Raw genomic sequence first — 57393 nt, 5'->3', positions numbered from 1 at the left:
GGCGATCATGTGGTTCGGCATGAATGAAGTGTCTGTTATTTTCGTTGTAATCCTTGGCGGCACATTTGTCATGACTCTGAATATGAGGGTGGGAATCAAGAATGTATCACCGCTGTTCATAAGAGCTGCACAAACCATGGGTTCCAATGGGATTGACTTGTTCACAAGGGTCATCTTCCCAGCCTCAATCCCTTATGTAGTGACAGGGGCAAGGCTTGCATGGGCATTTGCATGGCGTGCACTGATGGCAGGGGAACTGCTCAGCACGGGTCCGGGACTCGGGTATACGCTGCGATATGCTTCTGATTTCGGAGACATGAGCCTCGTAATTGCCGTCATGATCATCATCGGTGTCATTGGTTCCATTGTGGACCAGCTGATTTTCCAGCGTATTGAAAAATCGGTCCTTGAAAGATGGGGACTTGAAAATAATAAATAGGGGGAAATAAAATGAAAAAGAAAGCCTTTATCTTCATGGCATCATTATTGACCGCTGCAGGAATCCTCTCAGGCTGCGGATCCTCAGAAAACGGCTCAGGCTCAAAAGAAAAAATCGTTATCGGCTACTTCCCGAATATCAACCATGTGCCGGCGATGGTTGCAAAGGACCAGGGCTTCTTCCAGAAGCGCCTTGGCGACGGCACAACGATTGAATATAAGACTTTTGCCGATGGCGGCCAGTTCATGACTGCGCTCAAAACAGGTGATTTGGATGCAGGTCTGGTCGGTCCCGGCCCTGCGATGAATAATTATTCTACCGGCGCAGACGTTAAGCTGATTGCCGGAGCTTCTACAGGCGGAACGGTCGTTCTGGCAAGTAAAGACAGCGGCATCAAGACAGCAGCTGATTTTGCGGGGAAAACATATATTACGCCTGCAGTCGGATGTACACATGATGTTCAGTACGAAACATACCTGGAAGAATCCGGCATCACATCCGAAAGGATTGGAGGAACAATGAAACACCTGACTGGAAATCCGGCACAATATGCCAATATGCTGAAAGCAGGCAAAATTGATGTAGCGGTTGCCCCTGAACCATGGGCAGCAGTAATCGAAGAAGAAACCGATGCAAATGTTGTCATCGGCTGGGATGAAGTCGCTTTTGGCGAAACCCTGCCAGCGTCTGTCATGGTGACATCAGGCAAAGCTGTTAAAGACAATCCTGAAGTTATCCAAAAAATTGTCGAAGCCCACAAGGATGCTGTGAAATATATCACTGAGAATCCTGAGCAGGCTAAGGAAATCACAATTAAGGATATTAAAGAAGTAACAGGCCAGGAGCTGGAAAAGTCAGTTGTAGACAGAGCCTGGGAACGAATCGGCTTTACTTATGAAGTGGATGAGGAAACTGTCCAGGCATTTGCTGATTCTTCCTATGCATTGAAATTCCTGAAAGAAAAACCTGATTTCTCCGACTTCATTGATAAGGAATTTATCAACTAAGAAAAGCTGAGGGCTATTATCGAGCTCCAAAGACGCGATTTGAATATGGACGAAGTAAACTGGAAATACAGAAAAATATCTACCTATCAAAGGAGCATCAGGCTTTAGGGCCTGATGTTTTTTTTATCGGAATTTTCTTGCTATTCCCGCAGATTTTACTAAAAGGCCTTTTATGTTAAGATTATTTGTGGATTTTAACAAAATAAGAGAAGAGCAGTTTTATAGAAGCTATAAATTTGCCTTATCATCAGGGAGTAGTGAGAAAAAGATGGAACGGCTACAGCAAGCGGCCGCCAGGCTTCCTAAATGGCTGCCAGGGGTTATTTTGGCAATTGTGATTGCAGCAGCAGCAAAATTTCTGGGCGGCATTTTCCCTTTGGTCGGCGGAATATTATTTGCCATCCTGATAGGGGCTGCCATTCGCAACACAGCGGGCATAAACCCGGTTTTTGAACAGGGGCTTACACTGACGGTCAAAAGGCTTCTTAAAGCCGCAGTCGTATTGCTCGGGGCCGGGCTGAATATTTTTGATATTTTTGAAATTGGGAGACAATCCCTGCTCATTATTTTTGTATCTGTTTGCTCAGGCATACTTCTTACACTTTGGTTCGGGCATTTTCTGAAGCTTGGTAAGACCTTATCACTATTGATCGGGGTGGGGGCAAGCATTTGCGGAGCAACGGCGATATCAGCTGTGAAAGGTCTTCTGGGGGCAAAGGACGATGAAACAGCCTACGCCATCTCGACAATCGTTTTTTTCAACCTGATTGCCTTTTTTCTATATCCGATTATCGGCCATTTTTTCCATATGAACGCTCAGGCTTTCGGAATATGGGCAGGTACGGCAGTCCACGATACCTCCTCAGCAATCGCAGTCGGCTATGTTTATGGAAATGAAGCAGGAGATGTTGCGACTACGGTCAAGCTTGGAAGGACCTTATTCCTTCTGCCGCTGATCCTCATCCTTCCTTTTCTGATGGGTTCTGCAGATAAAAGCAATCGGGCGGGTTCTTTCAAAAAAGCCTTTCCCTGGTTCATCGTCTGGTTTCTAGTTGTCAGCATCCTGAATTCATTCGGAGCATTTCCAGCGGCAGTCCAGGATTTTCTGAGCCCTGTCTCAAAGTTTGTCATTATAATGGTCATGGGAGCTGTCGGCCTGCAGACTGACCTTAAACAGTTTGCCAAACTCGGTGTATTGCCGCTGCTTACAGGACTATTTGCATCGGCTGCGGTATCGCTCATCAGCTTTGGGCTGGTCTATTGGCTGATTCTGTGATTCTAAATATAAGAAATGAAAAAATGGAGCCCTTCACTGAAGGAGCTCCATTTTTTCAGTATGCTAATTCTAGCCATCGAAGTCCTATAAAGCGCAGCCATGGCTATTGATTTCTGCCGTTTTTATTGCCTGCCCTTTTTGGCGGTCACACATACAGCCAGTACCGGCTGCACATCCTTAAAGGATGCCTGTATTTCTTCATAGCCTGCAGAGGCCAGATCTGCTTCAATGATTTTTGCCAGATTTTTTGTAATAAGGGTGTCAGCATCTTTCTCGCGCGGCTGTACAGTTATGGCAATTTCTCCGCCGGCTTCGGTAATTTCGTAAAGCATGCCCAGGGTTTCCCTTGGTTTTGTCCAAAGGGGATAATTGTTTATTGAAACAATTTTATGATAGGTGCCGAGGTCTGATGCAAGGCTGTGTATATCTCCTGTAAACAGCCTGACCCTTCCTTCTTCTATCCATTCTTTATTTCTTTTTTCCGCAGATGCTGCCATGTCCGGTGAGAGATCAACTCCATCGATATAGACACAGCGGCATCGGTTCATAATATATTTTATGCAATAACCGGGACCGTATCCGACTTCAAGGATGCGGTCCTTGTTCTTTATATTAAGCTTTTTGGCCGTCCAGCTGTTGATGGTCCGGTTTTCGCTGTACATAATTTTGCCTGCCAGCTTGCCGAGCATCCCCTTAGGGTTTTCAAATTGTCTTGCGAGTATATTGAACATGGGGTTCACCTCTAGAAAGAATATTTTTATATAAACCACATCCGGCTGCCTGTTAAACCTTTCTATCGAAAAAAAACAAAAAAACGGGGATAGTAAGAATAATTCTTCAGTAGGAGGCACGAAATGGAACAGCAAAAAACATATGTCGAAAAACACAGGGTTGCAGAAAATGTATACGTTTATAGAACGGCAATTGCGAATATCAGTTTTATAACCGGGCTGGGCCCTAAAGGGAAAGATTGGATTCTTGTCGATGCAGGCGTGCCTTTATCCGGCGGTTTCATCATCAGGTTTGCAGAGAAGATGTTCGGGAGGGAATCCAGGCCTCTTGCCGTCCTGATGACACACGCTCATTTTGATCATATAGGCGGGTTGAGGGCGATACTTTCTAAATGGGATGTTCCCGTCTATGCACACAGAGCTGAGCTTCCGTATCTGACAGGAAAAGGAACCTTTCCGCCGGCAGACCCTGCTGTCGGGAGAGGATTAATGGCCCTGATATCTCCTTTATATCCCAGGAGGGCGATCGATATCGGGGAGAGCGCTAAAGAACTCCCTGAGGATGCTTCCCTGCCCGGTCTCCCGGGATGGAGGTGGATACATACCCCGGGCCATACTCCCGGGCATGTATCTTTTTTCCGGGATGACGACGGTGTTCTGCTTGCCGGCGATGCCTTTATTACTGTTAAGCAGGAGTCACTGATGGCTGTTATGAGCCAGGCTAAGGAGATACATGGGCCGCCGGCATATTTTACACCTGATTGGGACACCGCAGGACAATCGATCCGCAAGCTGGCTGCTCTTAATCCAAAAGCGGCAATAACAGGACACGGTCAGCCATTTTATGGACAAGAGCTGACAGAAGGCCTGGAAAAGCTTACAAAAGGTCATGAAACTTTTGTGGTGCCTAAGCAGGGGAAATATGTCCATTAACAAAGAACTGTTAAAAGGGAGGATAGCGTGAAATACAGCGAAAAGCATTATAGAAGTGACCTTGCCCGCTATTTCCGCGATATAGAAGGACAGCTGGGCACGGTCGAGACTACGATGGAAGAGCTGGACTGCTGTATACTGACGGAGTTCGAAAAGCTGCAAAAGCTCGTTGCAGACGCCCAGAACCTGGCTTCAACCTATTATCTCCAGACCTTTCTCTCTCCGTTCAGCAAAGAGTATGCCAGCATTTCGCTTGCTGCCCAAAGGCTGTCAGAGAAGAGGCACGGGGCCCTTATTGTCGTGCAGCGGGAAGAATCGCTGGCAGCATTCCTCCATAATGGCGTCCCGGTTACGGCTCATGTAAGCCCGATCTTGATTGAAACGATTTTCTATCCGGGCAACCCGCTTCATGACGGCGCGATGCTGATCGGAAAGGATAAGATCATTTCAGCAGGCAATATCCTTCCTGTGGCGGACACGGAGCTTCAAGGCAAGAAGGTCGGAACGAGGCACCGTGCTGCCATGGGGCTGTCTGCACAGACAGACGCACTGGTCATTGTTGTTTCTGAGGAAACCGGCCGGATTTCCTTCTCGGTGAAAGGAAAATTATACAGTATTAAAAACTGATTCCAATAGGGGTCAGTTTTTTTCAGCCCATTTTGATGGGTAATTAACATTGTACGTGCAATATTGGCTGATTATTCCATAAATATATAAGGGCTGATATCACGGAATTTACAATTCCAGATATATAGAGGGAATTTGAGGAGGGTATGTATGTTTTATCATATTAAAGAGCTTCAGTATCAGGCAAAGCCGGATCGGCCAGACCCTATATTCGCGAAAAAGCTTCAGGAAATCCTGGGCGGGCAGTTCGGCGAAATTTCAGTTGCGCTTCAATACCTATTCCAGGGATGGAATACAAGAGGTAATGGGAAGTATAAGGATCTGCTGATGGACACAGGTACGGAAGAGCTTGCTCATATCGAAATGCTTGCGACAATGATTGCCCGCCTGCTTGATAATGCTCCTGTCGGCGACCTGGAAGATGCCGCTAAAGATCCTATAATCGGAGCGATCCTCGGAGGGATGAATCCTCAGCATGCCATTGTATCAGGATTGGGGGCAATGCCGGCTGACAGTGTAGGAAATCGCTGGACAGCGAAATATATTGCTGCCAGCGGAAATCTCCTCGCCGATTTCAGGGCCAACCTGAATGCGGAGTCGCAGGGACGTCTTCAGGCTGTAAGGCTGTATGAGACAACAAATGACAGAGGCGTAAAGGATATGCTGTCATTCCTGATTGCCAGGGATACGATGCACCAGAACCAATGGATAGCAGCTATTAAGGAATTAGAAGCTGCTGAAGGCGGAATCGTCGTTCCTGTTTCTTTCCCGAAAGAATTGGAAAAGCGGCAGGTCAGCTATACGCTGTTTAATTTCTCCCAAGGAAATCAGAGCGCTGAAGGCCGCTGGGCGCAGGGTGTCAGCATGGATTGCCAGGGAACCTTTAATTATGTGGAAAACCCGCAGCCGTTTGGCAAGGCGCCGAAGCTGAAGCCGGCACCTCCATATATACACGACACACCGCCGGCTGCGCTTAAAGCGAATCCAGCGAATATTCCCCCAAGCATGTGCTGAGGGACACAGGAGAATCTTCGGAGTTTGATGCGATTAGAATAAGGCCCAATGCCTCAATATAAATAATGGTCCTTCTCAGTAAAGCAAGATGCTTTACTGAGAAGGACTTACATAACACAGGTATGATAGAGAGACTCTTTGCAACCCCGATCGATACTGCCAAATGTCCAAGAGGCCAGGAAAGGGCTATTTTTAAATATTTGGCAGTCTTATAAACAAAATATTAGGACTAACTGTCTTAAATCTGTTTAAATAGAGATTAGCTGCACATTAAAAATGTGCATATAAACCAGACAACCTGTCTATACGGACAAAGCATACGAGCATATGATACAGTAACCACTAACCACTAGTACCCATTAACACCTTCCTTTTCAGCGGGGGATCTTCCTCCGCTGCTTTTGCTTGCCCTTGAACAGGTTTCCTGGGCAGAAGGAAATCCAGACAGAAAGCGGGATGATCTTTTTGTGCGGCAGGTTTACTTTAACAGAAGGAATACATGAGCTTCAGTCACAATTCAATTTTTCCTTCGAAGGGGAAATAACACCAAGATACAATATTGCTCCAAGCCAGAATATCCTGGCAGTAGCTGCTGGAAAAGGCGGAAGGAAAGCTGCTGAATTGCGATGGGGGCTTATACCATTCTGGGCAAAGGATCCGAAAATCGGCTATAAAATGATCAATGCCCGTTCAGAAGGGATTGAAAGCAAACCAAGCTTCAGGGATGCATTTAAACAAAGGCGCTGCCTGATTCTGGCTGATGGATTTTACGAATGGAAAAAAACGGCGGACGGGAAGCAGCCTTACCGTTTCATTTTGAAGGAGGGCAAGCCTTTTGCCTTTGCCGGGCTGTGGGAAAGATGGGAGGGGCCGGATGCACCTGTTTTCTCCTGCACGATTATTACAACCGAACCTAACAGCGTAACAGAAGAAGTTCATGACCGGATGCCTGTCATCCTGAAAAGCAGTGATTATGATACATGGCTGAATCACAGAGAAACAGACCTTGGGAAACTCAAAGAACTTCTTGTACCGTATCCTGCGGGGGAAATGGAATCTTATCCGGTATCAACGCTTGTGAATTCACCCAAGAATGAGCTGGCTGAGCTGATCTCGCCGCTCAACAGCCAATAAGAGTGCAACTATAAATAAATAGAGGATTGGTGAAGAGTAACAATGACGAAAGAATACATAAGAATGCTTGAAGAAAAGGTAAAGGAATATGAAGAAGTAATCTCGCTGATGTCTGCACCGATCATTCCATCCATCATTCCCAGTACAATTCTTGTTCCGATAACAGGTCTGCTGGTTGCTGAAAGGTTCGAGAAAATCAGGGGGAAAATCATGCGGTATATCCAGAAAAATGAAGTGGAAACGGCTATTATCGATTTCACGGATATTACAATCGACCGGATCGAGCAGATGGGCCTGTCAGAGCTGGGCATTGAAATCGATCAGCTGACAAAGTCGGTGCGCCTCATGGGGGTAGAACCTTACTTTGTCGGACTTTCTCCGGTTCTTATCCGAGAGGTTGTCCTGACCGGCATCAATCTTCAGGCAGAAACTTTTTCTGATTTCCAGGCAGCTCTGAAATATCTGATGAAGAAAAAGGGACTTTCCTTCTCAGCATCTGATAACTGATAAAAAATGGGGGAGTAAGGATGGCTTTAGTGGAGCAATTAGCAGAAAGGCAGCTTGGTGCCTATAATCGCCAGAATCTAGAAGAATTCCTTGAAGTGTATAGTGAAGATGTTGAAATCCGCAGCTTTCCTTCACAGGAACTGCTTTATGCAGGAAAAGAAGAAATGCGCAAAGTGTATAAGAGATTGTTTGACAGCAATCCCCAGCAGAAGGCGGTTCTTTTATCCAGAACGATAAAAGGGAGCATCTGCATCGATCATGAGAGCGTAAAGGGAAGGGCAAGCGGAGAAGAAACAGAAGCAGTTGCCATATACGAGGCGGAAGCTGGCAGGATCAAAAAGGTATGGTTTGTTTTATGATCACCATGTAAAGCGGCGTGGAACCACGCTGCTTTTCCTGTGAAAAGGCACAATAAAAGCTCAAGGCAGCAAAATCCTTCTTGCTGGCAGAATATTCTTTTTATATAATAGATTCAATGTATTTCGATTATAGAAATAAAAAATGGGGGAATCAGCTTGGGACAGCATATGGAAAAGATTGAAGAAATATACAGGGAAGTGCATGATGCACAGACACAGTACGGGCGTCTCCTTTGGACACAATATACAGGCGGATACGATTTCGGCCTAAAAGACCAGTACCAAAAAATAACCAGCCTGCTGAAGAATGAGAAAAGCTATGAATTGGTGAGGGAAGCACTGGAAACAGAGAAGGACCCTCTGAACAAAAGAAAACTGCAGCTGGTTGACAATCTATTTAAACCTTACCATTTGTCACAGTCACTGAATGAACTGGATGAGGAAATCCAGGGGAAGGTCAGTGACCTGTCCAAGCTGTTGAACCAGTTTCGATACACCTTTCAGGGCAAGGAGGTTTCCTCTGTTGAACTTGGCCAGGTAATGAGCCGGGATGAGAATAAGAACAGGAGAAGGGAGGCTTTCTTTGCCAAAAATCAGATCAATCAGCCTATGATTGATGCAGGATTCCTCGATCTTATCAGCCTGAGGAAATCGTATGCCAAAGAATATGGATCAGCCAATTACATAGCACATCAGCTTGAGATGAATGAATTGGATGAAAATCTCTTCAGCAATTGGCTCCCTGAGCTCCATCAGTCCCTGCCTGCCATGGACAAGGCGAGGGGCGGTTTTGCAGAGCAGTTCCTCCATGAAGACAGAATCATGCCCTGGGATGAGCAGTATATCGATGCAAAGATTGCCCCTCTGCTGAATCAGGAAGTGGATATGTCCAATTATTTCGGGAATATCAATAAGCTGTTTTCTCTATTCGGCTTTGATATTAGCGGCTATAATATTACGTATGATATTTTTCCGAGAAAAAACAAATCGGAATGGGGCTATAACTTCCCTATTGAAACAGCAAAAGATTCAAGGATACTGGCCAATGTGAAAAATAAATTCCATGAGTATGGTGTGCTTCTCCATGAAACAGGCCATGCTGTCCATTCCTTCCTGCTGGATCCGGAGGAATTGATCATGAATACAGGCGTGAGCGGGATCATCAGTGAAGGGATTGCGAACCTGTTTCAGGGATTTCTTTACAGCCCGCAGTTTTCCGGGAGCTTTTTCAGCGGCTCAGAAGGTGCGGCAGAGCAATTTTCGAAGCTGAAGGAATACCGGAAGACAAACTCGCTGCGCGCCATCAGCCGTATCTTTTTTGACCACAGCTTTTACCTTAATGAAGCTTCTTCACTGGATGATGTTTACCAGCTTTATTGGAGGAATCACAAAGAAGTGCTGCAGGAGGAACCGTACGGGGAGGAGCCTCCCTGGGCTTTCACGATCCATTACACTACCCATCCAATTTATCTTCATAATTACTTTATGGGTGATGTAACTTGCGAAATGCTCAAGCAGGTTTTCGAAAAGAAGCATGGAACAGGCCTGCTTGAAGAGCCAGAAGCTTTCGGAAGTTTCCTTCTGAATGAGGTTATCAGGCCGTCCGGCAGCCTGAAATTCGGGGATTTGTTCAGGAAGATAAGCGGGGAAGAGTTTTCTCTGACATTCATGCAATCATAACACGTTCCGCAATGCTGCGTGGCCGGCAGACCCTGCTCCGCAGCTGTATTTGAAGATGCACCACGAAAAGGAGAAAGAGAAAGATGCTAAAGCGCTTTTTTTCATATTATATACCTCATAAAAAACTATTTACGCTCGATTTCAGTTCGGCGGTCATAGTCGCCCTTCTGGAGCTCGCCTTCCCCCTTGCTGTACAATGGTTTATCGATAAGCTCCTGCCAAGCGGCAACTGGTCGATGATTGTATCAGTCAGCGCAGGGCTGCTGGCATTATATATAATGAGCACTTTTCTGCAGTATATCGTCAACTACTGGGGCCATAAGCTGGGCATCAACATTGAAACAGATATGCGGCATCAGCTGTTCACACATGTCCAAAGGCAGTCTTTCCGATTTTTTGACAACACCAAAACAGGGCATATCATGAGCCGGATAACCAATGATCTGTTCGATATCGGCGAGCTTGCCCATCATGGGCCGGAGGATCTGTTCATTGCCATCATGACCTTTGTCGGGGCTTTCTGGATCATGCTGACCATCAATGTGAAGCTTGCTCTGGTAACGATCCTGATCGTTCCTTTCCTCGTATGGCTGATCACTTTCTGCAATATCAGGATGAACAGAGCGTGGAAGCAGATGTACAGCGACATAGCTGATGTCAATGCCAGGGTAGAGGACAGTGTTTCCGGAGTCCGCGTTGTCCAGTCATTCACCAATGAAGACTTTGAAATCTCCCGCTTCTCCGTCAACAACCGCAAATTCCGGAAAGCAAAGCTTGCGGCATATAAGATCATGTCCTACAGCTCATCAGGCATTTATATGATGACAAGGATGATGGTGCTTATCGTCCTTGTTCTCGGAGCATGGCTCAGCTACACCGGCAAGCTCTCATACGGTGAGCTCGTTGGATTCGTTCTGTATGTGAATGTCCTTTTCAAACCGATTGATAAAATCAGTGCACTGATGGAGCTTTATCCAAAAGGGATGGCAGGATTCAAGCGCTTCATGGAACTCCTGGATACAGAACCGGAAATAAAGGATGCTCCTGACGCTATTGAAGTAGCCTCCCTTAAGGGGAATATCGCACTGGACAATGTGTCATTCAGCTATGATGACAGCAAACAGGTGCTGAAAGGCATCGACCTTACCATTAGAGCAGGGGAGACGGTGGCTTTTGTCGGGCCTTCAGGAGCGGGAAAAACAACCATTTGCTCGCTGATTCCGAGATTTTATGATGTGAATGGAGGAAGCATCACTATCGACGGCATGGATATCCGCGATATGACCCAATCATCATTGCGGAAGCAGATCGGAATCGTCCAGCAGGATGTATTCCTCTTCACGGGAACCCTAAAAGAGAATATTGCTTATGGAATGCTCGATGCAACCGAGGAACAGATCCGTGCAGCCGCCAAGCGTGCCCACCTGGAAGGATTTATCCATTCCCTGCCTGACGGTTATGAAACCCAGATCGGAGAAAGGGGACTTAAATTATCCGGCGGGCAAAAGCAAAGGATTGCGATTGCAAGGATGTTCCTGAAGAATCCGCCGATCCTTATTCTTGATGAAGCCACGTCGGCCCTTGATACCGAAACGGAAATGATCATTCAAAAAGCCCTTTCGGAGCTTGCACAAAATCGGACGACGCTCGTGATTGCACACCGTCTGGCAACCATCCGCAATGCAGACCGGATCGTTGTTGTGACAGAAGACGGGATCGCAGAGCAGGGAGGGCATGATGAACTGCTTGCGAAAGGCGGCATTTTCGCCGGCCTTTATCAGGTTCAGTACCAGCAGTAATCAGTTCATAGAAAAGAAGCAGCCAAGCGCATAGCCGGCTGCTTCTTTTTCGTTTTCTATATTATCCGTGCTTTCTTTCTGCAGCAGGCCAAATGCCCTTAACCGGTGCTGAAGAAGGATAGTTACAGGGAAGTAACCAACTTACTTCAAAGTGAGTACTTGTTAAAAAGCAAAAAATATTCCATAATCAAAAAGATAGTGCATGATAGGCTGGCCCATCAATTTTTAGGGGGTTTTTTTTATGAAATTAAGAGTTTCTGCAGTTCAATATCACCTGCATACTATTCGTTCATTCCAGGACTTTGCTGACCAGTGTGAACATTATATAAAAACAGCACAGGAATATGGATCAGAGTTCGTCCTGTTTCCAGAGTTCTTCACAACGCAGCTTCTGTCAATCGGGAGTGAGCAGGGAACAAGGCTGACCATCAATGAACTCCCAGGGTTTACGGATCAATACAGGGAGCTGTTTTCCCGTTTCGCAATTGAAACAGGGATGCATATCATCGGAGGCACCCATGTTGTCAGCCGAAATGGAAAATTATACAATGTGGCCCACCTGTTCTATCCGGACGGCAGGATAGGGGAGCAGGCAAAGCTCCATATTACACCGACAGAGGTACATGAATGGAATATGTCCCAGGGAGACGGCCTCAGTGTCTTTGATACAGATAAAGGGCGCATTGCAGTCCTTACCTGCTATGATATTGAGTTTCCTGAAATCGTCAGGATGGCGAAAGCGAAAGGTGCGGATGTGATTTTCTGTCCTTCCTGCACAGATGACCGCCATGGCTTCCACCGTGTCCGCTATACCAGCCATGCAAGGGCGATTGAAAACCAGGTATATGTAGTTGTGACTGGCACTGTCGGATCTCTTCCTACAGTTGACTTCATGCGCGCCAACTTCGGGCAGGCCGCAGTGCTGACGCCTAATGATATTCCGTTTCCGCCTAAGGGTATCATGGCTGAAGGCGAGCTTAATAATGACATGATCGTAACTGCTGACCTTGATTTGAGCCTGCTTTATGAAGTGAGGGAAAGAGGTTCAGTGACAACCTGGCGCGACAGGCGCAGTGACCTGTATACAGACTGGGAAAATACCGGGATAGAAGGCTGAGAGTATGGAATACGAAAGCCGTTTCTATGTTCGAGATGGTGAAAAGATGCTGCAGGCGGCAGTCAGGAACTATCAAAGAAAAGATTTTCCTGAGCTGATCAGTGTCCAGGCGGAATGCTTTCCGCCTCCTTTTCCAGAAGAACTGTGGTGGAACAGGGAACAGCTGGAAAACCATGTTTCTCTCTTTCCGGAAGGTGCGCTCTGCATAGAGGTTGATGGCGAGCTTGCCGGCTCAATGACAGGGCTTCTCGTGCAGTTCGACCCTTCTTCACCTTCCCACACATGGGAAGAAGTGACAGACGGAGGGTATATCCGCAATCATGACCCGAATGGAAATACTTTATATATCGTGGATATCAGCATCCGGCCAAAATACCGTAAGCTCGGCCTGGGCAAGATTCTGATGCAGGCTATGTATCATACGGTCATTGGCCTTGGGCTGGAGCGGCTGCTTGGGGGAGGGCGCATGCCGGGCTATATTAAGCATGCAGCGCTCATGAGCCCTGAAGAATATGTCCGGAAGGTTACAGCAGGAGAACTGAAGGACCCGGTCCTTTCATTTCTCCTGGGATGCGGGCGGGTCCCGATTGCTCTGGTGTCCGGTTACCTGGAGGACGGGGAGTCCTTGAATTATGCCTGCCTGATGGAATGGAGAAATCCTTTTAAACAGGAGAATTAATAAACTATTTTTGGAGTGTGTGTCAGATGGAGTATATCCGCATTACAAGCATTGAGGATCCATTATTTGTCAAGATGCATAATTTAATGAAGGACGTTTTCCCTCCGGAAGAGGTGCTGGAATATGAATTGTGGAAAGAACCGCTCGAGGATCCCGGCATCAGGGTGTTTATTGCCCTTGAAGACGGCGAAGCCGTAGGCGCAACAGAATACCGCTATTATCCTGACTGGAATATCGCCATGACTGATTTTACCATCATCGGCAAGCCGGGCCTGAGCATCGGGCGCTTTCTTGCAGTTAACAGGCAGAAAGACCTTGAAGGGCTTGCAAGGGAAAATGGCAAAGAGCTTTTTGGGATGTTTGCAGAAATTTATGACCCTTATCAGGCCGGCAGCCATGAGTTTGGCGGAGTGAAGGCGATGAATCCGTTTGTCCGCCGGGAAGTGCTCTCACATCTGGGCTACAGACGTCTGAGTTTTGAATATGTACACCCATCATGGAAGAATGACGGTGAAGCGGTGAAAGGTCTTGACCTATGCTTCATGCCGGCAAATGAAGAAACGCAGGAAATACCTGCAGCCCTTGCTGCAGATTTTCTTGAAACTTATTACAGCGTCCTTTCCAACAAGCCTGCCGAATGGCTCGCAATGGTTGAAGGATTGAAGAATAAAGAAACAATCGAACTGCAGCCATTGTAAAAGCAGCACTAAAAAATAGAGAAAGCCCGCGGCAGCGGGCTTTTTTCAATTGCTGGTGACAGGCACCTATACCACTCCTATACCACTTCCAAAAAGATTTCTGCACTTACCTCAACATCCATTTTCAATCAGATACTAGGTTTCCTCAGCTGTTCTGAGCCATTCGGAGCAATTCATGGGCACGTTCACCTGCAAGTTCGGCGAGCACTTCCCAGATCTCATCACGGAGCAGATCCAGTTCTATGATTTTCTTCGCAAGTTCGGCTGCTTCTCTTTCCATCAATTTCCCCTCCGGTTCAACTTTTGTCCAGACCCTTTTCTCTTTGCAGTTTCTTATATTCTCCCTCAAGTTCTGTCAGCGTCAATGATTTTACATAAGAATCGAGCAAACCGCCTTTAACGAGCAACTGAATGAAATACTTCTTCTTTTTCTCAACAGCCTCGCGAAGAAATGGCACCGGCCCTCATCCTTTCTTTCGTTTTTTATAGTGTAGAAAAAAACAGGAGAAATTTCATTTGCTTTGTAAGAAAATCTTCCTGTTTTTTCATAAATGGGTTAATTAATGTCAGATTTTCTTACATAACTCTGTGAAAATCTGTTTCTGCATATATATAATGGAACAAAGATAAAGGCATCGGGGTGAGTGTGTGAAAGAAGAACCTTCGTACAAGAACAGAAAAGTCATTTCCATTGGGGTGGTAAGTGAGCTGACAGGATTGAGTGAAAGGCAGATTAGATATTATGAAGAAAGAAGCCTCATTTTTCCCGAAAGAACTGAAAAGGGGAGCAGGAAATATTCCTTCTCAGATGTTGAACAGCTCATTGATATTGCGAACAAAAGAGAAGAAGGGGTCAGAACAGACGAAATCAGGAGCGATTATCTGAAAAAAAATAATACCAAAGATGAGAAACTCCGCGAGCAGATGCTAAAAGGGCAGATCAATGCCCGCTTTGGGATCCGCCGGAAATAATAGTTGTTCACGGCCTAAGAAATTACAACACGAATTCATCCCAAACGGCGTCCTATCCACACATCCTGCCTATGCTTCAAGCATGACCGTGATAAAGACGATTAGGCTGGTGAAAAATAATAAATAGAGTTCTCCTTTATGGGGGAGTTTTTGGGTCCTGTATAAAGCAAATGGCCAGACATGCGTGCAAAAAGGACCCCCGCTCAATACTGGAGCGGGGGTCCCGGGCATTTAGTAGTCTGATAAAATGATATGCTAGTCTCCAACAACCTCGAATTGAGTTACCTTTGGAATGACAGAGGCGAGTTCCTGGTCTGGGTATTTCTTTTCAAGATCATGGATTTCCTTGAATTGGGCGCTTTTTACCCAATTTAAATAGCTTTCCTTCGTATCCCATTCCATATGGACAGTAATGTCACCTGGTCGTTTGCTGTTCTGGAGCAGAAGGAATTTTTTGAAGCCTTCGGACTGATCGACTTTCCGTGAACGGTTATGGTAGATTTCTATTACCTCTGCAGCCTTTTCGGCCGGCACGGTAAAGGTAGAATGGACAATATACAAATTAAGCACTCCAACACTTTTTTGTCTATCATAACATAGGGGAGCCCTGCTTACAATGAAGCAGCAAAGCAACTTTCACCTTCTGCACTGCTCAAAAATGATTGAACAGGGAAAAGGCGTTATAATATAAATAATAAATATATCGCAAGTGAGGTATTCCATGTCTTTTATCAATGGCGGGCTTGTCATGCTTTCCGAAATGCTGGGAAAGCTGCCTCCTTCAGAGAAAAAAATAGCATCCTTCATCCTGGAAAATCCAAAGGAAGCGATCGCATTGACAGCCAGTGAACTGGGCAAGCGGAGCTCCACAAGCAGTGCGGCCGTAATCAGGCTCTGCAAATCGCTTGGGCTGAAAGGCTATCAGGAATTGAAGCTTAGGATTGCCGGTGATCTTCAAAAGACCCACCACCCAGGGTTCCGTGATATTGAGCCGAATGAATCACAGCATTCCATCATTGAGAAAATGTCGAGCAACAGCATCCAGACAATCAGGGAAACTGCCGATCTGCTGAGCACAGAAGAGCTTTCCAAAGCTGTCGAAGCCATCCAGAAGGCGGAGACGGTGCATTTCTTTGGGGTAGGCGCCTCCAGCATCATTGCCCAGGACGCCCAGCAGAAATTCCTCCGCATCAATAAGCATGCTACAGCCTTTGCTGACATCCATATGACTGCCACACTGGTCGCGAATGTTAAGCCCGATGATGTGGTGTTCGGGATATCTTTCTCAGGCAAGACGTTTGAGGTCGCAAAAATATTAGAGCTTGCCAATAAGCGGGGCGCTGTAACAATTTCTCTTACAAAGTACGGAAGCTCCCTCGTTTCAGATCAAGCGGATATCAGGCTGTTCACATCTTCCACGAAAGAGCCAACATTCAGGAGCGGTGCAACTTCCTCGAGGATCGCACAGCTTCATGTTATTGATATTCTTTTCATGTGCGCCGCTTCCAGACAGTATGATGAAAGCGTTGCCTATCTGGATGAAACGAGGAGTGCCATCGATTTTCTGCGGGAGAATGTTAAGTCGAAGCATTTGAAGTAGTTTGGACCGGGTGATCTGCCCGGTCCTTTTTACATTAGAGAAAAGTGCAATCTTTTGCCGCTTCCCAGCCTCCCTAGTAAAATATAAGAATCAAAGCCATATATGGCGGTTAAGGAAGGTAAACGGATGAAAGGATCCAGGTACGAAAATTATGATGGTGTGAAAAACGAGCATGGGTTCAGGGATATGCTGCGCTGGTCGAGGGAGAGGCGGAGGAATAAGAAGGATTTAAAAGTGCAGATTCCTCAGGCTGAAGAGAAGGAAGCAGAGAAGCTTAAGGAAAACAGGGAGTCCATGTCAGTGACTTGGATAGGGCATTCGACCTTTCTTGTACAGATGGGCGGATTGAATATGATCACTGACCCTGTGTGGGCTTTAAGGATGGGGGTGCAAAGGAGGCTGACTGAGCCTGGCCTTCCCATCACTTCTCTGCCTCCCATTGATGTGGTCCTGATATCTCATGGCCACTATGATCATCTTGATTTCCCTGCTATTAAAAAACTTCCGGGTAATCCGGCTTTTTATGTGCCGGCAGGCTTAAAGGGGGCTTTTACCAAGCGCGGCTATAAGAATATCCAAGAGGCCAGCTGGTGGGACAGTTTTGAAGCGGGCACCCTTAAGCTTACCTTTGTCCCTGCGCAGCATTGGACAAGGCGGGGCCTGAATGACACCAATACTTCCCACTGGGGAGGCTGGATCATAGAGAATGCTGAAGATGAACAATCAGTTTATTTTGCTGGGGATACGGGCTATTTCAGGGGATTCAAGGATATAGCGGAAAAGCACAAGCTTGATATTGTCCTGATGCCGATAGGGGCGTATGAACCCGAATGGTTTATGTCTGTTTCCCATATCAATCCCGAGGATGCAGTAAAAGCCTTTCTTGAGCTTAAAGGAGAGCGGTTCATTCCCATGCATTATGGTGCATACCGCCTTGCTGATGATACAGGGCCTGAAGCATTGGAGAGGCTTGAAAAAGAATGGGACAGGCTTGCCTTGCCTAAGGAACAGCTAAAGACCCTGAAGCTCGGCGGGACATTCTGGCCTGGAGAGCAATTGTAAAGTTTATGCTAAAATTGGCTGTCAGAGCTTCTTCCCGGTGCAGAATATATAGGATAAAAAAGAGCGGGGGAAGTCTATCATTGGATAGACATGCCATTTTTTTATTATAATAAAATAGACATAATTCGAGAGAGGACTGAGCTGCGTTGCAAAACAGAGAAGAAAGTCCAGAAATTAAACTGATTGCATTGGACATGGACGGAACATTATTGAATGAAAAAGGCGAAGTATCGGATGGGAACCGCAAAGCTGTAAAGGAAGCCATTGAAGCAGGCATCAAAGTGGTGTTAAGCACTGGCAGGACAAGGCTTACCTGCAGGGATCACGCCGATTCCCTGGAGCTTGACTCCTATCTTGTGACAATCAACGGAGGGGAGATATGGGGACCGGACGGCAGCCTCGTGGAAAGGAATCCGGTATCTGCAGAGCTGATCAGCTGGATGTGGGATTTGTCGAAGAAGCATAAAGCCGGCTTCTGGGCAGTCAACAGCGAGAAGGTGTTCCGAGATGAGATGCCGGAAGATCTGCTGTCAAACGAATGGCTGAAGTTCGGTTTTAACATTGAGGATGATGCCGCAAGGGAAACGGTTCTGCAGACATTGGCAGAACGGGGAGAGCTGGAAATAACGAACAGCGCCCTGACCAATATCGAAGTCAATGCACTGGGAGTCAATAAGGCTAATGGCATTAAGAGGGTCTGCGAACTTCTTGGCTTAACGATGGATCAGGTGATGGCTGTCGGGGACAGCCTGAATGATATTTCAATGATCAGGGAATGCGGCTGGGGTGTGGCGATGGGAAATGCCCAGGATACAGTAAAGGAAGTAGCCGACGCAGTGACCGATGCCAACACTGAAGATGGAGTAGCAGCAGCTATCAGAAAGTTTGCCCTCAAAAAGCAGCTAAGCTAGTTGAATTGAAAAATAAGGCACTCTTTTTGTTAAAAATGCCCGGGATATCTGAGGCGGACACATCATGTGGTACCGTTCAGTTTCCCGGGCATTTTTGTGTTATTCAGCTTTTTTTATATCCGTATATAGTGAAATTTCCACATTTCCTTTTACAGCCCTTGAAATCATACAGGATCCCTCCGCTTTTTGGGCAAGCCGTTCTGCAAGCTGGAGGTCCCGGTCTGACGCGTCCGATTTCAAAATAATCTGGGGGCGGTGAATAATTTCTTTATAAGTTATGACACCGTTAGTAACATCGACTATCCCCGTCGATTCTATCGTTAAGTCCTCTTTTTCGAGCCTGCTTCTCTCCATCATGGCAGCCAGTGTAATGATATAGCATGTCGCGGCTGCACCGAGGAGCATTTCATCCGGATTAGTGCCGACGCCAGGCCCGTCCATTTCCGGCGGGATGGATATTTTTGCAGAGAGCCCCTTTGTTTCAAGTGTTCCAGAATCATTGCGCAATCCTGGCCAGTGGGCTTTTAGTTCAAATCGGTGTTCCGCCATCATGCATCCTCCTGACTAAAAGAGACCAGATCAGCCTCCAATATGGGACATTTCAACTTTTTTCCGAGTAGTGCCGCTGCTTTTCAGCGCATCCCTCGTCTCTGAATACCGGTCATCCCTGGCATTCCAGATACCAGTGATGATGCTTTCAAGTTCATCATCGGTTTTTCCGGCGCGGAGCGGCTCTTTGAGATTATGCCCGGCCGAAGAAAACAGGCATGTATACAGTTTGCCTTCAGCAGAAAGCCGGGCTCTGTTGCATGATGAGCAAAAAGCATCTGTGACGGAAGAGATGATCCCAAATTCAGATTCTGAGCCTTCATATACATATCTTTTTGCAACTTCCCCTGGATAATTCGGCGGGGCAGGATAGAAGGGCAGGACTTCCGCTATATCGCGGAGGATATCTTTCTTTGTATAAACGGTATTCATATTCCACTGGTTTGTGTTGCCGACATCCATGAATTCAATGAATCTAAGAGCATGGCCCTTTTCTTTGAAAAATTTGGCCATTGGGATAACATGATGATCATTGACGCCTTTTTGGACAACCATGTTAATTTTTACTTTCAAGCCGGCTTCAGCTGCTGCGTCAATTCCTTTCAGCACTTGCTCAACTTTGATTCCGCGGCCGTTTATTTTTCCGAACAGCTCATCATCCAGTGAATCGAGGCTTATGGAAACCCTGCGCAATCCTGCAGATTTCAGTTCTTTTGCATAGCGGGGCAGCAGTATTCCATTCGTCGTCATGGCTATATCATCAACCCCGGGGATGCTTGACAATTTCTCAACAAGCTGGGGGAGATCTTTGCGCATTAAAGGCTCACCCCCGGTGAGCCTGAATTTTTGGATTCCAAATGCCTTCGCAAATACGGACGCAAGCTTCTCTATTTCCTCAAACGAAAGGAGCTGGTCCTTCGGCATGAAGGCATATCCGGGGCCAAAAATTTCCGCCGGCATGCAGTAGGTGCAGCGCAGATTGCATTTATCGGTAACGGAGATGCGCAGATCCCGCAGACTTCTGTCTAGTTTATCTATGAGCATGGGATGGCCTCCTTTAAATTTCTGTTATCCGTTCCGGGCAGGAGTATACGTTAAAAGAATTTCCCCTGATAAATCCTGCTGCAGTAATGTTCAAATCTTCCGCAAGGTCAATCGCAAGGCCGGTCGGGGCAGACTTGGACAATAAGATGCCGACCCCGATTTTGGCGGCCTTCAGAAGCACTTCTGAAGAAATCCTTCCGCTGAACGCAATCGCTTTATCCCGTACAGGTATCTTATTTATTATACAGTATCCCAGAATTTTATCTAAAGCATTATGCCTGCCAATATCTGTACGGCTGATGATCATCCTGTCGCCCTGGAATAAAGCAGCATTGTGGACACCGCCGGTCTGCCGGAAATCAACACTGGCTTCCTGCAGCTGCTTCATTGCTGATAAGCATTCTTCGGCAGTTAATGAAGCTGTTGAAGTGGAGGTCTTTGCTGTCTTCACATCACTGAGGAGATAAAACTGCCGGCTTTTGCCGCAGCAGGAGCCGATGAATCTTTTTGAATGGGACGGCTTTAAGGCCGGAGTATAACTGCTTACCTCGGCATAAGCAAAGCCCTTGCTGCTGTCTACCTGGAGGCTTGTCAGCTCTCTGCTGCTGCGTATGACTCCTTCAGAAGCAAGGAATCCGACCGCAAGCTCTTCCAGCCCGTCCGGGGAACAAACCATTGTGGCGAATTCCTCGCCATTTATAAAGATGGTGAGAGGGAATTCCTCTGCTATCAGGTCTGCACCCTCTTTACGCTTTCCATCCTGATATTGGACTATTTTTCTTTCTTTGCTTATATTCATCCTTTTCACCCGTTCTCTTGAATTACCACAAATATTAGCACATATATGAGAGAAAGCAAGAAATTAAGCCGTGGTATATCAATGCTGTTTATCCAGCGCAGAATACAGGGCATTGCCTTGCCCAGTCTCTAAAACGCATCTAAATATTACGACTATTCTGTTTGGAGGGAAGTAATAAAGGGAATATAGCAATGCTTGTTATGAAAGGGTTTTCTAATTGGAGGAGGGAGATGGAGTGATGGGAAAAACCAAAAACAGGTGGCTGATCGCGGCCTCGGCAGTGGGAATCCATATATCGATCGGGTCTGTATATGCCTGGAGTGTCTTCACAAAGCCGATTGTCAGTAAGTTTGGCTGGGATTTGACAGAGGTCAGCTTTACTTTCAGCCTGGCAATTTTATTCCTGGGCCTTTCAGCTGCATTCCTGGGCCACTTTGTAGAGAAATATGGCCCGCGCAAAGCGGGAATATTGGCTGCCGTTTTTTTCGGAGCAGGAATAACCGGATCAGGACTTGCCATTCAAATGGAATCTTTAATGCTATTATACATCTTTTATGGAGTACTTGGAGGCATTGGGCTGGGTGTGGGCTATATTGCTCCTGTTTCAACTCTCGTAAAGTGGTTTCCTGACCGCCGCGGACTTGCGACCGGGCTTGCCATCATGGGATTTGGATTTGCTGCCCTTATCAGCAGCCCGATCATGCAGAGCCTCATCAATTCCGTGGGGCTTGCCAGCACCTTTTATATCCTTGGGATCTCCTACTTTATCATTATGATCGCTGCCTCTCTCTATTTGGCTCCTCCCAAAGAAGGCTGGGTGCCGAAAGGGTTTGAAGGAAAAGGGGATGGCAAGGGTGAGGGCAGGGAAGATTTATCGCAGCTCACAGCCAATGAGGCAGTGAAAACGAAAAGATTCTACTTTCTCTGGATTATGCTTTTCATCAATGTCACCTGCGGCATAGCCATTATTTCTGCTGCTTCTCCTCTCGCACAGGAAAGCATCGGCCTTACAGCAGCAGCGGCAGCAGCCCTTGTCGGTGTGCTGGGCGCTTTTAATGGATTAGGAAGGATCGGGTGGGCTTCGATCTCTGATTATATCGGCAGGCCCAATACCTATACGCTCTTTTTCCTGATCCAGATCATTGCTTTTCCGCTTGTCACCATGGTTGATAATCCGCTTCTGTTTCAGATCATCCTTGCCATCATCTACACCTGCTATGGCGGAGGCTTTGCCTCCATCCCGGCATATATCGGGGATTTGTTTGGGACAAAACAGCTGGGCGCCATCCACGGATATATTTTAACAGCGTGGGCTGCTGCCGGCCTGGCCGGACCGATGTTCGCTTCTTGGGTAAGGGAAACGACAGGGAGCTATTCTCAAAGCCTCTATGTTTTCACAGGACTCTTTGCCGTTGCACTTACCGTTTCATTATTGATCCGCCTTGATATTAAAAGGCTAAGGGAAAAGAAAGAAAACAAAAAGTCAGTAGCCGTCTAGCAGCGGCGGTTTAATGACGCCAGTTTGGCCGCCATAACAGTTAATCGCTGTTTATGGCGGCTATTTTACGTTTGCCGGCGATGAAAATTCAGATTCTTCCAGAAAGTGGTGTGAAATTGTATTTGCCCGCAGATTCATTTGGAGCTGGAATATTTCAAGCTGAATAAAGCCGATGAATTTTACTCATCGGCTTTAACAATGCAGATATGGGGGAGCTGGCTTTTGAATACGCCGCTTCAATTCCCCAGAGAGATTCCTGAACCGGGAGATGATTTTTCTGGCCTTTCAGCCGGCTGGTCATTATACAGCAGACCTGCCGGCAAAAAAGACTAAACGCCTGGTTCAGACTCTTTCCCCATTGATATAAGTTTCCTCCACGGAGGAACGCAAGTCAAAAGGATCCCCGCTCCAGATGACAAAGTCGGCGTCCTTGCCAGGTTCGAGCGATCCGACACGATCTTCGACTCCTAGATGCCTTGCCGCATTAATCGTAATAGCTTCAAGTGCCTGCTCTTCACTCAGGCCGTTTTTGACAGCCAGAATCGCGCTTGTCATAAGATGCTCGATACCTACGACAGGGTGGTCAGTGGTAAGGGAAAATGCTATTCCCTCTTTTGCAAGGGCAGGAAGGGTATGCCAGCCTTTATCGGCAAGCTCCACTTTGGAGCGGGAAGACATCGTCGGGCCGACGGAAACCCGGACTTCATGCTTGGCAATGAATGGGGCAATCAGATGGCCTTCTGTGCAATGCTCAATGGTCAGATCAAAGCCGAACTCCCTTTTCAGCCTTAAGATGGTTATAATGTCATCGGCCCGGTGCGCATGGACGCGAAGCGGGATTTCTTTATTAAGCACCTTAGCAATGTTCTCAAGTTCCAGTTTCCTGTCTGCTTTTCCGGCTTTACGGTTTTCGATGTAGCTTTGTGCCTCAATGAATTTTTCGCGCAGAATCGCGGCAACCCCCATCCTGGTAGTCGGCATGATGCCTTTTCCGCCATGGAATCTTTTCGGGTTTTCTCCGGTTGCCGCTTTCAGGCCGGAAGGGTTTCTGATAACCATTTCATCAATGATTTGCCCGGCTGTTTTCAGGACGATCATCTCTCCGCCAATGACATTGGCGCTGCCCGGCATTACCTGAACCGTAGTGATCCCAAAGCGCCTTGCATCCTCAAAGCCTTTCTCCATCGGGTTGATCCCATCGATGGCCCTTACCTGGGCAGTGGCAGCCGCACTTGTTTCATTGAAATCCTGACCCTCTTTACCCACACCTTCTTCATGCACACCGAGATGAGTATGTACGTCAATCAAACCAGGCGTGACAATTTTGCCTGCTGCATCAATGACTGTATATTCTTCCCCGATTTCAAGTTCTTCTCCTAATCTTTGAATTTTCCCGTCCTGAATAAGAAGATTGGCATTTTCGTATTTTTTCCCTGTTCCATCGAAAATTTTTGCATTTGTAATCGCTAACATGATTTTTTCGCTCCTTTTTTAATAAAAAATGTTGATTTCTGAAAATTCTTTTTCTATAATTACCCTTAATTCCTTTTTTCGATAATAAAATATTTTTTAAATATTGTAAATGGTACATATATTGAATTTGCATTTCCGTTTTTGTTACTTATATTAAAATCTCTTACCGAAAGGAGGTAATTTATGAAATACGAAATTGATGAGCTGGACAGGGGTATTATCAAGCTGCTCTCCAAAGACGGAAGAATGTCATTTACAGAGATTGCCGGCAAAATGAATGTGACCGAAAAAACAGTCAGGCTGCGATACAAAAATCTGATAGACAATCACATCCTTGAAGTGGTCGGGGTAGTGAACCCAATCGCCCTTGGATTAAAGGCAGGCGCGATCATTCAGCTGAAAGTAAGGCCGCAGAGCATACATAAAGTGATTGACGAACTGAAAACCTTCCGGGAAATCAGGTATGTCACCTTGACATCCGGACAATATTCGCTTCTGGTCCAGATTGCTGTGCCGAGCCAGGATGAAATAACAGATCTGCTGCTCAGGCTGAATGGCCTGGAGGATATCACAGAAGTGAACAGCATTGTCCAGCTTGAAGTGTTTAAAAATACCTTTGAATTCATTTAAAAGCCAAATAGATTAGGAGAGATATTATGCTGGAGATCTTAAAAAAATTGACGTCCCTATCCGGTCCATGCGGGTACGAGCATTCTGTGTCCTATTTTTTAAAAGAATACCTTGAAGATAAAACGGATTCCGTCACCATTGATCCGATCGGCAATGTGATTGCCCGGAAAAAAGGGGACAAACCGGGTCCGACGATTGTTTTGACAGCACATATCGATGAAGTGGGATTCATCATCAAAAAAATTGAACAAAACGGCCTTCTCCGCTTCGAGAAGCTTGGCGGCAATGATGACCGCATCATGCTTGCCCAGCCTGTCCGGGTGATGGGAAGCAAAGGGGAAGTGAGCGGTGTGATCGGCACGATTTCTGCTCACTATGCTAAATTTGACGACCCTGGGAAGGTAAGGAAGCATACGCAGATGTACATTGACATTGGCGCTTCTTCCCCTGAGGAAGCAGCTGAAATGGGAGTCGGGATCGGCACGCCGGTAACCTGGGGAACCGAATTTCAGGTATTTGGGCCGGAAAAAAAACAGCGGGTGCGCTCCAAGGCGCTGGATGACAGGGCAGGCTGCGCTGTATTGCTGGAATCTCTGGAAGAGGTCAAGGACGGTTCCTTTGCCGGTGAGCTTATTTTCCTTTTTGCTGTCCAGGAGGAAGTCGGGCTCAGGGGGGCAAAAACAGCTTCTGAGCATCTGCAGGCTGACGCGGCTATAGCAGTTGATACTACCGCAGTCAGCGATACGCCGGAAGAAACAATGGACGGAAGCCTCGGACTTGGAAGAGGCACTGGCATCAAGGTCATGGATTTCAGCCTGATTGTACATAAGACGGTGAAAGACCTGTTAGTAAGACTGGCTGAAGAAAACAGGATTCCGTACCAGCTTGAAGTATTTCCGGGCATAGGAACAGATGGAGGAGCAGTCAATTATGCCAATAAGGGAATCCCTACTGGCGTCCTTTCCATTCCATCCCGCTATGCGCATTCACCTGTTGAGGTTGCCGATATTGGCGACCTGATTGCAACCAAAGATCTTGTAACAGCATTTATCAGGAATTTGACTGAAGATCAGACCTTCCCTTTTTAAGAGGGAAGGCTGACTTGCCCAAAATCCAGTTTGAAAAGACTGAAAAATTAAAATAATGAATGATTATTCATTTAGGGGGATATTTAATGAAAATCTTTATTTCGGCAGACATGGAAGGCATCTCAGGAGTAGCGACAAACCAGCAGCTAAAAACAAACTCAGAATACCAGCGGTTCAGGAAGCTGATGACAGCCGATGTGAATGCAGCAATCGAAGGAGCTTTCAATGGAGGGGCAGAGGAAGTGGTCGTGGCAGATGGCCATGGCAATATGTCTAATATCATTATTGAAGAAATGGATCCGCGTGCCCGTCTTGTTTCCGGGAACAACAGGGTCATGTGCCAGCTGGAAGGCCTGGATGATACGTTCAGCGGAATCATGTTCGTCGGCCACCATGGCAGGGAAGGCGGTTCTGATCTGACTGTCATTTCCCATACACTTGCTGGCATTTGTGTGAACGAAATGAAAATTAACGGAAAAATCGTCGGTGAAACAGAAATGAACACAATGGTGGCAGGAGCATTCGGCGTCCCGGCAATCTTTGTTTCCGGTGATGACGCTTATGTAAAAGAAGTGCAGGAAACACTTCCGCATGTAGAGGGAGCCGTAACGAAAAGGGCGGTTGACAGATTCGCTGCCGAATTGATCCACCCTGAAAAAGCAAGGGAAGAAATCAGGGCCAAGGCTGAGGCTGCCGTCAAAAAGGCAAAAGACCAGCAGGCGGTTAAAACGGAAGGGCCGGTAACATTCGAAATCGAAATGAAGGGCCCGCAGCAGGCGAAAATGACAACGACCCTTCCAACAGTTGAACTGATCGGGCCAAAGAGAATCAAATTCACATGCGATGATATGGTAACAGCCTATAAGCATATGTGGGGCTGCGTCATCATTGCCATGACTGCGACAAACGGAGTCCTTGGCCAGGTGAACGCTTAAAAAGAAAGAGGAGCAGTTCTATTGCTCCTTCAAAGCTGCGGAGGTGAGCAAATGTACATAGTCAAACGATTCCTCATCATGCTCTTAACCATTTGGGTAATCGCTACACTGACATTCGTCATAATGAAATTCATACCCGGGGATCCATTTGCTTCAGACGGCGATGTGCTGCCTGAGGAAGTTCTCCAGAATATCAGGGCCAAATACAATCTGGATGAACCGCTGCCTGTACAATATGCGCTGTTCATGAAAAATCTTGCGTCAGGCGACCTTGGGCCGTCCATCCAGTCGGAAACGAGGAGCGTCAATTCAATCATCGCAGAAGGAGCGCCGGCTTCAGCACTCCTGGGTATCCAGTCCATCACAATCGCTTTGATATTCGGGCTTTCGCTGGGGATCATAGCGGCACTGAATCATAACAGGTTCATCGATTATGCGAGCATGATGGTTGCCATCATCGGCATCTCTGTCCCAAGCTTCATCCTGGCGCCTCTCCTGATTAAATATTTTGCGGTGGATTGGAGGCTGCTGCCTGTTGCTTCATGGGGAACATGGCAGCATACAATCCTGCCTTCACTCGCACTGGCTGCGACCCCGCTTGCAGTCATCGCAAGGTTCATGCGTTCGAGCATGCTTGAGGTCATGAACCAGAACTATATAAAGACCGCCAATGCAAAGGGCCTTTCCACGTTCCAGCTTGTACTCAAGCATGGGATCCGGAATGCCATCATGCCGGTCGTATCCTTTATCGGCCCATTATTTGTTGCGCTGATCACCGGTACCTTTGTTATTGAAAAAATCTTTGCCATACCTGGAATCGGCCGCTATTTCGTTGACAGCATCTTCAACAGGGATTATCCCGTTATCTTGGGCACAACGATTTTCTTCAGCGCCATTCTTGTCATCACCCTGTTTTTAATTGATATATCCTACAGGCTGATCGACCCACGAATAAAACTATCGAGCGGAGGGGAATAAACATGCAGCCGAAACAATCAGAAGAACTCCTGTTCAGGCCTGTATCGCCCGATAAAAAGAGCCTTGATGAAATCCAGAGGCCGTCCCTGAGCGTCTGGAAGGAAACGGCACTGAATATTGTAAGAAACAAATTGGCACTTCTTGGCTTCAGCCTCCTTTTGGTGATCATCCTCCTTGCGGCTTTCGGGCCGTCATTTGTAACGTACAGCCCTTCTGACCAGGATCTGACTAAAGGCAATCTTGCCCCATCTTCAGAGCATTGGTTCGGAACCGATGACCTTGGGAGGGATATGTGGACGCGAACCTGGTACGGAGCAAGGGTGTCCTTGACAATCGGTTTTGCCGCAGCCATCATCGATCTGATCCTCGGTGTAGCGGTAGGCGGGATCAGCGGCTATATGGCCGGGAGAGGGAAGTTCGGAGACCGGGTGGACAGCCTGCTTATGAGGCTGGTCGAGATTCTTTACGGCATCCCTTATCTGCTCGTCGTCATCCTGCTTATGGTCATCATGGAACCGGGCGTCACCACCATCATCATTGCCCTGTCTGTCACAGGCTGGGTCGGGATGGCCCGGATCATCAGGGGTCAGATCCTTCAGCTGAAGTCACAGGAATATGTCATGGCAGCAGAAAAATTGGGGACCTCCCACGGGAAAATCATCATGCGCCATCTGCTGCCGAATACGATGGGCATCATAATCGTTAACCTGACATTTACCATCCCGCAGGCCATCTTTGCCGAATCTTTTCTCAGCTTCCTGGGATTGGGTGTTCAAGCCCCATTTGCAAGCTGGGGGACAATGGCCAATGATGCATTGGGCGTCATACTGAGCGGGCAGTGGTGGAGGCTGTTTTTCCCAGGGCTGTTGATATCATTGACAATGTTTGCATTCAATGCATTCGGTGACGGACTTCAGGACGCGCTGGATCCAAGAGTACGGAAATAGGAGGCATGACAGATGAGCCATTTACTGGAGGTAAAAAACCTCGAAGTGAACTTCAAGACATACGGAGGGGAGGTAAAGGCAGTCCGGGACGTTTCCTTTCATATCGATAAAGGCGAGGTACTGGCAATCGTAGGAGAAAGCGGAAGCGGAAAGAGCGTAACTGTCCAGACGATCATGGGGCTGATCCCCACTCCTCCCGGAAAAGTAAAAAATGGGCGAGTACTTTTTCAGGATAAGGATTTGCTGAAAATCTCTAAAAGGGAAATGCAGAAAATCAAAGGCTCGAAGATCAGCATGGTCTTCCAGGACCCAATGACTTCCTTAAATCCGACAATGAAAATAGGCAAGCAGATAGAAGAAGGTCTTCTCATCCATCAAAAGCTGGGAAAAACAGAAGCAAAAGAAAAGGCAGTCGAGATGATCAAACTCGTCGGCATCCCCAATCCTGAAGAGCGGTACAGCCAGTATCCGCATGAATTCAGCGGGGGGATGAGGCAGCGTGCCATGATAGCCATTGCACTTGCCTGCAATCCGGAGCTTTTGATCGCAGATGAGCCGACCACAGCTCTTGATGTAACGATTCAGGCGCAGGTGCTGGATCTGATGAAGGACCTGCAGAAAAAAACAAATACTTCTATTATATTAATCACGCATGATTTGGGAGTGGTTGCTGAAACCGCCCAGCGCGTAATCGTCATGTATGCCGGGATGATGATCGAGAGCGGGACTGTCGCCGAAATTTTCGAGAACCCGAAGCATCCATACACCTGGGGACTTCTTGAATCGATTCCGGACACAGACTCTCCTGAAAAGAAAAGGCTCGTGCCGATTGAAGGCTCCCCGCCGGATTTATTTTCACCTCCGAAGGGATGTCCTTTTGCACCGAGATGCAAATATGCAATGGAAATCTGCCTGCAGGAAATGCCTCCAGCATTTGGAGAAGAAAATGGGCACCAGGCCAAATGCTGGCTGAATGATCCAAGGGCCCCTAAGGCCGAAGACTTCGTTGCAGCAGGGAGGGAATTGAATGGCTGAAACACTTTTAGAAATAGAAGCTATGAAAAAATACTTCAAAATAAAAAAAGACCAGACAGTCAAGTCAGTCGATGACATCACGATCTCTATAAAAAAAGGCGAAACCTTCGGCCTTGTCGGTGAAAGCGGAAGCGGGAAATCAACACTTGGCAAAACCATTGTCGGACTCCAGAAGCCGACAGAGGGGAAGATCATTTATAACGGCAGGGACGTAGAATCTCTTGATAAAAAGGAGATGAAGGCGGTCAACAGGGAAATGCAGATTATTTTCCAGGATCCCCATGCTTCCCTTAATCCGCGGATGAGAGTCGGCGATATTATCGCTGAAGGCATGGATGCCCACGGACTGGCCAGGGGAAAAGAGCGGCAGGAAAAGATTTATGACCTTCTTGAGAGGGTTGGGCTGCGGCCGGAGCATGTCAAACGCTATCCTCATGAATTCAGCGGCGGCCAGCGCCAGCGCATCGGCATCGCCCGGGCGCTCGCTGTCGATCCAAAATTCATTGTTGCCGATGAACCGATCTCGGCGCTTGATGTCAGCATCCAGGCACAGGTCATCAATCTCCTGGAGGACCTGAAAAAGGAGCAGGGACTGACATATCTATTCATTGCCCATGACCTGGGGATGGTCAAGCATATCAGCGACCGGATCGGTGTTATGTATCTTGGCAAAATGATGGAGCTGGCCGAGAGCCGCGAGCTTTTTGCCGAACCGCTCCATCCATACACACAGGCTCTTCTTTCGGCAATCCCGGTGGCAAACCCTGCCGCTGCAAAGAGGGAGCGCATCACACTTCAGGGTGATCCTCCAAGTCCGGTTAATCCGCCGAGCGGGTGCCGGTTCAGGACACGCTGTCCCCATGCAATGGACATTTGTGCCAAAAAAGTGCCGGAATGGAAGGAAGTAAAGCCTGGCCACTGGACAGCCTGCCACTTGTACAACATTTGATCTTCACCTCTTAGCGGGATTGAGAGAGGATAAGATAAATAAATTAGATGAGAGGGGAATGGAATATGAAGAAATGGCTATCAGGCGTTGCCGCAGCCCTTTTTGTCTCTTCAGCTTTAGCGGGCTGCAGCGGCGATGAAGGAGCTTCCGGCAGCGGAAGCGGGGAAGATGTTAAACAGGAAATCGTATTGAATGCAATGAGCGAGCCGCCAGATTTGGATCCGGCTCTTGCAACAGATACAACATCAGGCTGGATCCTGGATCATATTTTTGAAGGCCTTTATACAAAAGACAAGGATGGCAAGCCGGTACTTGGCACAGCGAAGGACGCCCAAGTGTCTGATGATGGAAAAACATACACTTTCACCCTGCGTGATGATGCGAAATGGTCTGACGGGACACCAGTAACAGCCGGTGATTTCGAATACGCATGGAAACGCGTCCTCAATCCTGACACAGGCAGTTCCTTTGCCTTTTATCTTTATTATCTTAAAGGTGCAGAGGACTATAATAAAGGAAATGGAAGCGCAGAAGAAGTCGGCGTCACAGCTAAGGATGACAAAACACTTGTCGTAGAGCTGAATGCACCGCTGGGATATTTCAATGAGCTGCTGACAATGTGGACTTTCTATCCGGTCAAGCAAGAGCTTGCTGAAGGAAACAAAAATTGGGCTGCCGATGCTGATGGATATGTGAGCAACGGACCGTTCAAATTTACTTCATGGAAGCATGACAGCGAAGCCGTCGCAGAAAAGAACGAGAACTATTGGGATAACAAGACGGTAAGTCTTGAGAAGGTTACCTGGAAAATGGTCAATGATGCAACCACATACTATCAGATGTATAAAACTGGTGAACTTGATTTGATCCAGACACTTCCGACAGATGCACTTGCCCAGGAAAAAGAAAACGAGGAATACCAGGAAGTCCCTTATTTCGGAACATATATGTATATGTTCAATGTAGAAAAAGAGCCATTCACCAATGCTAAAGTCCGCCGTGCTTTTGCCATGGCCATAAACCGTGAAGCTATCTCGGAGAATATCACAAAAGCAGGCGAGACTCCGGCCTATGCTTTCGTGCCGCCTGGTGTTGATACACCTGACGGAGATTTCCGTGAAGCCGGCGGAGAATATTTCGACGAAAATGCAGATGAAGCGAAAAAGCTTCTTGAAGAAGGAATGAAAGAAGAAGGCTGGACAACCCTTCCTGAAGTAACTCTTCTTTACAACACAGCTGAAAACCATAAGAAAATTGGTGAAGCTGTACAGGAAATGGTCAAAAAGAATCTCGGCGTTAACATCAAGCTGGCCAACCAGGAATGGAAGACATACCTTGATACGACGAAGCAGCATAATTTCCAAATGGCCCGCATGGGCTGGATCGGCGTCCTTCTTGATCCTGTTGTCATCCTCGACTATTACCTGGGAGACAGTCCTAACAACCGTACACAATGGGTCAACGAAGAATACGATTCTCTGATTGCCCAGGCAAAAGTGGAGCAGGATGAAGCCAGGCGCTACCAGCTTCTGCATGATGCTGAAAAAATCCTGATGGAAGAAATGCCATTTATGCCGGTATATCATTACACAAATACGTACCTGACATCACCTAAATTTGAAGGAGTCGTATATCCGTTCAACCGTTATCCGGCTCTCAAGTGGACAAAGAAAGTTTCAGAATAAAGGGGGAAGGCGGGTGCTGCCAGCTTCTGCCGTTCCTGCTATAATGATAGAAAAACTGTCTGGGGGACATCTTATGAAATGGAAGATAACAGGTTTTCTGCTGATAGCCTGCATTTGGATCAGTATACGGGTGACGGGAATCCTGCCCCTGCTGGACTGGATCAATCTGTCATTCATCGCAGGAATAGCGGGGCTTTCTGCAGCTGTCATCATCATCATCTTTAAAACTGGTTTTCTATCACTGTTCTTCAGTGGGTTCCGGGCAATTGGAACTGGCCTGTTCCCTCGGTCAAATGCAATGGAAAGGACTGACAGCATGGTCAGCAGCGACTATAATTGGCAGGAATTCAAGGCTGGTGCAACATCTGTAATGCTTAATGCCTTTCTGGTTGCCGGACTGAGCTCGATGGCTGTTTCCCTTGTGGGATTGTGCTTTTATTAGAAAAGAGTAGAAGGAGGCTCCTGCGGGGGCCTTCTTTTCTTATTTTTTCAGAGAGATATATGTATAATAAAGGATGGAAAAAGGAAGGAAGAGTATTATGGCCATAACTTTAACTATGCTCCTGATGGGCATGCTGCTGGGATTTATCGGGGCCGGCGGGGCCGGCTTTATCATTGCCATCCTGACGCTGGTGTTCGATGTGCCGATCCATATCGCCTTAGGGACCTCTTTGACAGCCATGATTTTTACAAGCCTGTCCGGGGCATACAGCCATTACAGGGAAGGAAATATGGCTGTTAAGGCGGGGCTCGTGACCGGGATAGCAGGTGCATTTGGTGCATACGGGGGATCGCAGCTTGCTGCCGGAATCCCGACAGAATCGCTCCACTGGCTGACCGCAGGCATGCTGTTCCTGTCCTCCATCTTGCTGATGGTCAGATTGTACATATCAAGGAATCTCACTGACCAGGAAGCCCGGAGAGACAAGCTGTCTGTGCAGCTGGCGGGAAAAGCTATCATCCTTGGTCTTATAACCGGCGTATTATCGGGAACATTCGGGATTGGATCCACACCGTTCATCCAGCTTGGTTTACTGATCATGCTCGGCCTTACCATCAGGCAGTCGATAGGCACAACTATGCTTGTTATACTGCCTATCGCGGCAGGAGGGGGCCTCGGGTATCAGTCCGAAGGCTATCTGGATTATCTGCTGCTTCTGCAAGTGCTTCTCGGCACCATGACGGGCGCTTATATTGGTGCAAAATTTACAGGCTATGCCCCTAAAAATGTATTAAAAGCATCCATGATATTGACACCTGCCGCCGCCGGGCTGCTGCTGCTCTTTCCGCAGTAGCGGCCTGTTGTATTTTTTATGGCTTTTTTTGGGGATGGTGCTGTAATAAAATGGAATGGAAAGGAGGAGTGTTATTTGAGAAAAGAACGTGCTGAGTCAACGGAATTGAGGATTTTGAAATCTCTTGGCGCCAGGGTCCAGCTAGCTACCCCGGACGCAAAACAGCTTGATATATTGCTGAAGGGCTGGAAGGGAGAAGAGGAGTTTGACCGGTGGGTCAATACCATTGTGGAGGATTGGCATATTTTAAATGATCTCTTGCTTTCCCATCAAGGTACGATTTTTCAAGTCGACTCTTTAATTTTTTCCGGTACAGCGCTTTACCTGTTCGAAATTAAAAACTACCAGGGTGACTTTTATATTCAGGGTGATGCCTGGTACACTTTTTCCGGCAATGAAATTAAGAATCCGATTCTTCAGCTGAAGCGCACAGAAAACCTTATGAGGCAGCTTTTGAAGGAACATGGATTTGACGTAAGAATTGAAGCAAATTTAATTTTTGTAAATCCGGAATTCTGCCTCCTCCAGGCCCCAAAGAATCTCCCCATCATCCTGCCCGGCCAAATGAACCGCTTCCGTGAAAAACTCCTGAACCAAACCTCACCTATAAAACATTCATACTCTAATTTAGCCAAGAAGCTTGTATCCCTTCATATGAAGGAAGACCCTTTTCCGAGAAACTACCATTATTCCTATGAAAAACTTCAAAAAGGCTTAATCTGCCCGCATTGCCGGGGATTCTATCAGCAAATTCATCATTCATTTTTGCTTTGCGGTATCTGCGGGGAGAGGCAGACTCTTGAGGATGCAGTGTTAGGGGCTGTGGAGGAGATTAGGCTGCTTTTTCCTGGGAGGACGATCACCACTCCTTTGCTTATTGATTGGTGTAGGATTATTAAGGATAGAAGAACGATTCAGCGGGTGCTCAAGAAACATTATGATTTCAAAGGGAGAGGGAAGTCTGCGAGATATACGAATCGCGGCAATACTCAGAGTCCCGGCGGGCAGCCAACAGTTTTTAAATTGTAATTCCTTTGAATGTCTAGCAGATCAGGCTGGAATTTGGCCTGGTTTGTATCTGTTGGAGAGCGGGATACATGAGTGAGGATAAATAGGCGGAGTCATGTATCCCAGGGGGAGTGCGGGATACATGAGTGGGATGGAAAAGGAGCAGTCATGTATCCCGGGGGGAGTGCGGGATACATGAGTGGGTCGAAAAAGGAGCAGTCATGTATCCCGGGAGGAGTGCGGGATACATGAGTGAGGATAAATAGGAGCAGTCATGTATCCCGGGGGGAGTGCGGGATACATGAGTGGGATGAAAAGGGAGCAGTCATGTATCCCGGGGGGAGTGCGGGATACATGAGTGAGATGAAAAAGGAGCAGTCATGTATCCCGGGAGGAGTGCGGGATACATGAGTGAGATGAAAAAAGAGCAGTCATGTATCCCGGGAGGAGTGCAGGATACATGAGTGGGATGGAAAAGGAGCAGTCATGTATCCAGGGGGGAGTGCGGGATACATGAGTGGGATGAAAAGGGAGCAGTCATGTATCCAGGGGGGAGTGCGGGATACATGAGTGGGATGAAAAGGGAGCAGTCATGTATCCCGGGAGGAGTGCGGGATACATGAGTGGGTCGAAAAAGGAGCAGTCATGTATCCGAGGAAGAGTGTGGGATACATGAGTAAGAAGAAAAAGGAGCAGTCATGTATCCTGGGGGGAGTGCGGGATACATGAGTGGGTCGAAAAAGGAGCAGTCATGTATCCGAGGAAAAGTGTGTGATACATAACCTAGTGCAAAACGACGGAGTCATGCATCCAAAGTTTGAGCGAAAACAAGTATACACCCAGCCTCCACAACTAAAACATTTTTTCACCCGCCCCCTCCGTCCACCTAAAAAAAGAATACAACCCCGCCAGTCTCATATATATAATAGTAAAAACAAACAAGCCCAATACCCTATTAGGGTTAAAATTATATTTCATAAAAGTAAATATGTTATTGAACTAATATTTCAAACCCTCTATAATGAAATTAGAACTAGTACATCAGTGACAGGAGGGCCATAGGAATGAAAGAGAACTTAACCTCGTTAACAACAGAAACCCGCAATGAGCGGACGATGAGCATTGATACAGCTTCACCTTTGGAGATCATCACGATGATGAATGAGGAAGATAAGAAGGTGGCATTAGCGGTCGAACAGGTTCTCCCGGATGTAGAGAAAGCAGTCGGGTTTGTGTTCGAATCCCTGAAAAAGGGCGGCAGGCTCATTTATATCGGGGCTGGGACCAGCGGACGGCTCGGTGTTTTGGATGCGGTAGAATGCCCGCCTACTTTCAGTACAAATCCGGAAACTGTCCAGGGAATCATGGCCGGCGGCAAAGATGCTTTTGTCAAGGCTGTTGAGGGGGCAGAGGATAAGCCGGAATGGGGCGAACGCGATTTAAAGGAGATTGGCCTGACACAAGATGATACTGTGATCGGGATTGCAGCGAGCGGGCGCACCCCTTATGTGGCAGGAGCGCTTAAGTATGCGAGGCGCATCGGAGCCAGGACGGTTGCACTTTCCTGCAACACCGGCGCCGTCATCAGCAAAGAAGCTGACCACAGCATCGAAGTGATTGTCGGCCCTGAGGCGCTGACAGGCTCTACAAGGCTGAAGGCGGCAACTGCCCATAAAATGATTTTGAACATGGTTTCAACTGCCAGCATGATCTTGTTCGGCAAGGTTTATGAAAACCTCATGGTGGATGTTCATGTCAGCAATCATAAGCTCAAGGAGCGTGCAATCGGCATCATCAGCAAGATAACCGGGGCTGATTATGAACTGGCCAAAAAAGCTCTTGAAGACAGCGGGCTTCAGGCTAAATCTGCGATCGTCATGATCAAAACAGGAAAAAGCAAAGATGAAGCTGAGGAGCTGCTCGATCAAGCCGGCGGATATGTGCGTATGGCAGTGGAGAAAGCCGGCAACTAAATTTATCAGGGGAAGGCGCCATTGTCGGGCCTGCCCTCTGCATATCCTTTTTTGGGGGTGGTCATCAAAAAACAGCTGACAGGGGTTTTTCATAATATAGGCTTGGACTGATACTTTATCCTATTATTCTCTTAAGCTATTTTTTATGCCTTGGATGAAAACGATTCCAATAGTTTGAAAATTTTGTACTGACATCAATGTTAGAAATGGGGGAAATTCAAATGGCTGGCGAAAATACAATTCTTGCTGAGAAAATACTCGAAAAGCTGGGCGGAGCTTCAAATATCGGATCCTATACGCATTGCATGACCCGTCTAAGAGTAACGCCGCTTGATGAGTCATTGGTAGACCAAGCAGGACTGAAAAAAATAGATGGAGTCCTGGGACTGGTTGAAGAAGAAACACTGCAGATTATTCTGGGGCCAGGCAAGGTCAATAAGGTTACAGAAGAGTTTGGAAAATTGCTTGAAGCATCGGGCGAACTCAATCTGAACGATCGGGCAGCAAGCAAAAAGTCCGAAATCAATAAGAAAAACGCAACTCCTTTCAAACTGTTCCTTCGCAAGATTGCGAGCATCTTTATCCCGCTCATCCCGGCACTTGTTGCTTCCGGTCTGATCACGGGTATTTCGAAAGCTGTAATCCAGGCAGGATGGCTTGACGGTGAATCACAGCTTGCCATGATTCTGACTGTGATCGGCTCAGGGCTGTTTGCTTACCTGGGCATTCTGGTTGGTATCAATGCGGCCAAGGAGTTTGGCGGGTCACCTGCACTCGGCGGACTAGCGGGAATATTAATTATCAATCCAGCTGTCGCCGGCATCACTTTGTTCGGTGAAGCACTGGTACCGGGCCGCGGGGGATTGATCGGCGTACTGCTTGCTGCCATTTTCATTGCTTTGGTAGAACAGCGTGTAAGAAAGTTTGTTCCTCAGTCATTAGATATTATCATAACGCCAACGGTTGCTTTGCTTATCACCGGTATTGTGACCTATCTGGTCTTCATGCCTGTAGGCGGCTTTATCTCCGAAGGCATTACAAAAGGCTTGCTGTCTGTTCTTGATATCGGCGGCGTGGTTGCAGGATTTGTCCTTGGGGCTACCTTCCTGCCGCTTGTCGTTACCGGGCTTCACCAGGGTCTGACCCCTGTCCACCTGGAACTGATCAATTCAATCGGCGATGATCCATTATTGCCAATCCTTGCGATGGGCGGCGCCGGCCAGGTTGGTGCAGCATTTGCCATCTACTTCAAAACAAAGAAGAAGCGCCTCAAAAGAGCAATCGGCGGTGCTCTGCCTTCCGGAATGCTTGGTATCGGCGAACCGCTGATCTTTGGTGTAACGCTTCCTCTTGGAAGACCGTTCATTACGGCCTGCCTTGGCGCAGGTGTAGGGGGAGCATTCCAGGCGCATTTCGATATTGCCACTGTTGCAATCGGAGTATCCGGCCTGCCGCTTGCCTTCATTGTTAACGCAGGCGAAATCCTTCTGTACCTTGTAGGACTTGTGATTGCCTATGCAGCAGGATTTGCCTTCACGTATCTGTTCGGCTTTAAAGATGAAATGGCTGGTGAGTTTGATTGATTGGCATTTCCTTTTATCTGAATGATCCTTCTGCTGAAGAGCGGATCAGGGATGCAGGAAGCAAGGGGGTGAAGCGGGGCTTCACCTCGCTTCATATCCCTGAAGAAAAAGGTGAGCTGGCCGCAGCGGCCAAGAGGCTGCTTTCTGCTGCAAAGGAAAGCGGCATTGATGTCTATGCGGATGTTTCCATGAATACACCAGCCCATCTGGGAGTGGCAGACCTTTTTGCATTAAAAGATCTTGGGGTAGCCGGCCTTAGGCTGGATGACTTTTTCGACCATCATCTGATAGTCTCCCTTGCAGAGGAATTCAAAATAGCTGTCAACTCCAGCATTCTTTTTGAAGAAGATCTTAAAAACCTTCTCGGTCTGGGGCTTAAACCTGATAGGCTGATCGGATGGCATAATTTTTACCCGAGACGGGAAACCGGGCTGGCTGAATCTTTTTTTCACGACCAGAACAAGCTGTTTAAAAGCCTGGGCATTCCGCTTGCTGCGTATATTCCATCAAGGGGAGAAAAACGGGGACCGCTTTATGAAGGCCTGCCGACGCTTGAAAAGCACCGTCATGCTGAACCCTTTGCTGCTTATGCGGAGTTGAAGGCTGCGGGAATTGATGATATTTATATCGGCGATCCGGATATTGGGGCAGGGCTGCTGGAGGATCTCCTGGCTTATGAAGAGGATTCTGTTATGCCGCTGAGGGCTGAGAATTGTACACTGCCTGAGGGAATATATGCCACACGGCCCGATCAGGCGAGGGATGCTGTCAGGTTCATGAATACCCGGACAACTGACCCTGTGCCCCCGTTGAATTGCGGAAGGCGTGAAGAGGGAACGGTCACTGTGGATAATGACCGTTACGGACGTTATAAAGGTGAAGTGCAGATAACACTGTCTGACCTTCCGGCAGATGAAAGAGTCAATATAGCCGGCAGAATTATAGAAGAAGATATGCCGCTCCTTTCATTTATAAAGCCCGGACAAAAAATCCGCATTATCCATATTTAAAGCAGAAGCACACTCATCACGGAGTGTGCTTTTTACGGTGTTCCTTAATTGACCAAGCGCCCTCCGCATTTCGTATTGTCCAGCTCCGGGCGTTAGCCCCTCGAGGTCTTAAGCCAAACAGATCAGAAGGTTAAGGAACAACCTTCCGCTCTGTTTGTCTTAAGCTTGAGGCCCGCAGGACGCGGGTCATGCAGACGTTGCCACAGGACGTGGCGTTTTTAGTCTGCGTTCCTTAAATGAGCAAGCGCCCTCCGCATTTCAATCAAGCATTTCCTTTGAAAAAAACCCCCCGGTAGAATATGATATCTTTAATCCTTCCTTGTATCTTTAATGTAACTTTTTTTGTTACAGTTTAAGAATCCGGAAGATATTTCAATGATTTTTAACCAATACTATACTGTGTGCAAAAAAAGGAGGAGCTGTCCATGATTATTATCCATGCCCATATTACGGTTGATCCGGCAAAGCGTGATGTTTTCCTGGAGAAAACGAAAGAGGTAGTCAAAGGATCACAGGCTGAGGAAGGAAATATCAGCTATGATTTATTTGAGAGTGCTGAGAATGAAAATGCATTTGTGATGCTTGAGAAATGGAAGGACAAAGAAGCGGTAAGGCTGCACGGCGAAACTGCCCACTTCCAGAACTATATGCAGGAAATGAAAGAAGTATTGGCAGCGCCGCTGAAGGCAGAACGCTTTGAAGCGGAAGAACTTTAAAACACACCAAGGGAGGACATCAGGTTTATGAAAGAACAATACAAGCAATTTTTTGAGTCATTTACTTTTAAAAGTGGGATTGAAGTTAAGAACAGACTGGTCATGGCACCAATGACAAATTTCTCTTCCAATGAAGATGATACTGTTTCTGATGCTGAGGCTGCATATTATGCCCGCCGGTCAAAAGGACCTGGCATGGTGATTACGGCTTGTACATATGTGACCGAGAATGGAAAAGGCTTCCCTGGGGAGTTTGCCGGCCATAAAGATGAGTATGTCCCAAGCTTGAAGCGGCTTGCGGGAGACATCCAGGCAGGCGGCGCAAAAGCGATCCTGCAGATTTTCCACGGAGGAAGGGAATGCCCTCCTGAGCTCGTTCCGAATGGAGAGATTGTAAGTGCCAGCGCAGTTGCAGGCTCAGGCGAAGGAAAAAAGGAGCCGCGCGCGCTCAGCGGCGAGGAAGTTGAAAGCATTATTAAAGATTTCGGCGAAGCCACAAGACGTGCTATCGAAGCAGGTTATGACGGGGTTGAAATCCATGGAGCGAATGGCTACCTGATTCAGCAATTCTTTTCTCCTCATTCAAACCGCAGGGATGATCAATGGGGAGGCAGCCTGGAAAAGAGGCTTACTTTCCCGCTCGCTGTTGTTGATGTAGTCAAGGAGACTGTTGCGGCACATGCCCAAAAGCCGTTTGCTGTAGGCTACAGATTTTCTCCTGAAGAACCGGAAACACCGGGTATCACGATGGCGGATACACTTGTCCTGATCGATGAGCTGGCAAAAAAAGATCTGGACTATCTCCACGTTTCACTCCAGGACTTCTGGTCAGCGCCGCGCCGCGGAGTCGAGGACACTAGGTCAAGAATCGAGATCATCCAGGAAAGAGTCGGCAGCCTTGTCCCTGTTATCGGCGTTGGTTCTCTTTATACGCCGGAAGAAGTAGAAAAAGCGTTTGGAACAGGCGTCCCTCTCATTGCGCTGGGCCGTGAGCTGATTATTGATCCTGAGTGGGTGCAAAAAGTCGAAGAGGGCAGGGAAGACGAAATCAAAACCAAAATTGATAAAGATGCCCAGCAGGAACTGACTGTTCCAGATCCGCTCTGGCAGGCCATCATTAATACCCCTGGCTGGTTCCCGGGCGTATAACACTTAAAAGGAGTTCGGATAAATGAATGTGAAAATCAACCGCAATGCGGCTAGAGTGCTGAAAAAGATGCTGGAAACAGCAGAAGAAGGCCAGTATATCCGCGTTTTTGTGACAGAGCATCACGGAAACCACGCCCATTATGACATCAAACTCGATACACCTGCAGAGCATGATGAAATTGTATCAACCGACAAGGATATCGACATTCTGCTCGATGCACGGGAAGATTTCCTCGATGGTGTGTGGATCCAATACTTCTTTGTTCCAAAAGAGGAATTTGTCATCTACAATCCCTTAAAAGAAAAGCATCATCATTAAAGAGAAGGCATGATTGCTGCAGCTGCAGCATCATGCTTTTTTTCGGTTGTCATTCCAATTTTTGGTGTAGTACTAACTTTAATGCTTTTCCTGAGCAGAGAAGTACAGATTCTTGTATAATGGAAGTGGTTTTTACGAAATCCGAAATATCTTGAATGGAAGCTGATGAAATGTCCTTTATAGCAATCTTAATTCCGATTTTTCTTATCTTTGGCCTTGGCTATGCCGGCCAGAAAATCTTCAGGCTGGAAACGAAATCCCTGTCCATCGTGGCCATTTACTTAATGACTCCCTTTCTTGCCTTCAGGACGTTCTACGAAACAGAGTTCAATCTTGATTATGCAGTCATGGCCATTTACACTATAGGGCTGGCCCTGGCAATTATTGCGATCGTGTATGCTGCAGCTTATTTTGCAGGATACAGCAGAAAGCGCACTTGCGCTATCATTCTATCCTCAGCATTCATGAATAACGGCAATTATGGAACTCCGCTTGTCCTGTTTGCGTTTGGCCAGGAAGGAATAAAATATGCGGTTGTGCTGATGGTCATCCAGCAGCTGCTGATGTGCACCCTTGGGGTATATTATGCAGCTAAGGGATCTATTGAAAATGCCAGCTTTAAAACGGCTCTTAAGGAGGTCGTAAGGGTGCCGATTGTTTACGGCGCCTTGCTGGGAGCGGCATTGCAGTTTATGAACATTCCTGTCAGCGGGACGCTGATGGAAGCAGTCCGGATGGTAGGAGATGCAGCCATACCGACGGTCATGATCATCCTTGGCATCACGCTCGCCAATATATCAGTAAAAAACCTGGAAATAGGCCCGCTCTCTGTCTCCCTTACCTTGAGAATGGTTATATCTCCTTTGATCGCGCTGGCTTTTACATTCTTCCTGCCTGCGGATACTCTTCTGAAGCAGATCATGATTGTGATGGCGGCCATGCCTTCTGCTGCTAATACGACTATGTATGCCGTTCAATATGGCACAGATCCTGAGCTTGTTTCAAGTGCGACGCTTGCCAGCACTTGCCTGAGCCTCATCACCCTGCCAATCATCCTGTACAGTGTAACTTTTATGCAGTAGAAGATTAGCAGAATCTGTTTACCTCTGTCGAAAATATGAGATAATAGATCTATCAGAGTATTCCTTTTTTTCAGCCTGTTATGGCAAAGGAGTTCTCAGGAGTTCATATTTTACTGACAGGGGAATGAGGGCTGGCATGAAAATCTGGTTTAACCGCTGGTTCACGACGGTGAGCCATTATATCACAATGATTAAGAACAATCCTGACAATAGAAGCTTTACCATATACGGGACCCATCCGGACAAGGATGCACTCTATTTGCAGATATGCGATATCAAAGGGACTGAGCCTGATATATCCGGTGAGGAATATATTTTGTTCTGCCTGGATTTCTGTGCCCGGAACGAGATAGATATTTTCATTCCCCGCAAGGAAAATGTTTTGATTTCACGGAATCTTGCCCGTTTTGAGGAAATAGGCGTCAAGGTGCTTGTCTGCCCGGACCCGATGCTGATGTCCTTCATGGACAATAAGGCGGCCATATACCGGTCAATTGAGGAAAAGACTGCAGCCGGCAAGCAGCTGGTAAGCATTCCTGACTACGAAGTCGTCAATACAGCGGCAGGCTTCAAGGAAGCTTATCATAAGCTTAAGGCTGCAGGCCATAAAGTCTGCTTCAAGCCTGTAATCGGTGAAGGGGCATATGGATTCAGAGTGGTAAAAGATCGTGAAGATTCAATAGCGGAGCTGTTCGGGCAAGGGGTTGGACACCGGATTTCCTTTGCGAATGCCTGCGGAATTTTATCGCAGCAGGAAAGTTTCCCGGACCTGATGGTGCTCGAATATCTGGATGGCCCTGAGTACAGCATCGACTGCCTGGCTGACGGCAACAAGCTGTACACCAGCATTCCAAGGAAAAAAGGGCATGGAAGGGTGAGGGAGCTGGAGGAAAACCTGCTTCTCAGCGGGATAGCCGAAAACCTCCATCGCGAATTCCCGGTTCCATATGTATTCAATGTCCAGGTCAAATATGGGCAAGGTGTGCCAAAGCTGCTGGAAATCAACCCGAGAATGAGCGGAGGGCTTCATATCAGCTGCCTGTCCGGCATCAATTTTCCTTATCTTGCTATCAAACTGCTGTTGAATGAAAAGATCAATCCTGCTCCCCCGAATTTTGGGATAAGGGCAAGCTATCTTGAAAAAGAGGTTATCCTAAGCTGAAAAAGGAGGTGAGATTCTCCTTTTTTATTTTTATTTAGGCTAGTTAAACATTGTTGTTGTTTTTGGACTCATTTTAGCCAGTAATTCAGCTGTGCTGAAATGCGTGTGAAACAGAGTTTCCCACGAATGAGTCCAAAATTAACAAGGTGCACTAATACGCCTTTATAAATAAGAAGAATTACTTTACATACCATACCAGGGTATACTAAAATACAGTTAAGGGGAGGGAATTTAATGGAAAAGGAATTAAATGAATTGCCGTTAGTCCCTGAGGGTGAAAGCTGCGATCATGTGAGCGGGCGGAAGAGCCATCACTTAGAAGTGACAAAGAAAAACCTTGTCACCAGGCTCAACCGGATTGAAGGCCAGATCCGGGGAATCAAAGGCCTGATTGAAAAGGATACGTATTGTGATGATGTTATTACCCAGATCTCAGCCACTCAGTCTGCTTTGAACAGCGTTGCCAAAATCCTGCTCGAGGGACACCTGAAGAGCTGTGTTGTCGAGAGGATCCAGGAGAACGATCTTGAGGTGGTTGATGAGCTGCTGGTAACTGTACAAAGACTAATGAAGAAATAAAGGAGAGATTCAGAATGGAAACAATCACATTAGAAGTAAAAGGCATGAGCTGCGGCCATTGCGTAAAAGCTGTAGAAGGAAGCGTAGGGAAGCTTGATGGCGTATCTGCTGTAAAGGTTGATCTCGAGAATGGCAAAGTCAATGTCGAATATGATTCATCCAAAGTAAATCTAGGCGAAATTAAAGAAACAATCGATGATCAGGGCTATGATGTTGTCTAACAGCAAATAGCCTGCGGGACCGTGCTGAGGCACGTTCTCTTTTTCATCAAAATATACCCCATATAGGTATAAGGAGATGTAAGCGATGAGCGAGCAAGCAAAAGAAACTCAGTTTGAAATAAGCGGGATGACCTGTTCAGCCTGTGCCGTAAGAATAGAAAAAGGACTCAAAAAGGTTGAAGGTGTGGAAAATGCTTCAGTCAATTTGGCTCTTGAAAAAGCGGCTGTTCAATTTGACCCTGAAAAAGTGAAGCAGGAAGATATTTTTCATAAGGTAGAAAATCTGGGCTACAAGGTTGTGACTGAAAAGGCAGAGCTCGCCATTACAGGCATGACCTGTGCAGCCTGCTCCGCACGCATTGAAAAAGGGCTAAAGAAAATGGACGGAATCAGTGATGCAAACGTCAATTTGGCGCTGGAAAGGGCAGATGTGGTCTATAATCCTTCTGCGGTATCGCCGGCTGACCTTATTAAAAGAGTTGAAAAACTTGGCTATGGTGCTGCCCTGAGAACCGAGGAGGTGGCAGGTGAAGAGCAGGACCACCGTGAAAGAGAAATAGAGAGACAGAAAGGAAAATTCACTTTTGCTCTTATTCTTTCTCTGCCATTATTATGGGCAATGGCCGGACATTTCAGCTTTACCAGCTTCTTGTATGTGCCGGAGATGTTCATGAATCCCTGGGTGCAGCTGGCCCTTGCTGCTCCAGTCCAGTTTATCATCGGCCGCCAGTTTTATACAGGCGCCTACAAAGCTCTTAGAAACGGCAGTGCCAATATGGATGTACTGGTTGCCCTCGGCACCTCTGCTGCCTTTTTCTACAGCTTATATTTATCAATAAAATCGATAGGTTCAGGGGGCCACTCAGTAAATCTTTATTTTGAGACCAGTGCAGTCCTGATAACGCTGATTATTCTGGGGAAGCTGTTTGAAGCCAAAGCAAAAGGACGGTCTTCTGAGGCCATTAAAAAGCTGATGAATCTGCAGGCTAAAACGGCGCGCGTCATCAGGAATGGCGAGGAAACCGAAATTCCCCTGGAAAGCGTCATGCCCGGTGATATCCTTGCCGTGAAGCCAGGAGAGAAAATTCCTGCTGACGGAATGATCCTTGAGGGAAGAACCGCCGTGGATGAAAGCATGATAACAGGAGAAAGCGTACCTGCAGATAAGGAGCCCGGCGATTCAGTCATTGGGGCAACCATCAACAAAAATGGTTTCATAAAAGTCCAGGCAGCAAAAGTGGGGAAAGATACAGCCCTGGCACAGATCATCAAGGTTGTTGAGGATGCACAAGGATCGAAGGCGCCAATCCAGCGCCTTGCTGACAAGATTTCCGGGATATTTGTACCGGTTGTTGTGGGGATCGCTGCCGTTATATTCCTCATCTGGTACCTATGGGCAGATCCAGGCAATTTTGCAGAAGCTCTTGAAAAAATGATCGCTGTCCTTGTGATAGCATGTCCCTGTGCACTTGGCCTGGCAACTCCGACGTCCATCATGGCCGGCTCCGGGCGGGCTGCAGAATACGGAATCCTTTTTAAGGGCGGGGAGCATCTTGAGCGGACACACCGCATCACAACAGTTGTCCTTGATAAGACTGGCACAATCACCAACGGGAAGCCGGTCTTGACAGATGTGCTGACGGAATTGGGTGAGACGGAGTTCCTGGCTATGGCAGGTGCGGCAGAAAAACAGTCTGAGCATCCTCTTGCCGAGGCAATAACGGCCGGGATCAAAGCCCGCAATATAGATATGAAAGAAGCGGAAGAATTTGAGGCAATCCCCGGATATGGCATTAAAGCTGTCGTGGATGGAAGGAAGCTCCTGATAGGAACCAGAAGGCTGCTCGGCGGAAATTCTGTTGAATTCAGCTCCGCTGACGTGGAGCTTGAAAAGCTTGAAAGCCAGGGCAAAACTGCCATGCTGGCAGCCATTGACGGGCAGTTTGCCGGCATCATTGCTGTTGCAGACACGATTAAAGATACATCTGCCGAGGCAATTGCACGCCTTAAGGAAATGGGGCTTGAAGTGATCATGATGACAGGTGACAACAAGGCTACAGCCGAGGCAATCGGCAGGGAGGCAGGTGTGGATGCGGTTATATCTGAAGTCCTCCCGGAAGGAAAGGCAGAAGAAGTGAAAAAGCTGCAGAAGCAAGGAAAAATTGTGGCCATGGTGGGAGACGGAATCAATGATGCGCCGGCACTGGCTGTTGCCGACATCGGAATGGCAATCGGAACAGGCACTGATGTGGCGATGGAAGCAGCAGATATCACCCTGATCCGCGGTGACTTAAGAAGCATTTCCGATGCCATTTATATGAGCAGGAAAACAATCTCGAATATCCGGCAGAACCTCTTCTGGGCTTTTGGATATAATACGCTCGGGATACCCTTTGCAGCACTCGGTCTGCTTGCACCGTGGCTGGCAGGCGCAGCAATGGCTTTCAGTTCGGTCTCGGTTGTCCTCAATGCGCTGAGGCTGCAGCGGGTAAAATTATAAGGAGGGCTTCTGATGAAAAAATGGGCTATATCAGCCGCAGTATATCTGCTTTTAGTGGTTGGCGGCTATTATATATATGATACATTTATCGCTGAACCCCCTGCGGAACCAGAGCACGGGCATCAAAGCGATTAGGATGGAATGGAAAATGCTATTTGTTTTTAAAACAGAGAAACAGAACAAGAGGAAAAAGCTCCATGCATCTGGGGCTTTTTCCTTTTTTCTTAAAGAGAAAATCTTCTGAAGCCTTCCAGCAACAATACATTTAATTTTTGGAATATAATAATAATAGACTTTGCAAAGGGGGAAGAACATTGGCGGAAAATCCTGAATTGAAAAATAGCGCGGCAGAAGCATTGGAAAAAATAGCGGGCATTTCAGCTGTACAAAAGGGCCTATCCTTTTTAAAAAATGATAATGACCGGACATCGGCTGATCAAAAGGAGCTGACGAGCATCCCTGCACCGACCTTCGAAGAGGGGGAGCGGGGGGAGTATTATAGACGAAGGCTGGAAGAACTGGGTATTGAAGATATTTCGAAAGATGATGCAGGCAATATATTCGGGCTCAGAAAGGGAACGGGGAATGGACCGAGGATTGCGGTTTGTGCCCATCTTGATACTGTTTTTCCAGCAGGCACTGACACAGTCCCAAAAGAAAAAGACGGAAAAATTTATGCTCCCGGCATCGCTGATGACGGAAGGGGGCTGGCTGCCGTACTGACTCTAATCCGTGCGTTTAACGAAACGGGAATCGAAACAGAAGGGGATATTCTGTTTGGAGCGACGGTCGGAGAAGAAGGACTTGGGGATTTAAATGGAGTCAAGGCGCTGTTTGGACAAGATCATGGGATAGACGGCTTCATTTCCATTGAACCGGGCAGCCCTGAGCGCATTACTTATCTGGCTGCAGGCAGTAAAAGATATGAGATTATCTATAAGGGCTCAGGCGGCCACAGCTTTGGGGATTTCGGTACGCCGAGCGCCATTCATGCTGCAGGAAAAGCCATTGCCGGCATAGCAGATCTTAAGGTGCCGGAAGATCCGAAAACAACTTTTAATGTAGGGATAGTCTCCGGGGGGACCTCGGTCAATACGATTGCAGCGGAAGCCAGATTGATCATTGATCTTCGTTCTGTTTCTGCAGATGAGCTGGCAAAGGTTGAAAATGAAGCGCTCTCGATCATCAAAGGAGCTGCCGGTGCTGGTTCCGGAATTACAGTTGAAATCAAGCAGGTAGGGGACCGTCCGGCTGGCAGCCAGGATATAGAATCTGCCATCGTCCAAACCGCTGCGGAAGCTTCAAGGCAGCTTGGCTTCACAGCTTCGTTTGAGAAAGCCAGCAGCACCGACTCCAATGTGCCGATTGCTCTTGGAATTCCGGCTGTAACACTTGGCGGCGGCGGAAGCTTTGGGGGCATACATACACTTGAAGAGTACTTTGATCCGAAGGAAGCCTATTATGGGCCGCAGGCCATTTTCCTATGTATTCTGGGATTGGCGGGAGTCAAAGGTATTTCCAGTCCGCTCCTGGGCAGCAGGCGCAAAAATAATGCAGAAGGGAGCCTGTAATGGAACAATTGACAATTGAAAATTTCATGAATATCAGAAACGTGAAGAATCCTGTCTACGGACAGCAGGGGAAAATGCTGAATTTCATCTCAGATGCTTCCGGGCTTCCGCAAATATGGGAAATAAACTCTGAAGGCGGAAATCCTAATCAGGTACTTGAAACCGCTGAAAGGATTATGTTTGTTTCCTTTATACAAGGAACCGGTAAAAGGATTTTTGGCATGGATGAGGGTGTGAATGAAAAGCAGCAGCTTTTCCTTTTAACCGAAACAGGGGAAGTCATCCGGCTGACCGACTCGCCTGAACATATCCACAAGTATGGCGGGGTATCCCCGGATGGAAAGTGGATTTCCTGGGCCAGCAACCGCCGCCATAACACCTATTTCGATATTTATATTCAGAATCTTGAGAGTTTTGAAGTTAAAATGGTATTCCAGGGAGATGGGAATTTTTCTCCCCTTCTATGGCATCCAGAAGGAAGCTCCCTGCTGATAGAGCAGGTGAACACAAATCTTGATAATGACCTTGGACTGCTGGATCTTTCAGAAGGAATGGTGCAGTGGCTCACAAAGCATGAAGGGGAAGCGGCTTTTGCCAGTCCTGCGTTCAGCTCAGATGGAAAAATGATTTATATGCTTTCCAACAGGGACCGGGAGTTCATGAATCTTGCCAGACTTGATCTTGAAACCCTGGAAACACAATGGCTGGTTGAGAAGGAGTGGGACTTGGAAGAGCTGAAGCTCAGCACTGATAGAAAGAAGATGGCTTTTTCCATCAATGAAGGAGGGGTTTCAAAAGGCGCATTGTTTGATTCCGAATCGAATGAAGTGAGAGAGTGGGAATCCCCTGCAGGAGTCATTACTGATTTTGCCTTTTCTCCTGATAACAGCAGGCTTGCTTTTGTCCTGAATGGGCCGCAGCATCCTTCAGACATTTGGGAGCTTGATCTCAAATCACATAAAGCTAAAAGGGCCACGTTCATTTCGCATGATCCTGTGGTAGAAGAAAAGCTGTGTGCTCCTGAACTGATTTCTTTTGCTTCCTTTGACGGACTTGAGATTCCAGCATTCTACTATAAGCCTAAAAAGGCTGACGGAAAGCTTCCGGTGGTTGTGTTTGTCCACGGAGGGCCGGAAAGCCAGATAAGGGCTGTTTTTAATCCATTCCTGCAGTATTTCCTTGATAAGGGGTTTGCTGTATGTACGCCGAATGTCAGGGGCAGCACAGGCTATGGTAAAAGCTTTACCCATCTGGATGATGTCAGAAAGCGGATGGACTCTGTACGTGATTTAGTCCATCTTGTCGACTGGCTGAAAACAGAGGGAGGAGCTGACGAAGATCAGATCAGCATTATGGGAAGAAGCTACGGGGGCTTCATGGTCCTGGCTGCCATCACCCACTACCCTGGCATCTGGTCTTCTGCCATTGATATTGTTGGAATTTCAAGCTTCCGGACTTTCCTGCAGAACACCAGCCCATGGAGGCGGAAGATGAGGGAAGCTGAATATGGGAGCATAGAGAATGATGGGGCATTCTTCGATGAAATTGATCCGCTGCATAAAACAGACAGGATTCAATGTCCGCTCCTGGTTCTTCACGGTGCCAACGATCCGAGAGTGCCGATCGAGGAAACAGAGCAGATTGTGGAGGATCTGAAAAATCGTCAGCATCCTGTAGAGTATATCCGTTTTGAAGATGAAGGCCATTTCTTTGTAAAAAGGGAGAATAATATTAAAGCTTATACAGCTTCATGGGACTTCCTCAAGGAATATTCCGGAAGGATTAAACATTAGGAGCTGCTGTTCCTGAAAGATTTTATAGAAGCTTTCAGGCTGCTGTATGAACCTATCGCTGCATATCCATAAAACCATCCCATAAAGAGGCCGGCCACGAAATCATGCTTATGGCTGATCAGGACAGAAACTGCCAGTCCGCAAAGCAAGGCAACTGACGGGACTATTTTTCCAGGGATATTGAAATACAGCTTCAGCAGCTGTGTTACAATAAGAACCGCAGGCACGGCAAAAACGGCATCCCAAAAGTTGGTATGTATAACAGGGAACATTGGGCCTATCACCTTTCTTCCAGATCAGGACTGGGCTGCTTCACTCTATTTTTGCCGGCATCCGCAGAATTATTCGGGGGGAAGGTTTATGTATACAGCAGCAGCTTTCATTCTCTGCTATTTAGCCGGCTGCATCAACGGGGCTTATCTGCTGGCCAGAAAGTGGCAGGGAAAAGATATCAGGCAGATGGGCAGCGGGAACGCAGGTGCAAGGAATGCTGGACGTGAACTGGGAAAAAGGGGTTTCTTTTATACGGTTTTGATTGATGCAGGGAAGACAGTGGCTGCTTTAGCTGCGGCTGATGCTTTTTTGGGGCATTCCGCACTGCTGGTCTGTGCTTTCGCTGTGCTGTGCGGGCATATATGGCCGGCCCCCCTTGGATTCAGGGGAGGCAAGGGGGTTGTCGTATATCTGGCATCGGCTCTTTATTTAGCCCCCGCAAGCCTGCTGGCTGCCTTTATTGTGCTGCTTGCCGGATGGGGCGTCACGCGCCGCTTTACGGTTCCAGGGCTTATCGCAATGGCGGCAATGCCTGTTTCCATCTATTTATTAGGAAGAGACGTTCCAGCAGCAGGTGCTTTTGTGATTATGCTCCTGATTGTGATAGCAGCCCATAACGACTATTTTTCGAAAAAAGCAGCCTAGCATGAAATAATTTCCAGCCGGAAGGCTCCTCCGTTTCCAGACAAAACAGTTGAGCTGGAAGCGCAAATGAGGTAATATATAAATACAAGCTGCTTTGCCCGTAACCATAATAAAGTTTTAACCTTTAAGCTGTAATAGGGAGTTTTATATCGAAGCTGGAATGACAAGCCTCTGTCACTTGTGACAAGGAGGACATGCAGGAAGGTTTCTGCAAACACCCACTTTGAGGAGTGGTGGTTTAAAACTTTCTTATATTTATTACGGCAAAAGTGGCTTACATAAGCAATCAGAAACCAGTTCCTTAGGGGGACTGGTTTTTTTGGTTATTAAGGATTTTCTAAAGAAAATTTTCTGACTTTTTTAAAAAAGGATGCCAAATTTCAAGAGAAAAAAGGTATTCAAGGGTTGAACAGCCAATACTTTGTATAACCACTAAACAATATAAATAAGTTAGTTCTATTTGAGGGTACATACAGATTTTGAAATAAATATTTTATAGATAGAAAGGTGAGAATAATGACTTTGAATGGACATAAAGCAAAAATGCTGATAGACAAGTCGTTTACAATATCCGATATTGACCCCAGGATCTATGGATCTTTCATAGAGCAGCTGGGCCGTGCCGTATATGGGGGAATATACGAACTTTCGCATGCCAGTGCTGATGAGGATGGATTCCGACAAGATGTCATTGAACTGGTAAAAGAGCTGAGGGTGCCGATCATCCGCTATCCCGGGGGGAATATGGTGTCAGCTTACAACTGGGAAGATGGAGTCGGACCAAAAGAATTGAGGCCAAAACGCCTGGATTTAGCCTGGAACTCACTGGAGAAAAACGAAGTTGGGACTAACGAATTTGCAGCCTGGGCGAAGAAAGTCAATGCAGAAGTCATGATGGCTGTTAATTTAGGTACCAGGGGCATTGATGCTGCACGAAATTTAGTGGAATACTGCAATCATCCCGGCGGTACATATTGGAGTGATTTGAGAAAAGAACATGGCTATACTGAACCTCACCATATAAAGGTCTGGTGTTTAGGAAATGAAATGGATGGACCCTGGCAGATTGGCATGAAAACGGCATATGAATATGGAAGGCTTGCTGCTGAAACTGCCAAGGCGATGAAATTGGTCGATCCTTCGATTGAACTGGTCAGCTGCGGAAGCTCCGGCTCAGGCATGCCAACATTTCCTGAATGGGAAGCAGAAACACTCGAACATACATATGAAGCTGCTGATTATATATCTCTTCATCAATATTATGGGAATCGAGATAATGACACGGCAAACTACTTGGCCAGTACATTGGATATGGACAATTTCATCAAAACTGTCACTGCTGCATGTGATTATATGAAGGCAAAGAAACGCAGTAAAAAAACAATGAACTTAAGTTTTGACGAATGGAATGTTTGGTTTCATTCCAATGATCAGGACAAGACCATTGAGCCTTGGTCTGTGTCGCCTCCATTATTGGAGGATATTTATACATTCGAGGATGCTTTGCTTGTAGGCAGCATGCTGAATACACTGCTAAAGCATTCGGATCGTGTGAAAATCGCTTGTATGGCCCAGCTGGTAAATGTCATTGCACCTATTATGACAGAAACAGGAGGCGGTATTTGGAAGCAAGCCATTTTCTATCCATACTACTATACTTCTGTTTATGGACGCGGTACAGCACTTCATTCAATTGTTGATTCACCCAAATATGACAGTAAAGACTTTACTGATGTGCCGTATTTAGACCAGTCAGTGGTCTATAATGAAGAAAATGAAGAACTCGTCATCTTTGCAGTAAATCGCAGCCTGGACACTCAATTGCTGGTCGATGTGGATATCCGGTCGTTTGAGGGGTATCAATTAGTCGAACAGATAATACTCAAACATGAAAATCCAAAAGCGGTAAATTCAATCAATGATGAGCAAGTCAAACCACAGAAGGGCAATGACTCATATATAGAAAAAGGAACTCTTACTGCTGTATTGCCAAAAATGTCCTGGAATATGATCAGGCTTAAGAAGCTGGAAGATTGATATCAGAAGGTTAGCTAATAATACTTCCAAGGCAGCAAACTTTGTTCTCTCAAAAGAAAAAGCCGTACACTGCTCTAAACCGCAAAAAGCCAAGGGAGAGAAATATACGCTTCTCTCTCTTGGCTTTTTGTCGTGCAGCTTTAATGCCGGTGTTTTTATACAGGCTCCCTGCGGTTATCAATTTTCTTTGCCATGGAAAGGGCAGCCGACAGTTTTTCCTCTATATAATAGAGGGCATCAACATCACTCCGGGTCCCATCCAGATGTTCTTCTATAACATTGCAGAGCATTCCGGCCGCCCTTGTAACCTGGTCCAGGGCCGAAGCAAGCTCCCAGTCTATGCATCTGTTTGTGGTAGCGATCATTTGTATTTCTTTCAGCTGCCGATGGACATTCCGGATAGAAATGGCATCGAACTGATCATGGATCACGCTCATTTTTATTCCCCCTTTTTATTTTCCCCTTTACAAACTATGCATATCTCCTGGTTTATAGAATACGTTCGTCACCTGCAGTCAGAAGGGTACTGGAATATGTCAGTAGCCTTTCCTGTAATCAACAAGATTGCGGGCAGGCTTCTTACCTTCTATATATTCCTTCAGGTTGGGAACAAGAATATCGTTGATGACCCTTTCGTCGTAATATTCGGTTGAGCCGGAAGTGTGTGGTGTGATAATTACATTTTCCATTTCCCAGAGAGGGCTGCTCTCCTGGAGAGGTTCCTTTTCAAAAACGTCCAGACCTGCTCCGGCAATCTCGCCATCTTTAAGGGCAGTGATCAAATCCTGTTCGACCAGGATTTCACCTCTGCCAATATTGATTAAGAATGCAGAGTTTTTCATCCTGCTAAACTGTGATGCGGAAAACATAGAGTGTGTTTCAGCTGTTAGAGGGAGTGTGATGACAATATAATCACAGTGAGGCAGAATATCATCCAGCTTTTCGGCAGTGTGCATTTCGTCAAAATACTGTTCTTCTTTTCCGGAGTGCCTTACTCCAATTACTTTCATGCCAAATGCTTTAGCGATTTTGGCTGTTTCGCGGCCGATTTCACCCGCACCGATGATCCCGATGGTCTTTTTGTGGATTTCCTGGTTCATATGGCTGTGATGCCACTTCTTCTCTTCCTGGTTTCTCACATAGGTATGTAATTTCCGGGTGAGAGCGAGCATCAGTCCAAAAATAGTCTCAGAAATCGGGTAAGCATGGACTCCGTTCGCGCTTGTCAGGAAGACATTGTTTTTTTCCAGCTTTTCAAGCGGAAGATTATTGACGCCTGCACTCCAGGTTTGAATCCAGCGGAGGTTTTTGCTGTCCGCCGCTTGGGCTGTATCTTTTTTCCATCCTGCTATAATTTCAGCATCCATCAGATGGCTTTTCCAGATTTCAGGATCTTTTCCTGCGATAATATTCCATCCTGGCATAGCGTTTTTAACATTCTTTAACAGGTCTTCACGCAGATCTTGTGTGAGTATCATTGTTTTTGTGGACAAAATAAGCTACCTTCTTTCTCAATAGATGACAGAAATTTCGAATAATACTATTCTAACATCTTTGGAAAATAATAAGAAAAAAAATGCTTTTATTAGGTACAAACGATTAAACCTAAGACTGGGAAAAGTGGAATGAAAAATTATTTTAGAAAGGCTTTGGTGCCTATCCGCTATGACAGTGGGATTCTTTTTATTAATAGGCTATTTGAGCTTTGTTTCCCGCTAATGAGCCAAGAATCTATGCAGAACACGATTAAAGCTTCTTGAAAAAGGAATGCATTCTTTTTATAATAAAATAGACCGAATATTCTATTTTGAGAAAAACTTATATCTGGGGGGAAACCTAATGCAAACTGCCGCTGTGCTTTCATATGAAGCTGCCCTAAAGAAATTTGAAAAAATCGATGAAAAAATAACTCATTTAACAAGCATTTCCAGCCTTTTGGGCTGGGATCAGAAGGTGATGGCTCCGAAAAAAGGAAGAGGATTTTTCTCCAAGTCAATCGGGACGCTTGAAACGGAAATCTTCAAGCTTCAGGTAAGCGGGGAACTCGGAGAGGTGCTTGCCATTCTGGATGATGAAGAAAAAACTGTTCATCTGGATGAAAGAATGCAGGCAAGGATAAGGGAAAGAAAAATATTTTATGACAAATCAAAAAGCATCCCTGTTGACTTGTACAATGAATATAGCATTCTGACTGCAGAAGCCAACAATGCCTGGGAGGAAGCCCGGGAAAAGAATGATTTCATGCATTACCTTCCTTATCTGGAAAAGATCATAGATTTCAAAAAACAATTCATAAAGCTTTATGGCGAATATAATCATCCATATGATGCACTATTGGAAGATTTTGAACCGGGGCTGACAGTAAAAAAGCTGGATCCTCTTTTTTCATCCCTGCGCAAAAGCAGTGTGGAGCTGCTGAAGAAGATACAAAATTCTGGTGCAGTTCTGCCGGTTGAAATCGTCAGACAGTCTTTCCCTGTTGGCAAACAGAAGGAATTCAACAGGAGAATTCTTCCTGAGATCGGCTTTGATCTGGATGCAGGCCGGCTGGATGAAACAGTCCATCCTTTTGCACAGCCAATCAATACGAGAGATGTCAGAATTACAACCAGATATGCTGAATACAATGTATTGACCGCCCTGTTCGGCACGATCCATGAAGCGGGTCACGGAATTTATGAACAGCAGATTGATCCTGCTCTTGAAGGCACTTGCCTCAGGGAAGGGGCATCCTTCGGCATTCATGAATCCCAATCGAGATTCCTTGAAAATATGGTTGGCAGAAGCAGACAGTTCTGGAGCCGCTTTTATCCTGAATTCCAGAAAACCTTCCCCGGGCAGCTTGCGGATGTAACCGAAGATCAGTTTTACAAGGCGATAAATGCGGTTAATCCTTCCCTTATCAGGGTGGAAGCTGATGAATTGACCTATAATCTCCATATCATGCTCCGCTATGAAATTGAAAAAAGCTTGTTCGAAGGGACGCTTTCTGCAAAAGATCTTCCGGAAGCATGGAATAAAAAGATGGAGGATTATCTGGGAATTGCACCTGAGACAGATACGGCAGGAGTGCTTCAGGATGTACACTGGTCATTTGGCGGGTTTGGCTATTTCCCTTCGTATGCTTTGGGCAATCTGTATGCAGCGCAAATCCTGGAAACAATAAAAAAACAAATCCCCGATTTTGGGGAAAAGATAGCAGAAGGCGATTTCAGCACCATCATGCAATGGCTGAAAGACAATATTCATCAGTATGGAAAAACCTTCACCCCGGATGTGTTAATCCAAAAGGTAACAGGAGAAGAGCTGAATGCTGAGTATCTTATTCAATACCTTGAAGATAAATATGGGGAATTATATAATTGCTGAATAAAGGCTCTCCCTCGAGGAGGGCTTTTTTCTTGAAAGAATAATAGATAGAAGGTGATTTGTTTGAAGGCGTATTTATTTCTGTTCATTGCCATTGCAGCAGAATTATTCGGGACTTCTATGCTGAAGGCCTCTGAAGGATTTACGAAAATATGGCCGGCCATTGGGGTTCTCCTCGGTTTTGGAGTGGCATTTTTTGCTTTATCTCTTTCTTTAAAAACAATCCCATTGAGCATCGCATATGCTATCTGGTCCGGAATCGGCACTGCTGCAACTGCAATAATCGGCATATTGATCTGGAAAGAAAAGCTGAACATGCTGAGCGCTGCAGGAATCATCCTTATTATTCTTGGCGTTGTTCTCCTTAATATCGCTTCTCCATCAAGTCATGCAGGCGGGGAAGAGGCTTATACAGAAACAATAAAAGAAAATTAATTTACAAAATATTCTATTAATTGTATAATTATCCTGATAAATAAGATTGAGAGGCTTCTGGCAGACAAACTGGAAGCCGTTTTCTTCTGATAAAACTCCGCATTTTTCTCTTATTCGAACCCATCACATTAACAAACTGTTTACACATACATTCCATAGACCTATTCCATTCTGGAGGTGTTTCTTATGTGAATACACCGCTGAAAATATTATGAAAAAATCCAATATAGTGAAAAGAATCTGGTACAGGCTTTTTTCTTATGGATTAAGCCAGGGGAGGGGAAACTTTGGATCAGCTATATATAGAAAAATTCCTTATAAGGAGAGAAACACTTTGCATAATGCCATTCAGTAATCTGTTTGGGGAGCGGCATGCTGAAATTGTAGGTCTAAAAGATGAATCTGTTTTGGTTAAGGGCCCCCCGCATGAGGTAATGAATGATTCCCTTCAGCAGCTGGGAAGCAATTTAAAGGGCGCTATGAAGGGCACTAAGAAAGTTTTAGGCAAAGTCAGCATG

Annotated in this window: 60 protein-coding genes and 1 other RNA gene (2 of these 61 running past the window's edge); 50 read left to right on the top strand and 11 right to left on the bottom strand. The window is 46.6% G+C overall.

From position 1 onward, the window contains the following. The 3 genes from FZD51_RS02160 to FZD51_RS02150 all read left to right on the top strand — a co-directional run. Positions 1-439 carry the 3' portion of an ABC transporter permease gene (locus FZD51_RS02160; RefSeq protein ID WP_148973235.1) on the top strand. The gene continues 323 nt to the left of window position 1, outside the view, so 439 of the gene's 762 nt are visible here — the last part of the coding sequence; the start codon falls outside the window, past its left edge; it ends in the stop codon at positions 437-439. Between the two features lie 11 nt (positions 440-450). Beyond that, a complete protein-coding gene (locus FZD51_RS02155) occupies positions 451-1446 on the top strand; it encodes an aliphatic sulfonate ABC transporter substrate-binding protein (RefSeq protein ID WP_148973234.1) in 996 nt (331 codons plus the stop codon). A 268-nt stretch (positions 1447-1714) separates the two neighbouring features. Then, positions 1715-2722, top strand: coding sequence for a YeiH family protein (locus FZD51_RS02150; protein WP_148973233.1), 1008 nt, complete (start codon positions 1715-1717; stop codon positions 2720-2722). Between the two features lie 122 nt (positions 2723-2844). Here FZD51_RS02150 and FZD51_RS02145 read toward each other — a convergent pair whose 3' ends face one another. Beyond that, complete coding sequence (locus FZD51_RS02145) at positions 2845-3453, bottom strand: methyltransferase domain-containing protein (protein WP_148973232.1); 609 nt, start codon at positions 3451-3453, stop codon at positions 2845-2847. 123 nt (positions 3454-3576) lie between these two features. Here FZD51_RS02145 and FZD51_RS02140 point away from each other — a divergent pair, with 123 nt between their 5' ends. The 11 genes from FZD51_RS02140 to FZD51_RS02090 all read left to right on the top strand — a co-directional run bounded on the left by FZD51_RS02140 (position 3577) and on the right by FZD51_RS02090 (position 14000). Further along, a complete protein-coding gene (locus FZD51_RS02140) occupies positions 3577-4386 on the top strand; it encodes an MBL fold metallo-hydrolase (RefSeq protein WP_148973231.1) in 810 nt (269 codons plus the stop codon). 27 nt (positions 4387-4413) lie between these two features. Beyond that, the gene (gene cdaS, locus FZD51_RS02135) at positions 4414-5013 is read left to right on the top strand and encodes a sporulation-specific diadenylate cyclase CdaS (RefSeq protein WP_148973230.1); all 600 of its coding nucleotides are present in this window, start codon (positions 4414-4416) and stop codon (positions 5011-5013) included. Positions 5014-5163: 150 nt separating this feature from the next. Continuing rightward, positions 5164-6027 carry a manganese catalase gene (locus FZD51_RS02130; protein WP_148973229.1) on the top strand — a complete coding sequence of 288 codons (864 nt, stop codon included), beginning with the start codon at positions 5164-5166 and terminating at the stop codon, positions 6025-6027. 465 nt (positions 6028-6492) lie between these two features. Beyond that, complete coding sequence (locus FZD51_RS02125; protein WP_187445594.1) at positions 6493-7161, top strand: SOS response-associated peptidase; 669 nt, start codon at positions 6493-6495, stop codon at positions 7159-7161. Between the two features lie 42 nt (positions 7162-7203). Beyond that, positions 7204-7668: an STAS domain-containing protein gene (locus FZD51_RS02120; protein WP_148973227.1), complete on the top strand. Its 465-nt coding sequence runs from the start codon at positions 7204-7206 to the stop codon at positions 7666-7668. Positions 7669-7688: 20 nt separating this feature from the next. Beyond that, positions 7689-8027 carry a nuclear transport factor 2 family protein gene (locus tag FZD51_RS02115; RefSeq protein WP_148973226.1) on the top strand — a complete coding sequence of 113 codons (339 nt, stop codon included), beginning with the start codon at positions 7689-7691 and terminating at the stop codon, positions 8025-8027. Positions 8028-8183: 156 nt separating this feature from the next. After that, entirely contained in the window at positions 8184-9707 is a 1524-nt protein-coding gene (locus FZD51_RS02110) for a M3 family metallopeptidase (protein ID WP_262380635.1), read from the top strand. Between the two features lie 83 nt (positions 9708-9790). Continuing rightward, positions 9791-11506, top strand: a complete 1716-nt coding sequence (locus tag FZD51_RS02105) for an ABC transporter ATP-binding protein (protein WP_148973225.1) — start codon at positions 9791-9793, stop codon at positions 11504-11506. Positions 11507-11747: 241 nt separating this feature from the next. After that, positions 11748-12623: a carbon-nitrogen hydrolase family protein gene (locus FZD51_RS02100; RefSeq protein WP_094768942.1), complete on the top strand. Its 876-nt coding sequence runs from the start codon at positions 11748-11750 to the stop codon at positions 12621-12623. Between the two features lie 4 nt (positions 12624-12627). After that, positions 12628-13302 carry a GNAT family N-acetyltransferase gene (locus FZD51_RS02095; RefSeq protein ID WP_148973224.1) on the top strand — a complete coding sequence of 225 codons (675 nt, stop codon included), beginning with the start codon at positions 12628-12630 and terminating at the stop codon, positions 13300-13302. A gap of 26 nt (positions 13303-13328) precedes the next feature. Then, positions 13329-14000 (top strand): GNAT family N-acetyltransferase, encoded by a 672-nt coding sequence (locus tag FZD51_RS02090; protein ID WP_148973223.1) that lies wholly within the window; start codon positions 13329-13331, stop codon positions 13998-14000. Between the two features lie 145 nt (positions 14001-14145). On the opposite strand, the gene FZD51_RS26460 is transcribed toward FZD51_RS02090, so the two are convergent. Next, positions 14146-14280: a hypothetical protein gene (locus FZD51_RS26460; RefSeq protein ID WP_022544052.1), complete on the bottom strand. Its 135-nt coding sequence runs from the start codon at positions 14278-14280 to the stop codon at positions 14146-14148. 16 nt (positions 14281-14296) lie between these two features. Then, entirely contained in the window at positions 14297-14458 is a 162-nt protein-coding gene (locus FZD51_RS02085) for a hypothetical protein (protein ID WP_022544051.1), read from the bottom strand. A 190-nt stretch (positions 14459-14648) separates the two neighbouring features. On the opposite strand from FZD51_RS02085, the gene FZD51_RS02080 reads away from it, so the two are divergent. After that, positions 14649-14972: a MerR family transcriptional regulator gene (locus FZD51_RS02080; protein ID WP_009795602.1), complete on the top strand. Its 324-nt coding sequence runs from the start codon at positions 14649-14651 to the stop codon at positions 14970-14972. Between the two features lie 255 nt (positions 14973-15227). Here FZD51_RS02080 and FZD51_RS02075 read toward each other — a convergent pair whose 3' ends face one another. Continuing rightward, positions 15228-15533 (bottom strand): antibiotic biosynthesis monooxygenase family protein, encoded by a 306-nt coding sequence (locus tag FZD51_RS02075; protein ID WP_009795603.1) that lies wholly within the window; start codon positions 15531-15533, stop codon positions 15228-15230. Positions 15534-15693: 160 nt separating this feature from the next. On the opposite strand from FZD51_RS02075, the gene FZD51_RS02070 reads away from it, so the two are divergent. The 3 genes from FZD51_RS02070 to FZD51_RS02060 all read left to right on the top strand — a co-directional run bounded on the left by FZD51_RS02070 (position 15694) and on the right by FZD51_RS02060 (position 18545). Then, positions 15694-16572 carry a MurR/RpiR family transcriptional regulator gene (locus FZD51_RS02070; RefSeq protein ID WP_148973222.1) on the top strand — a complete coding sequence of 293 codons (879 nt, stop codon included), beginning with the start codon at positions 15694-15696 and terminating at the stop codon, positions 16570-16572. Between the two features lie 126 nt (positions 16573-16698). Then, complete coding sequence (locus FZD51_RS02065; RefSeq protein ID WP_148973221.1) at positions 16699-17634, top strand: MBL fold metallo-hydrolase; 936 nt, start codon at positions 16699-16701, stop codon at positions 17632-17634. A gap of 146 nt (positions 17635-17780) precedes the next feature. Then, a complete protein-coding gene (locus FZD51_RS02060) occupies positions 17781-18545 on the top strand; it encodes a Cof-type HAD-IIB family hydrolase (RefSeq protein WP_148973220.1) in 765 nt (254 codons plus the stop codon). A gap of 99 nt (positions 18546-18644) precedes the next feature. Here the strand turns inward: FZD51_RS02060 and FZD51_RS02055 are convergent, their stop codons facing one another. The 3 genes from FZD51_RS02055 to fdhD are packed head-to-tail and all read right to left on the bottom strand — an operon-like array spanning position 18645 to position 20937. Continuing rightward, positions 18645-19094: an OsmC family protein gene (locus FZD51_RS02055; protein ID WP_148973307.1), complete on the bottom strand. Its 450-nt coding sequence runs from the start codon at positions 19092-19094 to the stop codon at positions 18645-18647. Between the two features lie 30 nt (positions 19095-19124). Then, entirely contained in the window at positions 19125-20138 is a 1014-nt protein-coding gene (moaA, locus tag FZD51_RS02050) for a GTP 3',8-cyclase MoaA (protein WP_148973219.1), read from the bottom strand. 13 nt (positions 20139-20151) lie between these two features. Further along, positions 20152-20937, bottom strand: a complete 786-nt coding sequence (gene fdhD / locus FZD51_RS02045; RefSeq protein ID WP_148973218.1) for a formate dehydrogenase accessory sulfurtransferase FdhD — start codon at positions 20935-20937, stop codon at positions 20152-20154. A gap of 238 nt (positions 20938-21175) precedes the next feature. Between fdhD and FZD51_RS02040 the strand changes: the two genes are divergently transcribed. Continuing rightward, positions 21176-22435 (top strand): L-lactate MFS transporter, encoded by a 1260-nt coding sequence (locus FZD51_RS02040; RefSeq protein WP_148973217.1) that lies wholly within the window; start codon positions 21176-21178, stop codon positions 22433-22435. A 342-nt stretch (positions 22436-22777) separates the two neighbouring features. Here FZD51_RS02040 and FZD51_RS02035 read toward each other — a convergent pair whose 3' ends face one another. Continuing rightward, complete coding sequence (locus FZD51_RS02035; RefSeq protein ID WP_148973216.1) at positions 22778-23908, bottom strand: amidohydrolase; 1131 nt, start codon at positions 23906-23908, stop codon at positions 22778-22780. Positions 23909-24091: 183 nt separating this feature from the next. Between FZD51_RS02035 and FZD51_RS02030 the strand changes: the two genes are divergently transcribed. From FZD51_RS02030 to FZD51_RS01915, 25 genes are all read left to right on the top strand, one after another. Continuing rightward, complete coding sequence (locus tag FZD51_RS02030) at positions 24092-24538, top strand: Lrp/AsnC family transcriptional regulator (RefSeq protein ID WP_009795615.1); 447 nt, start codon at positions 24092-24094, stop codon at positions 24536-24538. Between the two features lie 26 nt (positions 24539-24564). Next, positions 24565-25626, top strand: a complete 1062-nt coding sequence (locus FZD51_RS02025; RefSeq protein WP_148973215.1) for a M42 family metallopeptidase — start codon at positions 24565-24567, stop codon at positions 25624-25626. An 86-nt stretch (positions 25627-25712) separates the two neighbouring features. Continuing rightward, a complete protein-coding gene (locus FZD51_RS02020) occupies positions 25713-26561 on the top strand; it encodes a M55 family metallopeptidase (protein ID WP_148973214.1) in 849 nt (282 codons plus the stop codon). Between the two features lie 51 nt (positions 26562-26612). Then, the gene (locus FZD51_RS02015) at positions 26613-27539 is read left to right on the top strand and encodes an ABC transporter permease (protein WP_148973213.1); all 927 of its coding nucleotides are present in this window, start codon (positions 26613-26615) and stop codon (positions 27537-27539) included. A gap of 2 nt (positions 27540-27541) precedes the next feature. Then, complete coding sequence (locus tag FZD51_RS02010) at positions 27542-28486, top strand: ABC transporter permease (RefSeq protein ID WP_148973212.1); 945 nt, start codon at positions 27542-27544, stop codon at positions 28484-28486. A 12-nt stretch (positions 28487-28498) separates the two neighbouring features. Further along, positions 28499-29521, top strand: coding sequence for an ABC transporter ATP-binding protein (locus FZD51_RS02005; RefSeq protein WP_148973211.1), 1023 nt, complete (start codon positions 28499-28501; stop codon positions 29519-29521). Next, a complete protein-coding gene (locus FZD51_RS02000; protein ID WP_148973210.1) occupies positions 29514-30470 on the top strand; it encodes an ABC transporter ATP-binding protein in 957 nt (318 codons plus the stop codon). The genes FZD51_RS02005 and FZD51_RS02000 overlap by 8 nt, the downstream gene beginning before the upstream one ends. Before the next feature lie 65 nt (positions 30471-30535). After that, positions 30536-32155, top strand: coding sequence for a peptide ABC transporter substrate-binding protein (locus FZD51_RS01995; RefSeq protein WP_148973209.1), 1620 nt, complete (start codon positions 30536-30538; stop codon positions 32153-32155). Between the two features lie 73 nt (positions 32156-32228). Then, positions 32229-32597, top strand: a complete 369-nt coding sequence (locus FZD51_RS01990) for a DUF3899 domain-containing protein (protein WP_187445593.1) — start codon at positions 32229-32231, stop codon at positions 32595-32597. A gap of 97 nt (positions 32598-32694) precedes the next feature. Further along, complete coding sequence (locus tag FZD51_RS01985) at positions 32695-33450, top strand: sulfite exporter TauE/SafE family protein (protein ID WP_148973207.1); 756 nt, start codon at positions 32695-32697, stop codon at positions 33448-33450. 75 nt (positions 33451-33525) lie between these two features. After that, positions 33526-34479 carry a nuclease-related domain-containing protein gene (locus FZD51_RS01980; protein WP_187445592.1) on the top strand — a complete coding sequence of 318 codons (954 nt, stop codon included), beginning with the start codon at positions 33526-33528 and terminating at the stop codon, positions 34477-34479. A gap of 1043 nt (positions 34480-35522) precedes the next feature. Continuing rightward, positions 35523-36431 carry an N-acetylmuramic acid 6-phosphate etherase gene (murQ, locus tag FZD51_RS01975; RefSeq protein WP_148973205.1) on the top strand — a complete coding sequence of 303 codons (909 nt, stop codon included), beginning with the start codon at positions 35523-35525 and terminating at the stop codon, positions 36429-36431. 221 nt (positions 36432-36652) lie between these two features. After that, positions 36653-38014, top strand: coding sequence for a PTS transporter subunit EIIC (locus FZD51_RS01970; RefSeq protein WP_148973204.1), 1362 nt, complete (start codon positions 36653-36655; stop codon positions 38012-38014). Then, positions 38011-39024, top strand: coding sequence for a MupG family TIM beta-alpha barrel fold protein (locus FZD51_RS01965; protein WP_148973203.1), 1014 nt, complete (start codon positions 38011-38013; stop codon positions 39022-39024). Before FZD51_RS01970 ends, FZD51_RS01965 begins: the two co-directional genes overlap by 4 nt. Before the next feature lie 425 nt (positions 39025-39449). Further along, the gene (locus tag FZD51_RS01960) at positions 39450-39740 is read left to right on the top strand and encodes a putative quinol monooxygenase (RefSeq protein ID WP_148973202.1); all 291 of its coding nucleotides are present in this window, start codon (positions 39450-39452) and stop codon (positions 39738-39740) included. A gap of 27 nt (positions 39741-39767) precedes the next feature. Beyond that, positions 39768-40889 (top strand): NADH-dependent flavin oxidoreductase, encoded by a 1122-nt coding sequence (locus tag FZD51_RS01955; RefSeq protein ID WP_148973201.1) that lies wholly within the window; start codon positions 39768-39770, stop codon positions 40887-40889. 22 nt (positions 40890-40911) lie between these two features. Next, positions 40912-41208, top strand: coding sequence for an iron-sulfur cluster assembly accessory protein (locus FZD51_RS01950; protein WP_148973200.1), 297 nt, complete (start codon positions 40912-40914; stop codon positions 41206-41208). A 170-nt stretch (positions 41209-41378) separates the two neighbouring features. Then, positions 41379-42290 (top strand): AEC family transporter, encoded by a 912-nt coding sequence (locus FZD51_RS01945; RefSeq protein ID WP_148973199.1) that lies wholly within the window; start codon positions 41379-41381, stop codon positions 42288-42290. A gap of 136 nt (positions 42291-42426) precedes the next feature. Then, on the top strand, positions 42427-43452 hold the full coding sequence (locus FZD51_RS01940) for an ATP-grasp domain-containing protein (protein WP_262380633.1): 1026 nt from the start codon (positions 42427-42429) through the stop codon (positions 43450-43452). Between the two features lie 234 nt (positions 43453-43686). Continuing rightward, positions 43687-44031, top strand: a complete 345-nt coding sequence (locus FZD51_RS01935) for a metal-sensitive transcriptional regulator (RefSeq protein WP_262380632.1) — start codon at positions 43687-43689, stop codon at positions 44029-44031. A gap of 14 nt (positions 44032-44045) precedes the next feature. Then, a complete protein-coding gene (gene copZ, locus FZD51_RS01930; RefSeq protein ID WP_148973197.1) occupies positions 44046-44252 on the top strand; it encodes a copper chaperone CopZ in 207 nt (68 codons plus the stop codon). A gap of 85 nt (positions 44253-44337) precedes the next feature. Next, positions 44338-46752 (top strand): heavy metal translocating P-type ATPase, encoded by a 2415-nt coding sequence (locus FZD51_RS01925; RefSeq protein WP_148973196.1) that lies wholly within the window; start codon positions 44338-44340, stop codon positions 46750-46752. A 12-nt stretch (positions 46753-46764) separates the two neighbouring features. Further along, positions 46765-46887 carry a hypothetical protein gene (locus FZD51_RS26455; protein ID WP_262380631.1) on the top strand — a complete coding sequence of 41 codons (123 nt, stop codon included), beginning with the start codon at positions 46765-46767 and terminating at the stop codon, positions 46885-46887. A 179-nt stretch (positions 46888-47066) separates the two neighbouring features. Beyond that, on the top strand, positions 47067-48323 hold the full coding sequence (locus FZD51_RS01920) for a M20/M25/M40 family metallo-hydrolase (protein WP_148973195.1): 1257 nt from the start codon (positions 47067-47069) through the stop codon (positions 48321-48323). Next, positions 48323-50116 carry a S9 family peptidase gene (locus FZD51_RS01915; protein WP_148973194.1) on the top strand — a complete coding sequence of 598 codons (1794 nt, stop codon included), beginning with the start codon at positions 48323-48325 and terminating at the stop codon, positions 50114-50116. The genes FZD51_RS01920 and FZD51_RS01915 overlap by 1 nt, the downstream gene beginning before the upstream one ends. Here FZD51_RS01915 and FZD51_RS01910 read toward each other — a convergent pair. Beyond that, the gene (locus FZD51_RS01910) at positions 50113-50388 is read right to left on the bottom strand and encodes a hypothetical protein (RefSeq protein ID WP_148973193.1); all 276 of its coding nucleotides are present in this window, start codon (positions 50386-50388) and stop codon (positions 50113-50115) included. The genes FZD51_RS01915 and FZD51_RS01910 overlap by 4 nt on opposite strands. Before the next feature lie 88 nt (positions 50389-50476). Between FZD51_RS01910 and FZD51_RS01905 the strand changes: the two genes are divergently transcribed. The 3 genes from FZD51_RS01905 to arfA all read left to right on the top strand — a co-directional run bounded on the left by FZD51_RS01905 (position 50477) and on the right by arfA (position 53071). After that, on the top strand, positions 50477-51034 hold the full coding sequence (locus FZD51_RS01905; RefSeq protein WP_148973192.1) for a glycerol-3-phosphate acyltransferase: 558 nt from the start codon (positions 50477-50479) through the stop codon (positions 51032-51034). Positions 51035-51117: 83 nt separating this feature from the next. Then, positions 51118-51314: non-coding RNA, 6S RNA (gene ssrS, locus FZD51_RS01900), on the top strand. A 236-nt stretch (positions 51315-51550) separates the two neighbouring features. Beyond that, positions 51551-53071 (top strand): arabinosylfuranosidase ArfA, encoded by a 1521-nt coding sequence (arfA, locus tag FZD51_RS01895; protein ID WP_148973191.1) that lies wholly within the window; start codon positions 51551-51553, stop codon positions 53069-53071. A 155-nt stretch (positions 53072-53226) separates the two neighbouring features. Here arfA and FZD51_RS01890 read toward each other — a convergent pair whose 3' ends face one another. Both FZD51_RS01890 and FZD51_RS01885 read right to left on the bottom strand, forming a co-directional pair. Continuing rightward, complete coding sequence (locus tag FZD51_RS01890; protein ID WP_148973190.1) at positions 53227-53508, bottom strand: hypothetical protein; 282 nt, start codon at positions 53506-53508, stop codon at positions 53227-53229. A 99-nt stretch (positions 53509-53607) separates the two neighbouring features. Further along, a complete protein-coding gene (locus tag FZD51_RS01885) occupies positions 53608-54564 on the bottom strand; it encodes a D-2-hydroxyacid dehydrogenase (RefSeq protein ID WP_148973189.1) in 957 nt (318 codons plus the stop codon). A gap of 346 nt (positions 54565-54910) precedes the next feature. On the opposite strand from FZD51_RS01885, the gene FZD51_RS01880 reads away from it, so the two are divergent. The 3 genes from FZD51_RS01880 to FZD51_RS01870 all read left to right on the top strand — a co-directional run. Then, complete coding sequence (locus FZD51_RS01880) at positions 54911-56440, top strand: carboxypeptidase M32 (protein WP_148973188.1); 1530 nt, start codon at positions 54911-54913, stop codon at positions 56438-56440. 63 nt (positions 56441-56503) lie between these two features. Then, the gene (locus FZD51_RS01875; RefSeq protein ID WP_148973187.1) at positions 56504-56875 is read left to right on the top strand and encodes a DMT family transporter; all 372 of its coding nucleotides are present in this window, start codon (positions 56504-56506) and stop codon (positions 56873-56875) included. A gap of 287 nt (positions 56876-57162) precedes the next feature. Beyond that, positions 57163-57393, top strand: partial view of a competence protein ComK gene (locus FZD51_RS01870; protein ID WP_148973186.1) — the beginning only. It continues 297 nt past the right edge of the window; 231 of the gene's 528 nt are visible here — the first part of the coding sequence; its start codon is at positions 57163-57165; its stop codon lies beyond the right edge, outside the window.

Source organism: Bacillus infantis, assembly GCF_008180445.1.
Lineage (GTDB): Bacteria > Bacillota > Bacilli > Bacillales > Cytobacillaceae > Bacillus_AB > Bacillus_AB infantis_B.
Note: the sequence above shows the minus strand (reverse complement) of the source record. Positions and strands in the feature narration are given on the sequence as shown.

What these genes read in the sequence shown, in the direction of transcription:
- FZD51_RS02155 (WP_148973234.1), top strand. Translation starts at nt 451, where the DNA reads ATGAAAAAGAAAGCCTTTATCTTCATGGCATCATTATTGACCGCTGCA.
- FZD51_RS02150 (WP_148973233.1), top strand. Translation starts at nt 1,715, where the DNA reads ATGGAACGGCTACAGCAAGCGGCCGCCAGGCTTCCTAAATGGCTGCCA.
- FZD51_RS02145 (WP_148973232.1), bottom strand. Translation starts at nt 3,453, where the DNA reads ATGTTCAATATACTCGCAAGACAATTTGAAAACCCTAAGGGGATGCTC.
- FZD51_RS02140 (WP_148973231.1), top strand. Translation starts at nt 3,577, where the DNA reads ATGGAACAGCAAAAAACATATGTCGAAAAACACAGGGTTGCAGAAAAT.
- FZD51_RS02130 (WP_148973229.1), top strand. Translation starts at nt 5,164, where the DNA reads ATGTTTTATCATATTAAAGAGCTTCAGTATCAGGCAAAGCCGGATCGG.
- FZD51_RS02120 (WP_148973227.1), top strand. Translation starts at nt 7,204, where the DNA reads ATGACGAAAGAATACATAAGAATGCTTGAAGAAAAGGTAAAGGAATAT.
- FZD51_RS02115 (WP_148973226.1), top strand. Translation starts at nt 7,689, where the DNA reads ATGGCTTTAGTGGAGCAATTAGCAGAAAGGCAGCTTGGTGCCTATAAT.
- FZD51_RS02105 (WP_148973225.1), top strand. Translation starts at nt 9,791, where the DNA reads ATGCTAAAGCGCTTTTTTTCATATTATATACCTCATAAAAAACTATTT.
- FZD51_RS02100 (WP_094768942.1), top strand. Translation starts at nt 11,748, where the DNA reads ATGAAATTAAGAGTTTCTGCAGTTCAATATCACCTGCATACTATTCGT.
- FZD51_RS02095 (WP_148973224.1), top strand. Translation starts at nt 12,628, where the DNA reads ATGGAATACGAAAGCCGTTTCTATGTTCGAGATGGTGAAAAGATGCTG.
- FZD51_RS02090 (WP_148973223.1), top strand. Translation starts at nt 13,329, where the DNA reads ATGGAGTATATCCGCATTACAAGCATTGAGGATCCATTATTTGTCAAG.
- FZD51_RS26460 (WP_022544052.1), bottom strand. Translation starts at nt 14,280, where the DNA reads ATGGAAAGAGAAGCAGCCGAACTTGCGAAGAAAATCATAGAACTGGAT.
- FZD51_RS02070 (WP_148973222.1), top strand. Translation starts at nt 15,694, where the DNA reads ATGTCTTTTATCAATGGCGGGCTTGTCATGCTTTCCGAAATGCTGGGA.
- FZD51_RS02065 (WP_148973221.1), top strand. Translation starts at nt 16,699, where the DNA reads ATGAAAGGATCCAGGTACGAAAATTATGATGGTGTGAAAAACGAGCAT.
- FZD51_RS02055 (WP_148973307.1), bottom strand. Translation starts at nt 19,094, where the DNA reads ATGGCGGAACACCGATTTGAACTAAAAGCCCACTGGCCAGGATTGCGC.
- moaA (WP_148973219.1), bottom strand. Translation starts at nt 20,138, where the DNA reads ATGCTCATAGATAAACTAGACAGAAGTCTGCGGGATCTGCGCATCTCC.
- fdhD (WP_148973218.1), bottom strand. Translation starts at nt 20,937, where the DNA reads ATGAATATAAGCAAAGAAAGAAAAATAGTCCAATATCAGGATGGAAAG.
- FZD51_RS02040 (WP_148973217.1), top strand. Translation starts at nt 21,176, where the DNA reads ATGGGAAAAACCAAAAACAGGTGGCTGATCGCGGCCTCGGCAGTGGGA.
- FZD51_RS02035 (WP_148973216.1), bottom strand. Translation starts at nt 23,908, where the DNA reads ATGTTAGCGATTACAAATGCAAAAATTTTCGATGGAACAGGGAAAAAA.
- FZD51_RS02030 (WP_009795615.1), top strand. Translation starts at nt 24,092, where the DNA reads ATGAAATACGAAATTGATGAGCTGGACAGGGGTATTATCAAGCTGCTC.
- FZD51_RS02025 (WP_148973215.1), top strand. Translation starts at nt 24,565, where the DNA reads ATGCTGGAGATCTTAAAAAAATTGACGTCCCTATCCGGTCCATGCGGG.
- FZD51_RS02020 (WP_148973214.1), top strand. Translation starts at nt 25,713, where the DNA reads ATGAAAATCTTTATTTCGGCAGACATGGAAGGCATCTCAGGAGTAGCG.
- FZD51_RS02015 (WP_148973213.1), top strand. Translation starts at nt 26,613, where the DNA reads ATGTACATAGTCAAACGATTCCTCATCATGCTCTTAACCATTTGGGTA.
- FZD51_RS02010 (WP_148973212.1), top strand. Translation starts at nt 27,542, where the DNA reads ATGCAGCCGAAACAATCAGAAGAACTCCTGTTCAGGCCTGTATCGCCC.
- FZD51_RS02005 (WP_148973211.1), top strand. Translation starts at nt 28,499, where the DNA reads ATGAGCCATTTACTGGAGGTAAAAAACCTCGAAGTGAACTTCAAGACA.
- FZD51_RS02000 (WP_148973210.1), top strand. Translation starts at nt 29,514, where the DNA reads ATGGCTGAAACACTTTTAGAAATAGAAGCTATGAAAAAATACTTCAAA.
- FZD51_RS01995 (WP_148973209.1), top strand. Translation starts at nt 30,536, where the DNA reads ATGAAGAAATGGCTATCAGGCGTTGCCGCAGCCCTTTTTGTCTCTTCA.
- FZD51_RS01990 (WP_187445593.1), top strand. Translation starts at nt 32,229, where the DNA reads ATGAAATGGAAGATAACAGGTTTTCTGCTGATAGCCTGCATTTGGATC.
- FZD51_RS01985 (WP_148973207.1), top strand. Translation starts at nt 32,695, where the DNA reads ATGGCCATAACTTTAACTATGCTCCTGATGGGCATGCTGCTGGGATTT.
- murQ (WP_148973205.1), top strand. Translation starts at nt 35,523, where the DNA reads ATGAAAGAGAACTTAACCTCGTTAACAACAGAAACCCGCAATGAGCGG.
- FZD51_RS01970 (WP_148973204.1), top strand. Translation starts at nt 36,653, where the DNA reads ATGGCTGGCGAAAATACAATTCTTGCTGAGAAAATACTCGAAAAGCTG.
- FZD51_RS01960 (WP_148973202.1), top strand. Translation starts at nt 39,450, where the DNA reads ATGATTATTATCCATGCCCATATTACGGTTGATCCGGCAAAGCGTGAT.
- FZD51_RS01955 (WP_148973201.1), top strand. Translation starts at nt 39,768, where the DNA reads ATGAAAGAACAATACAAGCAATTTTTTGAGTCATTTACTTTTAAAAGT.
- FZD51_RS01950 (WP_148973200.1), top strand. Translation starts at nt 40,912, where the DNA reads ATGAATGTGAAAATCAACCGCAATGCGGCTAGAGTGCTGAAAAAGATG.
- FZD51_RS01945 (WP_148973199.1), top strand. Translation starts at nt 41,379, where the DNA reads ATGTCCTTTATAGCAATCTTAATTCCGATTTTTCTTATCTTTGGCCTT.
- FZD51_RS01940 (WP_262380633.1), top strand. Translation starts at nt 42,427, where the DNA reads ATGAAAATCTGGTTTAACCGCTGGTTCACGACGGTGAGCCATTATATC.
- FZD51_RS01935 (WP_262380632.1), top strand. Translation starts at nt 43,687, where the DNA reads ATGGAAAAGGAATTAAATGAATTGCCGTTAGTCCCTGAGGGTGAAAGC.
- copZ (WP_148973197.1), top strand. Translation starts at nt 44,046, where the DNA reads ATGGAAACAATCACATTAGAAGTAAAAGGCATGAGCTGCGGCCATTGC.
- FZD51_RS01925 (WP_148973196.1), top strand. Translation starts at nt 44,338, where the DNA reads ATGAGCGAGCAAGCAAAAGAAACTCAGTTTGAAATAAGCGGGATGACC.
- FZD51_RS26455 (WP_262380631.1), top strand. Translation starts at nt 46,765, where the DNA reads ATGAAAAAATGGGCTATATCAGCCGCAGTATATCTGCTTTTAGTGGTT.
- FZD51_RS01915 (WP_148973194.1), top strand. Translation starts at nt 48,323, where the DNA reads ATGGAACAATTGACAATTGAAAATTTCATGAATATCAGAAACGTGAAG.
- FZD51_RS01910 (WP_148973193.1), bottom strand. Translation starts at nt 50,388, where the DNA reads ATGTTCCCTGTTATACATACCAACTTTTGGGATGCCGTTTTTGCCGTG.
- FZD51_RS01905 (WP_148973192.1), top strand. Translation starts at nt 50,477, where the DNA reads ATGTATACAGCAGCAGCTTTCATTCTCTGCTATTTAGCCGGCTGCATC.
- arfA (WP_148973191.1), top strand. Translation starts at nt 51,551, where the DNA reads ATGACTTTGAATGGACATAAAGCAAAAATGCTGATAGACAAGTCGTTT.
- FZD51_RS01890 (WP_148973190.1), bottom strand. Translation starts at nt 53,508, where the DNA reads ATGAGCGTGATCCATGATCAGTTCGATGCCATTTCTATCCGGAATGTC.
- FZD51_RS01880 (WP_148973188.1), top strand. Translation starts at nt 54,911, where the DNA reads ATGCAAACTGCCGCTGTGCTTTCATATGAAGCTGCCCTAAAGAAATTT.